General features: G+C 44.1%; 60 protein-coding genes and 1 riboswitch. Of the genes, 15 read left to right on the top strand and 45 right to left on the bottom strand.

Annotated features, from left to right (window positions below; all coding sequences use genetic code 11):
- Positions 1-87: 87 nt before the first annotated feature.
- From ABU165_RS17180 to ABU165_RS17170, 3 genes are all read right to left on the bottom strand, one after another.
- Complete coding sequence (locus tag ABU165_RS17180) at positions 88-1,086, bottom strand: DUF3231 family protein (RefSeq protein WP_129612669.1); 999 nt, start codon at positions 1,084-1,086, stop codon at positions 88-90.
- 101 nt (positions 1,087-1,187) lie between these two features.
- Entirely contained in the window at positions 1,188-2,978 is a 1,791-nt protein-coding gene (pepF, locus tag ABU165_RS17175) for an oligoendopeptidase F (RefSeq protein ID WP_318060311.1), read from the bottom strand.
- Between the two features lie 58 nt (positions 2,979-3,036).
- Complete coding sequence (locus ABU165_RS17170; RefSeq protein ID WP_009793387.1) at positions 3,037-3,225, bottom strand: hypothetical protein; 189 nt, start codon at positions 3,223-3,225, stop codon at positions 3,037-3,039.
- Between the two features lie 155 nt (positions 3,226-3,380).
- Between ABU165_RS17170 and ABU165_RS17165 the strand changes: the two genes are divergently transcribed.
- On the top strand, positions 3,381-3,842 hold the full coding sequence (locus tag ABU165_RS17165) for a BsuPI-related putative proteinase inhibitor (protein WP_353762679.1): 462 nt from the start codon (positions 3,381-3,383) through the stop codon (positions 3,840-3,842).
- Between the two features lie 38 nt (positions 3,843-3,880).
- Here the strand turns inward: ABU165_RS17165 and ABU165_RS17160 are convergent, their stop codons facing one another.
- From ABU165_RS17160 to ltaS, 3 genes are all read right to left on the bottom strand, one after another.
- Positions 3,881-4,294: a hypothetical protein gene (locus tag ABU165_RS17160; protein ID WP_262382956.1), complete on the bottom strand. Its 414-nt coding sequence runs from the start codon at positions 4,292-4,294 to the stop codon at positions 3,881-3,883.
- Positions 4,295-4,346: 52 nt separating this feature from the next.
- Positions 4,347-4,682, bottom strand: coding sequence for a hypothetical protein (locus ABU165_RS17155; protein WP_148949333.1), 336 nt, complete (start codon positions 4,680-4,682; stop codon positions 4,347-4,349).
- A gap of 350 nt (positions 4,683-5,032) precedes the next feature.
- Positions 5,033-7,039, bottom strand: coding sequence for a lipoteichoic acid synthase (ltaS, locus tag ABU165_RS17150; protein ID WP_248137678.1), 2,007 nt, complete (start codon positions 7,037-7,039; stop codon positions 5,033-5,035).
- Positions 7,040-7,510: 471 nt separating this feature from the next.
- Between ltaS and ABU165_RS17145 the strand changes: the two genes are divergently transcribed.
- The gene (locus ABU165_RS17145; protein ID WP_318060312.1) at positions 7,511-8,107 is read left to right on the top strand and encodes a protein kinase; all 597 of its coding nucleotides are present in this window, start codon (positions 7,511-7,513) and stop codon (positions 8,105-8,107) included.
- Between the two features lie 31 nt (positions 8,108-8,138).
- On the opposite strand, the gene ABU165_RS17140 is transcribed toward ABU165_RS17145, so the two are convergent.
- The 10 genes from ABU165_RS17140 to ABU165_RS17095 form a co-directional block, all read right to left on the bottom strand.
- Positions 8,139-9,656 (bottom strand): CPBP family intramembrane glutamic endopeptidase, encoded by a 1,518-nt coding sequence (locus tag ABU165_RS17140; protein ID WP_318060313.1) that lies wholly within the window; start codon positions 9,654-9,656, stop codon positions 8,139-8,141.
- A 16-nt stretch (positions 9,657-9,672) separates the two neighbouring features.
- Positions 9,673-10,101: a hypothetical protein gene (locus ABU165_RS17135; protein WP_009793375.1), complete on the bottom strand. Its 429-nt coding sequence runs from the start codon at positions 10,099-10,101 to the stop codon at positions 9,673-9,675.
- Entirely contained in the window at positions 10,098-10,301 is a 204-nt protein-coding gene (locus ABU165_RS17130; protein WP_009793374.1) for a helix-turn-helix transcriptional regulator, read from the bottom strand. Before ABU165_RS17130 ends, ABU165_RS17135 begins: the two co-directional genes overlap by 4 nt.
- 517 nt (positions 10,302-10,818) lie before the next feature.
- Positions 10,819-12,030, bottom strand: coding sequence for a TolB-like translocation protein (locus ABU165_RS17125; protein ID WP_148949330.1), 1,212 nt, complete (start codon positions 12,028-12,030; stop codon positions 10,819-10,821).
- A 54-nt stretch (positions 12,031-12,084) separates the two neighbouring features.
- Entirely contained in the window at positions 12,085-12,531 is a 447-nt protein-coding gene (locus tag ABU165_RS17120; RefSeq protein ID WP_148949329.1) for an SRPBCC family protein, read from the bottom strand.
- A gap of 19 nt (positions 12,532-12,550) precedes the next feature.
- A complete protein-coding gene (locus ABU165_RS17115) occupies positions 12,551-12,841 on the bottom strand; it encodes a hypothetical protein (protein WP_009793371.1) in 291 nt (96 codons plus the stop codon).
- A gap of 254 nt (positions 12,842-13,095) precedes the next feature.
- Complete coding sequence (locus ABU165_RS17110) at positions 13,096-13,578, bottom strand: tetratricopeptide repeat protein (protein ID WP_009793369.1); 483 nt, start codon at positions 13,576-13,578, stop codon at positions 13,096-13,098.
- A gap of 4 nt (positions 13,579-13,582) precedes the next feature.
- Positions 13,583-13,852 (bottom strand): DUF5316 domain-containing protein, encoded by a 270-nt coding sequence (locus ABU165_RS17105; RefSeq protein WP_148949328.1) that lies wholly within the window; start codon positions 13,850-13,852, stop codon positions 13,583-13,585.
- Between the two features lie 139 nt (positions 13,853-13,991).
- The gene (locus tag ABU165_RS17100; RefSeq protein WP_022543974.1) at positions 13,992-15,170 is read right to left on the bottom strand and encodes a GTP-binding protein; all 1,179 of its coding nucleotides are present in this window, start codon (positions 15,168-15,170) and stop codon (positions 13,992-13,994) included.
- A 43-nt stretch (positions 15,171-15,213) separates the two neighbouring features.
- Positions 15,214-16,383, bottom strand: coding sequence for an FAD/NAD(P)-binding protein (locus tag ABU165_RS17095; protein WP_318060314.1), 1,170 nt, complete (start codon positions 16,381-16,383; stop codon positions 15,214-15,216).
- A gap of 519 nt (positions 16,384-16,902) precedes the next feature.
- Here ABU165_RS17095 and ABU165_RS17090 point away from each other — a divergent pair.
- Positions 16,903-17,898 carry a permease gene (locus ABU165_RS17090; protein WP_318060315.1) on the top strand — a complete coding sequence of 332 codons (996 nt, stop codon included), beginning with the start codon at positions 16,903-16,905 and terminating at the stop codon, positions 17,896-17,898.
- A gap of 14 nt (positions 17,899-17,912) precedes the next feature.
- The gene (locus tag ABU165_RS17085) at positions 17,913-18,908 is read left to right on the top strand and encodes a TIGR03943 family putative permease subunit (RefSeq protein ID WP_148949324.1); all 996 of its coding nucleotides are present in this window, start codon (positions 17,913-17,915) and stop codon (positions 18,906-18,908) included.
- A gap of 26 nt (positions 18,909-18,934) precedes the next feature.
- On the opposite strand, the gene ABU165_RS17080 is transcribed toward ABU165_RS17085, so the two are convergent.
- Both ABU165_RS17080 and ABU165_RS17075 read right to left on the bottom strand, forming a co-directional pair.
- Positions 18,935-19,456, bottom strand: a complete 522-nt coding sequence (locus tag ABU165_RS17080) for a DinB family protein (RefSeq protein WP_009793363.1) — start codon at positions 19,454-19,456, stop codon at positions 18,935-18,937.
- Between the two features lie 153 nt (positions 19,457-19,609).
- Positions 19,610-20,188: an O-methyltransferase gene (locus ABU165_RS17075; protein ID WP_253617156.1), complete on the bottom strand. Its 579-nt coding sequence runs from the start codon at positions 20,186-20,188 to the stop codon at positions 19,610-19,612.
- 139 nt (positions 20,189-20,327) lie between these two features.
- Between ABU165_RS17075 and ABU165_RS17070 the strand changes: the two genes are divergently transcribed.
- Positions 20,328-20,501: a DUF4083 domain-containing protein gene (locus ABU165_RS17070; RefSeq protein ID WP_156917013.1), complete on the top strand. Its 174-nt coding sequence runs from the start codon at positions 20,328-20,330 to the stop codon at positions 20,499-20,501.
- Positions 20,502-20,537: 36 nt separating this feature from the next.
- On the opposite strand, the gene ABU165_RS17065 is transcribed toward ABU165_RS17070, so the two are convergent.
- On the bottom strand, positions 20,538-21,107 hold the full coding sequence (locus tag ABU165_RS17065) for a DUF6434 domain-containing protein (protein ID WP_318060316.1): 570 nt from the start codon (positions 21,105-21,107) through the stop codon (positions 20,538-20,540).
- Positions 21,108-21,258: 151 nt separating this feature from the next.
- Between ABU165_RS17065 and ABU165_RS17060 the strand changes: the two genes are divergently transcribed.
- Positions 21,259-21,762, top strand: a complete 504-nt coding sequence (locus tag ABU165_RS17060) for a DUF2243 domain-containing protein (protein ID WP_009793358.1) — start codon at positions 21,259-21,261, stop codon at positions 21,760-21,762.
- Entirely contained in the window at positions 21,749-22,549 is an 801-nt protein-coding gene (locus tag ABU165_RS17055) for a cytochrome c oxidase assembly protein (protein WP_035402279.1), read from the top strand. The genes ABU165_RS17060 and ABU165_RS17055 overlap by 14 nt, the downstream gene beginning before the upstream one ends.
- A 57-nt stretch (positions 22,550-22,606) precedes the next feature.
- Here ABU165_RS17055 and ABU165_RS17050 read toward each other — a convergent pair whose 3' ends face one another.
- The 4 genes from ABU165_RS17050 to ABU165_RS17035 form a co-directional block, all read right to left on the bottom strand.
- Complete coding sequence (locus tag ABU165_RS17050) at positions 22,607-23,455, bottom strand: STAS domain-containing protein (RefSeq protein ID WP_224950600.1); 849 nt, start codon at positions 23,453-23,455, stop codon at positions 22,607-22,609.
- Positions 23,456-23,687: 232 nt separating this feature from the next.
- The gene (locus ABU165_RS17045; RefSeq protein WP_009793355.1) at positions 23,688-24,521 is read right to left on the bottom strand and encodes an STAS domain-containing protein; all 834 of its coding nucleotides are present in this window, start codon (positions 24,519-24,521) and stop codon (positions 23,688-23,690) included.
- A 104-nt stretch (positions 24,522-24,625) separates the two neighbouring features.
- Complete coding sequence (locus ABU165_RS17040; protein WP_318060317.1) at positions 24,626-25,537, bottom strand: aminoglycoside phosphotransferase family protein; 912 nt, start codon at positions 25,535-25,537, stop codon at positions 24,626-24,628.
- Positions 25,537-26,433, bottom strand: a complete 897-nt coding sequence (locus ABU165_RS17035) for an alpha/beta fold hydrolase (protein ID WP_129612652.1) — start codon at positions 26,431-26,433, stop codon at positions 25,537-25,539. The genes ABU165_RS17040 and ABU165_RS17035 overlap by 1 nt, the downstream gene beginning before the upstream one ends.
- A 361-nt stretch (positions 26,434-26,794) precedes the next feature.
- Here ABU165_RS17035 and ABU165_RS17030 point away from each other — a divergent pair, with 361 nt between their 5' ends.
- The 3 genes from ABU165_RS17030 (at position 26,795) to ABU165_RS17020 (ending at position 30,063) form a co-directional block, all read left to right on the top strand.
- Positions 26,795-28,045, top strand: coding sequence for an MFS transporter (locus ABU165_RS17030; protein WP_318060318.1), 1,251 nt, complete (start codon positions 26,795-26,797; stop codon positions 28,043-28,045).
- Positions 28,046-28,183: 138 nt separating this feature from the next.
- Complete coding sequence (locus ABU165_RS17025) at positions 28,184-28,696, top strand: DUF3231 family protein (protein ID WP_094767687.1); 513 nt, start codon at positions 28,184-28,186, stop codon at positions 28,694-28,696.
- A gap of 617 nt (positions 28,697-29,313) precedes the next feature.
- Positions 29,314-30,063 carry a class I SAM-dependent methyltransferase gene (locus ABU165_RS17020; protein WP_318060319.1) on the top strand — a complete coding sequence of 250 codons (750 nt, stop codon included), beginning with the start codon at positions 29,314-29,316 and terminating at the stop codon, positions 30,061-30,063.
- Between the two features lie 417 nt (positions 30,064-30,480).
- On the opposite strand, the gene ABU165_RS17015 is transcribed toward ABU165_RS17020, so the two are convergent.
- Positions 30,481-30,924 (bottom strand): CBS domain-containing protein, encoded by a 444-nt coding sequence (locus ABU165_RS17015; RefSeq protein ID WP_009793348.1) that lies wholly within the window; start codon positions 30,922-30,924, stop codon positions 30,481-30,483.
- Positions 30,925-31,179: 255 nt separating this feature from the next.
- A riboswitch (cyclic di-AMP (ydaO/yuaA leader) is annotated at positions 31,180-31,318 on the bottom strand.
- Between the two features lie 358 nt (positions 31,319-31,676).
- Between ABU165_RS17015 and ABU165_RS17010 the strand changes: the two genes are divergently transcribed.
- A complete protein-coding gene (locus ABU165_RS17010) occupies positions 31,677-31,862 on the top strand; it encodes a hypothetical protein (RefSeq protein ID WP_035402415.1) in 186 nt (61 codons plus the stop codon).
- A gap of 165 nt (positions 31,863-32,027) precedes the next feature.
- Here the strand turns inward: ABU165_RS17010 and ABU165_RS17005 are convergent, their stop codons facing one another.
- Positions 32,028-32,804, bottom strand: coding sequence for a LysM peptidoglycan-binding domain-containing protein (locus ABU165_RS17005; RefSeq protein WP_129612650.1), 777 nt, complete (start codon positions 32,802-32,804; stop codon positions 32,028-32,030).
- A gap of 400 nt (positions 32,805-33,204) precedes the next feature.
- On the opposite strand from ABU165_RS17005, the gene ABU165_RS17000 reads away from it, so the two are divergent.
- Positions 33,205-33,396 (top strand): hypothetical protein, encoded by a 192-nt coding sequence (locus ABU165_RS17000; RefSeq protein ID WP_022543984.1) that lies wholly within the window; start codon positions 33,205-33,207, stop codon positions 33,394-33,396.
- Positions 33,397-33,429: 33 nt separating this feature from the next.
- Here ABU165_RS17000 and ABU165_RS16995 read toward each other — a convergent pair whose 3' ends face one another.
- Positions 33,430-33,906: a hypothetical protein gene (locus tag ABU165_RS16995; protein WP_094767690.1), complete on the bottom strand. Its 477-nt coding sequence runs from the start codon at positions 33,904-33,906 to the stop codon at positions 33,430-33,432.
- Positions 33,907-33,931: 25 nt separating this feature from the next.
- Entirely contained in the window at positions 33,932-34,393 is a 462-nt protein-coding gene (locus ABU165_RS16990) for a hypothetical protein (protein ID WP_094767691.1), read from the bottom strand.
- 325 nt (positions 34,394-34,718) lie between these two features.
- Between ABU165_RS16990 and spoIIP the strand changes: the two genes are divergently transcribed.
- Positions 34,719-35,852: a stage II sporulation protein P gene (spoIIP, locus tag ABU165_RS16985; protein ID WP_050767291.1), complete on the top strand. Its 1,134-nt coding sequence runs from the start codon at positions 34,719-34,721 to the stop codon at positions 35,850-35,852.
- A gap of 49 nt (positions 35,853-35,901) precedes the next feature.
- Here spoIIP and ABU165_RS16980 read toward each other — a convergent pair whose 3' ends face one another.
- The 5 genes from ABU165_RS16980 to ABU165_RS16960 all read right to left on the bottom strand — a co-directional run bounded on the left by ABU165_RS16980 (position 35,902) and on the right by ABU165_RS16960 (position 41,308).
- Positions 35,902-36,762 carry a DMT family transporter gene (locus tag ABU165_RS16980; protein ID WP_009793339.1) on the bottom strand — a complete coding sequence of 287 codons (861 nt, stop codon included), beginning with the start codon at positions 36,760-36,762 and terminating at the stop codon, positions 35,902-35,904.
- Between the two features lie 132 nt (positions 36,763-36,894).
- Positions 36,895-38,775, bottom strand: coding sequence for an FtsX-like permease family protein (locus tag ABU165_RS16975; protein ID WP_094767692.1), 1,881 nt, complete (start codon positions 38,773-38,775; stop codon positions 36,895-36,897).
- On the bottom strand, positions 38,750-39,514 hold the full coding sequence (locus ABU165_RS16970; protein WP_035402406.1) for an ABC transporter ATP-binding protein: 765 nt from the start codon (positions 39,512-39,514) through the stop codon (positions 38,750-38,752). Before ABU165_RS16970 ends, ABU165_RS16975 begins: the two co-directional genes overlap by 26 nt.
- A gap of 60 nt (positions 39,515-39,574) precedes the next feature.
- Positions 39,575-40,603 (bottom strand): sensor histidine kinase, encoded by a 1,029-nt coding sequence (locus ABU165_RS16965; RefSeq protein WP_094767693.1) that lies wholly within the window; start codon positions 40,601-40,603, stop codon positions 39,575-39,577.
- Between the two features lie 6 nt (positions 40,604-40,609).
- Positions 40,610-41,308, bottom strand: coding sequence for a response regulator transcription factor (locus ABU165_RS16960; RefSeq protein WP_009793335.1), 699 nt, complete (start codon positions 41,306-41,308; stop codon positions 40,610-40,612).
- Between the two features lie 220 nt (positions 41,309-41,528).
- Between ABU165_RS16960 and ABU165_RS16955 the strand changes: the two genes are divergently transcribed.
- A complete protein-coding gene (locus ABU165_RS16955) occupies positions 41,529-42,056 on the top strand; it encodes a small multi-drug export protein (protein WP_022543988.1) in 528 nt (175 codons plus the stop codon).
- Here the strand turns inward: ABU165_RS16955 and ABU165_RS16950 are convergent.
- The 3 genes from ABU165_RS16950 to msrA all read right to left on the bottom strand — a co-directional run bounded on the left by ABU165_RS16950 (position 41,998) and on the right by msrA (position 44,469).
- Positions 41,998-43,131 (bottom strand): DUF1835 domain-containing protein, encoded by a 1,134-nt coding sequence (locus ABU165_RS16950; RefSeq protein ID WP_318060321.1) that lies wholly within the window; start codon positions 43,129-43,131, stop codon positions 41,998-42,000. The two genes, ABU165_RS16955 and ABU165_RS16950, sit on opposite strands and share 59 nt — an antisense overlap.
- Positions 43,132-43,674, bottom strand: coding sequence for a GNAT family N-acetyltransferase (locus ABU165_RS16945; protein WP_094767695.1), 543 nt, complete (start codon positions 43,672-43,674; stop codon positions 43,132-43,134).
- Positions 43,675-43,938: 264 nt separating this feature from the next.
- The gene (gene msrA / locus ABU165_RS16940) at positions 43,939-44,469 is read right to left on the bottom strand and encodes a peptide-methionine (S)-S-oxide reductase MsrA (RefSeq protein WP_094767696.1); all 531 of its coding nucleotides are present in this window, start codon (positions 44,467-44,469) and stop codon (positions 43,939-43,941) included.
- A 199-nt stretch (positions 44,470-44,668) separates the two neighbouring features.
- Between msrA and ABU165_RS16935 the strand changes: the two genes are divergently transcribed.
- Positions 44,669-44,905 carry a hypothetical protein gene (locus tag ABU165_RS16935; protein WP_022543989.1) on the top strand — a complete coding sequence of 79 codons (237 nt, stop codon included), beginning with the start codon at positions 44,669-44,671 and terminating at the stop codon, positions 44,903-44,905.
- Between the two features lie 47 nt (positions 44,906-44,952).
- Here ABU165_RS16935 and ABU165_RS16930 read toward each other — a convergent pair whose 3' ends face one another.
- From ABU165_RS16930 to ABU165_RS16885, 10 genes are all read right to left on the bottom strand, one after another.
- The gene (locus tag ABU165_RS16930; protein WP_224950624.1) at positions 44,953-46,245 is read right to left on the bottom strand and encodes a histidine--tRNA ligase; all 1,293 of its coding nucleotides are present in this window, start codon (positions 46,243-46,245) and stop codon (positions 44,953-44,955) included.
- A 255-nt stretch (positions 46,246-46,500) separates the two neighbouring features.
- Positions 46,501-47,349 (bottom strand): halocarboxylic acid dehydrogenase DehI family protein, encoded by an 849-nt coding sequence (locus tag ABU165_RS16925; protein WP_224950626.1) that lies wholly within the window; start codon positions 47,347-47,349, stop codon positions 46,501-46,503.
- A 167-nt stretch (positions 47,350-47,516) separates the two neighbouring features.
- Positions 47,517-48,455, bottom strand: a complete 939-nt coding sequence (locus ABU165_RS16920) for a catalase family peroxidase (protein WP_094767700.1) — start codon at positions 48,453-48,455, stop codon at positions 47,517-47,519.
- A gap of 79 nt (positions 48,456-48,534) precedes the next feature.
- The gene (locus tag ABU165_RS16915; protein WP_318060322.1) at positions 48,535-49,269 is read right to left on the bottom strand and encodes a hypothetical protein; all 735 of its coding nucleotides are present in this window, start codon (positions 49,267-49,269) and stop codon (positions 48,535-48,537) included.
- 352 nt (positions 49,270-49,621) lie between these two features.
- Positions 49,622-50,473, bottom strand: a complete 852-nt coding sequence (locus ABU165_RS16910; RefSeq protein WP_318060323.1) for an AraC family transcriptional regulator — start codon at positions 50,471-50,473, stop codon at positions 49,622-49,624.
- Positions 50,474-50,633: 160 nt separating this feature from the next.
- Positions 50,634-51,746, bottom strand: a complete 1,113-nt coding sequence (locus tag ABU165_RS16905) for an ABC transporter substrate-binding protein (protein WP_318060324.1) — start codon at positions 51,744-51,746, stop codon at positions 50,634-50,636.
- Positions 51,747-52,226, bottom strand: a complete 480-nt coding sequence (locus ABU165_RS16900; protein ID WP_318060325.1) for an ABC transporter substrate-binding protein — start codon at positions 52,224-52,226, stop codon at positions 51,747-51,749. It lies immediately after the preceding gene.
- A gap of 124 nt (positions 52,227-52,350) precedes the next feature.
- On the bottom strand, positions 52,351-52,866 hold the full coding sequence (locus ABU165_RS16895) for an RNA polymerase sigma factor (RefSeq protein WP_094767702.1): 516 nt from the start codon (positions 52,864-52,866) through the stop codon (positions 52,351-52,353).
- An 11-nt stretch (positions 52,867-52,877) separates the two neighbouring features.
- Positions 52,878-55,088, bottom strand: coding sequence for a sensor histidine kinase (locus ABU165_RS16890; protein WP_483299088.1), 2,211 nt, complete (start codon positions 55,086-55,088; stop codon positions 52,878-52,880).
- Positions 55,089-55,092: 4 nt separating this feature from the next.
- Positions 55,093-55,785 (bottom strand): response regulator transcription factor, encoded by a 693-nt coding sequence (locus ABU165_RS16885; RefSeq protein WP_148949303.1) that lies wholly within the window; start codon positions 55,783-55,785, stop codon positions 55,093-55,095.
- Positions 55,786-56,255: the final 470 nt, after the last annotated feature.

Below are 56,255 nucleotides of genomic sequence, written 5' to 3'. Positions count from 1 at the left end.
CGCTCCCTTCTCCTTATTAATTCAGCATAACAGCAGAAATAACCTTTCTAAAAAAAAATAGAGCCGCAAAATGCAGCTCATTAAGATTTATTTTACTAGTTCATTCCGGTCTGCTGCATGAGGAGGCCTTTCCAGCCATCCATGCTTGATAAGAATCTGCAGACCATCCTCGGCATACAGGCCCACTTCAGCCAGCAGACGGCTGTAATCACCGGCAATATCTCTCCTTGGACTGGCCGAAAGCGCTGTACCGTAATTTCCTATCCCTGAAGCAGACATTAAATTCACCTGGAACATCATCAGTTTGTCAGAAAAAGGTGCTGCTTGGCTTTCAGAAATCTCGGCATCCCAAGTGACAGGGGCAGGCAGATCTTCCTCCTGCAGGAAGCGGCTAAATATCCTGGAATGTTTTGTAGCAATCTCCTTACCGCGCATCATATAATCTTTGACATCTTCTTTTTTGGCTGTTTGGGCAAACCCCAAAACGACTGCACAGCCAAAATAGTTAGTCTGGATATTCGCAAACAGATGGCTTATCTCTGCAGCTGTCAGTGGCCTCTGCCTGCCGAACCAGCCGGCCAGAAAATGCTGATCCTCCACCATAACTGCCTCTGTAAGAGGAGGAATATAAGGCGACCTCACTTCAAGCCCTTTCGAGAGCAGTAACTTTTTGGTCTCATTCATCAATTCCATTGTGGACGATATGCAGGACATAAAATGCTCACGGATATCATTACGATAGGTATGCGGCAGGATTCCTCCATAAATCACTAAAGCTCCTTTTGCCATTTGTTCGGTATAGAAAAGGAAAAATTCATCTGAAAACAGCCTTGGTGCATTCGGATGAACATCCTCAGCGGTAAAGCCAATTGGAACCGCGTGCCCTTCTTCCCTGAAAATATCGGAAGTCACTTTCATATGCTGTTCAGACAAATCCAGTGCATGAGCTAAAACTGCCTTTATTTCACTATCCTCCACACAAGCAAGATAATATTTATAAACACATGTGAACATACTGTCAGCTATATAATTTGCCCATAATCCTCCAGTTTCTGATGCAGTCAAGCGAATGCGATGATTTTCCAAAAAAATACCCCCACTATCTTAATGGAGCTATTTTCCCCAAAATCTTCAGTTGATATGAATGCTTATTTTCAGAAAGGCTGATAGAGCATTCTGGCTCACACCTATAGCGTCTTCTCCAATTCCTCCACAAGCTCGCCAAACTTCTTCATAGAATTTTCAATAGGCTCTGGTGAAGTCAGATCTACTCCCGTCTTCTTTAGCAGTTCAAGCGGGTAATCGCTGCTTCCGCTCTTCAGGAACTCGATATAAGACTCAAGCGTCTGTTTGTCGCCTTCAAGTATTTTAGTGGCAAGATGGATGGCTGAAGCAAATCCGGTGGCATATTTGTACACATAAAACGGGCGGTAAAAATGCGGGATCCTGGACCAGCCGTATTTCACCTCTTCATCAAAGACAAGCTCCTCTCCATTATACTCACGGAAGAGGTCCTCATAGATTCCGTTGAAAACCTCTACATTGAGCGGTTTTCCCTGCTCTACATATTCATGGGTGATCTTTTCAAACTCTGCGAACATGACTTGTGTAAAGAAGGTTCCCTTGAACTTATCGATAAAGTGGTTGAGTAAATGCTTGCGCACATTCTCGTCCTTCTCATTATCTAGCAGGTAGTTGATCAAGAGCACTTCATTGACCGTTGAAGCCACTTCAGCAACGAAAATGCTGTAGCGCGCTGAGATCTGCGGCTGATGCTGGCTGCTCAGCTTGCTGTGCACCCCATGCCCGCACTCATGCGCCAGTGTGAATAAGCTGTTCAAATCATCCTGGTGGTTCAGGAGGATATAAGGATGAACACCATAGACACCCATATTATAAGCGCCTGATCTTTTCCCCGGTGTTTCGCGGACATCGAGATAGCGCGCATCTTTAAAGTCCTTCAATGTCTGGACATAATCCTCGCCAAGCGGTGCCAAAGCCTTCAGCATAATTTCATAAGCCTCTTCATAAGGAATTTCCTGTTTCACCCCGCTTACAAGAGGGACACTCAAGTCATACTGATGCAGCTCATCAAGCTTGAGCTTTTCTTTTCTCAGCCTGTTGTATTCATGCATGGGTGCGATATTTTCCTTTGCCGATTGAATCAGGTTTTCATAAACCTCTTTCGGGACATTATCCCCGAAAAGCCCTTTTTCCAAAGCAGAAGGATAACGGCGAAGCTTGGATGTCGCCACATTATTCTTGATCGCAGCAGACAAGGTGGATGCAATTGTATTTTTCAGTTCGACATAAGGCTTGTAATAAGCTTTATAAGCTTCCTTCCGCTTTTCGCGGTCTTCATCTTCAATCAGCTTGCTGTACATGCCCCGCGTAAGCCGGACCTTCCCGCCATCATCTTTTGTTACCATCCCGAACTTGATATCGGCATTATTGATCATGCCATACGTATTGCTTGGAGATGAAAGCGCCTCGCCAAGCTGTGAAAGAATTTCTTCCTGCTCTTTGGTCAGGACATGTGTTTTATACCTAAAAGATTCAAGCAGATCTTCCTCGAAGTATTTCAGTCCGTCTTCAGCTGCGATATATCCTTTAAGCGTCCCTTCATCAAGTCCAAGGAGATATGGCATGAAAAATGAAGTGGCCGATCCGACTTTTACCCCAAGCTGTTTGACGCGGTCCTGCAGGGCCTGTGCAGCTGTATCCCTCGTATCCTGATCCACTTTAAACATACTGTAAGCATATACATGAGTAAATGTGTACGACAGCTCTTCACTTAGCTTTAAATATTGGTAAAGGTCTTGTGCATCATGAATATTGCCGTCATACTCTTTAAGCTTTTCAGCCATTTTCCCGACTTTATCGAAATCCTGCTCCCACAGCTTTTCATCACTATAGATATCCTCAAGATTCCACGTTTCTTCAACAGGCACATCCTGCCTGGAAGTGTATGCTGTCATATCCGTCACTCCTTTTGAAAAATAATTCTATTTATTATGTACGGAAAACCCGCTGAGGCTATTCCCCTTCAGAAATAAGTATTTTGTAGCCTGCAAGCTGGGGACCTTCTTCATAGCTTTCCCTGCTGATGATATAAAACCCTGATTCTTCAGGATCGGCAATCACCAGTTCATCCGGACTTTTATCCACCTGGGCAGCGTCCAGGCTGAAATATTTTTCCCCTAATAGGGCATGATCGAAATTCATAAAAAAACCTCCTTTTGAAAAAGATATCAGAACATTAAAGAAATACCAAAGCTTATGCTTTATTTTACCCTTATTGCCTGTAACTTTCTTTATCCTGTTTACGCCAGTATATATATAGGGAAAAGGAATCCTGGCAGCAAAGAAAGGTGATCATGATGTATAAATGGATCCTGGTGCTGACACTTGTTTTAGCAGGGTGCGGCACGAGCGCAGAAAATAATGAACCGGGTAAAGAAACAGAAAATAACACAAATGGAGGAGGGAGCGGCATTATTGCAGGCAGTGTAGAACCTGAACTTCACAAACAAAGCTCATTGAATTATATGTACACCATTAAAAACCAGACAGAAAAGGAAGTTGAAATGAAATTCCCCACTTCCCAGCGTTTCGACTATTCCGTAAAAGATAAAGACGGAACCGAAGTATTCCTGTTCTCAAGTGCGGCATTTTTCCTCCAGGCTGAGGGAAAAGAAATATTGAAGCCTGCTGAAGAGCTGAATTATGATATCAACCTCAGCCAGCTGAAGCTTGCCCCGGGAACGTACACGCTTGAAGCCTGGATGACACAGCAGGACGGGGAAGACTATAAAGTCACCGAGGAAATTACTGTTCAATAGACAATGTCCCCTGCATTTGCATCCTTGCAGGGGTGTTTTTATATCATTCTTATCACAGGCTCATGAAAGGAAAACACGTGAACGTGGTGCTCAAAACATGCAAAAGAATAATGCGTCAGCTCTTTTCCTTCTGATTCCTGATAAGCATATTCCTTTTTTACGAAATCCTGCAGCTTTGACTTCATATAGACCCTGAACACTTCTCCCTCAAAAACTTCTTCATTATCCCAAACCGTATAATCATCATGAACGACAGAATAAGTAACATAATTCTTAAACTCAATCTCTGCCCTTAAGGCTTTGCTGTCAGGATGCGGAAAGATCATCAGGTCTGTGGCATCTTTGCTTATAAGGACCGTAATGCGCAGCATCGCTCCTTCCATTCTCGGCTCGGAAATTTCATGAAATGAAATCGTGATATCCTTCATCTCCATTAAGTCTTTATATCGCATATATTCTCCTTTCCGAACCAGGATTTTACATACTATATAGTAAATATAAAAATTAATAATAATACCAGTAATAGATAGCCGCGCCTGCCGCCGCCATCCCTAGAAGCATGAAACTCCGCTTCCTGCTTTTTTTCCAAATATATAGGCTGGCGTTAACCATTCCGGCGAGAACTAAACAGAAAGACAAATTCCTCAAACCTTCATCAAAAAACAAGAAATTCACAAAGTTCAGAAGCAAGCCTGCAGACATCAGGCCTGCTCCTCCGCCAAGCGCATCTCTCCAGAATTCCCCTTTATCCTCATCAGGGCTCTTGCGGTATTCCTTTCTTACCGCAGCAAAGATCCAAAGAAAAAAAAGAACGACCATCACGAGCTTTATGTAGAACAATCAGCGCCCTCCTACTTAGCAGTATCTGCCAATTACTAAAAAGTTCTTGAATCCTGCATTCAATGGAATCAGCCATATAAAAAGACTAAGTATGGCAGTAAGTATAAGCAGCAGCTTAATCCCTTTTTCGGCAGCCAGCTGAATCATGTATATTGAATGAAAAAGAGTCCGCTGCTGACTAGCAGGAAAACCATCATTGGTCCTACAATGAAAAATAATGAATTCAAACCGTTCACTTCCAATTGGGGTCCATATCCTCTATACGGTCAATCCTGGGAAAAGTTCCCTAAATTCTGCATGCTATGGACTAAAAAGAAAAAGGCTGCCCTTTTATAGGACAGCCTTTACTGCTACTCAGCTTTGCTTGAATTTTCCTCTTCTATTTGATCTTCTGTTATTTGTTCTTTATCAGCTTCTTCAGCATCAGCATTTTGATTCTCTGCAGATTCATTCAGCTTGTACTGATATTTCGAGCGGTCCACCGGTTCAAAGCCTTCCGGTGTATAAAATCGGAGCAGGTCACCGTTAACAACTTTATCTGACAGTTTAAGCTTCTGCTCTACATTCAGCTTATATTTTTCCGCTTCTTCAAGCCTGTTTTCATCCAGCAGTTCACCTGTCTTGGAATCGTAGAACTTACCGCCTGTCGAAGTAATCTCAGGGCTTGCAAAATCTCCATTACGGAAAGGAACGATTTCATCATGCTCCTCTGACAGAAGGTCTGTTCCAAACTGAATATTGTCTTTGTTCTCTATTCCAAGCAAGTGGAGTACGGTCGGCAGCAGGTCGATCTGGCCGCCATATTCATGATTGACTCCGCCTTCCATGCCAGGCACACGGATGAACAGAGGCACCCTTTGCAATCCTTGGCTGACAAAGTCATCGACTTCATGTCCAAGCACCTCTTCCATTGCCTTATTATGGTTTTCGGAAATCCCATAATGGTCTCCGTACATAATAATAATGGAATTATCGTATAGGCCTGCTTCCTTCAGATCCTCGAAAAACTGCTCCAGCGCCTCATCTGCGTATCGGGCAGTCTGGAAGTAATTGTCGACTGATTTATCCCCCGTTGTATGAGGGGCAATCGTAGCTTCAGCCTGATCCATCTTATAAGGATAATGATGAGTTACTGTAATGAACTTTGTATAGAAAGGCTGCTTCAATGATTGTAAATGGTCCATGGACTGCTCAAAGAACGGTTTATCCATCAGGCCGTATTCTGCCTGAGGGGCAGTCATATCATAATAGCTTGAATCAAAGAATTGATCGAAGCCAAAGGATTTGTATATTTCATCCCTGTTCCAGAAGCTTCCGGAGTTACCGTGGAAAACAGCGGATGTATAGCCATTCTGGCCCAGGATGGCAGGTGCAGCCTGATACGTGTTCGTACCCTTTGTTGTAAAAGCGGAGCCCTGAGGCAGTCCGTAAAGGGAATTTTCAAGCATGAATTCCGCATCAGCCGTCTTCCCTTGAGCTGTCTGATGGTAAAAATTATCGAAGTACATCGTATTCTGATCACTTGTGAGTGAATTCAGGAATGGCGTTACTTCTTCGCCATGCAGCTTATAATCAATCAGGAAATTCTGGATAGACTCAAGGTGAAGGTAAATGACATTCATTCCTTCACCGGCCCCGAAATATTTTTCATTGGGTTTGGCATGATTTGATTTTGTGAAGTTGATGACTTCTGTCACATCATTGCTGTCCGCAAAGGCCCTCTGTGCAGTTGATTTGGTACTTTGAACAGCATCATAGATTGTATAATTGTACATTCCAAGATATTTGACAATATAGTTGCGGTCAAATCCGCGCGTCAGCAGCTGAGGGCGATCTGACTCAGCCAGTCCAAGATTGAAGCTGGAAATAGCCAATGACAGGAACATTAATGCCGCTGCTTTCCTGCGCGGCACAGCAGCCATATCCATTTTCACAAAACGGCTTGCCAGCAATACAGCCAGGAGCAGCAGATCAGCAAAATATAGGATATCATGCGGCTTTAACAGGGATGTCACACTTCCGCTCACATCGCCGAAGTTTTGCGTCTGAGTCAATGTCGGCAGTGTCAGGAAGTCATTGAAAAACCTGTAAAACAGAACATTTGCATACAAGAGGAAAGACATGAGCAAGTCTATTCCAATCAAAGCAAAGTATTTCTTCCGCCCTTTAAAGAAAAAGGCAATTCCGAGGAACAGCATTGCTGATCCAAGCGGATTCAGCACAAGCAGGAACTGCTGCAGGACACTGTCAATTCCAAGGCTGAACTCATGGGCCTGCACTGTGTATGTCTTAATCCACAGCATCAGGACGGCCAATGCATAAAAGCCTGCAAATTTAGTTAGTATATTCGCATTCATATAGTTTGTTTTCTTCAAGTATAAAACCCTCTTTCTATTGCAAAATCGAAATCTTGCACAGGGGAAGCCATTTCCCGTTTCACATCTTTGGCCCTTACATTGCAAATGAAGCACAACATAATGTGTAAGTGTATCATGTTTCTGTGCAAAAATGAACTGGAAACCGATTCAAACCAGCTTGTTCACAAAAAGCTCACATATATTATACGTATAAACAGCCCAAAAAGTTTCAGCGTGCTATGGACAGAAAATATCACAGACTCAAATATATATACCCAGGATTAGAAAGATATTCCTGGTTTTTTTGATTAAAAAGAAATAGTCTGCTAAAATTTAGGAGAAAAATTTGTTATCCATTATATGGTATTAGCGTTGCCAGGGCGTAACGCGGAAATTATGCATTTTCTCCTGGCTGCGACAAATCTTGTTTTCCTTTGTCGAGATCAGGAGGTCACAAATGGAGGTAACTTTATGACTGGGCATATAGGGGAACTTTGGCAGAAATATTGCATAGAGGAAAATTTTATCGGAATCGGATCTACAAGAAAGGTTTACAGGCATAAGAACTATGCCATCAAAGTGCATCTTCATCCAATAGGATACAAGCAATCTTTAATGGAGAATGAAATTTTTCAATTTATGAAAACACAAGGATTGGCCAGCCTGTTTGCTGAAACCTTTTATGCTGATCCTTCTGTTGCCGTGCAAAAATACTATGAGCCTGTACCGTTAATCAATCTTCAATCTTTTGAGATTGATAGAGATAGAAACAAGGCATACATTCAAGCCGGCTATGAAAAAGCTTTGCGGATTCTTGATGCTGAATTCGACTCTTTTGATCTTAAAGACAGCAGCAATTATGGTTTTAATGAAGAGAAGCAGCTCGTTTTCATTGATTACGGCATGACAAGGACGCTGTATGAAGAGGAGTGGGTCCCTTTGGCCGAATGCGGTGTCCTGCCGCAAATATATTTTGAACGGTGCATCTCATGCGGGATAGAAAAAGAGCTCCGCATGTACGGAGAAGATGATGAAGACAAAAGGTGCCTGCAATGCGGCAAAGAATGAAGCAATGAGGCACCAGAGAGCTATTAACCTCTCAAATAAATTGCGGGGCAACGACATGTATGACGATATCAGCAAAGATATGGGCGATCATTGCATATTCCAGCCCCGCATACACGAATATCGCTCCGAACACGATACCTCCTATTCCATTTATAAGGAGCATTCCAAGAACAAGACCAAGAGTCATGTCGAAAGCCGAAGCTGCAACACCATAATGCAGCGCGCCAAATAAGAGAGCTGCGCTAAAGATGCTGATCCAGATGGCAGTTTTCCCAGGCTTCTTTTTCTTGATCTTCACTGTTAACCAGAGAAGCAGAGTGATAAAGAACAATCGGAACATGGTTTCTTCTGTAGTACCCGCTCCGAAAGAGCCTAAAAGACCCAGTTTCCAATCAGGTTCGTTTATGCTGGTATTATCAATACCGAGCGGCTTCGATATAAAGTAGCTTGTGATACAAATCACAATCCCTGTCAGGATTCCATAAAAGACAGCCTTTCCTGCATCTTTTCCATGCTTCCCCCAATCTCCTGTACGCATAATAAAAGATTCCAGTATGGGAATTTTAACAGCTGCCGTTCTCGCCATCAGCAGAGCGAGCAGGATTAGAATGCCAGCTTCGATTAGGGTCTGACCTGCAAAAATCAGCGTAAACACTCCTTCGGACACACCCAGTTCCTTATGGAAACCTTCCCTGGCCATCGCATAAGGAGCTAATGCCAGTGCCCCTGCCAGGTTGATCGCGAGTAGCAGGAAATACACCCTCCAATTAACAAGCGGCTCTTTTATTGTTTGGACCTGGATTTCTTCTTCCTCATCTGAACACTCAGCCATTCTCAGCTTCAGCAGTTCAGCAAGTTCGTCTGATTGCTCGATATATATGAAGGCTTTCTTTACTTCTTTTTTTAATCCAAAATAACCTCTAGCGGTAACAGGCTGCTTAAAGATTATTTCATATCTAAGCTCATCCCCCATTCCAAATATCCTGGTCAGCACTCTCGGGAAAGCGGTCGCATGAAAGACACCCTTTTCGTAAATGATTCCCCCGCTTTTGTTGTATTGAAGGGATGCTTTCTGTATGCTGTCAATCTCGCTGATATGGAAGGACAATTCCCTCCTCGCCCCGATTTTCATATCAACCCTGTTATTGCTGACGGTGATAGGTGTATTGCGGAGCCAGTTATAATCGCCGATCATATAAATGATGCTGTAAATATGGACCGCTGAAATAGTGTAAGCAAGGGCGGGCTCCTCATTTCTCAGATAGATATGAAAAACAATCATCTCAAGAATCTGTTCATGTAAGAGAGCGAGGAATAGCCAAAAATAATTGGAGCCTTTCAATAATGGAAAAACAGCTGTCTGATTTGCAGGCCTCGTCTTCCCCCATTGGAAAATGCTGTAATACAGAATCTTCCCTTCTTTTAACACCATCGCTCCAAATGGGTTATGATCGATCCTTCCCTGTTTATATTTGATAAAAACAAATATCAGAAAAGCCTCGAGCAATACAGCCAGTATGGAAAGTGAAATCAGCATCTGTTTATCCATTTTAGCTCCCCCTTTATCAGTGTCTTCTCAGCTCCAGCCAAAAAATCACGTATTGCACAATGCCCATCCCGGCAAGAAGCATGACCGGGAAGTAAGGAATATGATTCAAGAAAGCTGTCAGTGCAATGGCAACTGGGATGAATGAGGCAAAAAAGATATACACCTTCCTGGTCGCCTTATAGGTGATCCACTGCTGACCTTCGTCCTCTTCCCTCAACTCCATCGGGATGATCTGCGGTTTCACCTTGCTGCCAGGGTTCAGCTTATTGTAAACAGGTATGGAAGCAACAAGGATGAGTATTGGAATGCCGAGGTACAGCGGATCAATATTCATCCATCCAGGAACACTTTCAGTATAATAATTGCCGATCATTATGATCCCAAGGCCCAGGATCAGCAGGCAATTAAAGAGTGGAGATTGAAAAATAGCTTTTAGCATGGTCATTCTTCCCCTTCTAAATGGAATATCTGTTCGACCGGGACTCCAAATACAGAAGATATCTTTAAGGCGAGTGTGATGGACGGGGCATAATCGCCCTTTTCAATCAGCCCGATCGTCTGCCGAGAAACACCGATCTTATCTGCAAGATCCTGCTGTGTGTAACGGAATCTCGCCCTCATTTCCCGAACGGAATTTTTTAACATGGTAATTTTCCCCTCCCTATGTCACCTTAAGAGTAAAGGATTATAGTCAAAATGTAAACGATAGTTGTCATTTATCCATAATTTTGTAACAATTAGAATAATAAATTTTGGTTTTTTGGAAGGAAAAAGATAGGGAGAATAGCAATAACAAGCGAGTACCTAGAAGGTTATTGGGGGGGCTTTCGTAAACAAGTGGCGATCTCAGCCTGGGCGAGATCGCTGCTTTCATTACAAATCATGTGTTGATTAGCCTCTATTCGATGCATGAGGGACTTCTTTTTTTCAACTCATGCACTGATTAACCTCTATTCGATGCATGTGGGGCTTCTTTTTTTCCAACTCATGCATTGATTAGCCTCTATTCGATGCATGAGGGACTTCTTTTTTCTCACCTCATGTACTGTTTAGCCTCTATTCATACATATCATCGCTTCTTCTCAACTCTAGCTTAGTTTACACTCATTCGTTATCTGAAAAAACATATCAAATAAGCCCATCCTCAGCGAATGGGCTTTCTCTACTTGCTGTTGTAAAAAACCGGTGCACCGTCCACTCTTTCAAGCCATACCTTTGCCTTGCCGGCTGCTCCCTCTTTGATCCAGATTTCTCCCTGCAGTCTCCCGCTTTCTTTTCGCATCCATGCAATATACTTTCCTGTAACTTGAGGCTTGATATCCATGCTGCCTGGTTTTGGGAAAGTGATTTGCTTTTGGATGCCTGATTTAATATTGATGTTGTATAGCTTTGAATACATCTCTGGGACCGGCCCTTCCTTCCAGTCTTTATTTTCCTTTGCCCGGGCCGTGATCACCTCGTCTGCTGTCAGCCAAGCGAGGTCAATATCTACATAGCCTTCTGGGGTATAATCCTTTTGGCCTGCTGAAATTGGAATATCTGCTACCGACGTCCTTTTATCCTGGACTAGAAATCTGCCTTCACCTGAAATATACGCAATTTTATTTTCTGCCGGGGACCATTTAAACCAGTCCGGCTGGTTCAGCATCTTGCCGATAGTCTGGAAACGGGTTCCTCCTGCCGACAATACTATGAGTGTGTTGCTGTCTGCAGACCATGATGCGGTCGGGACTCCCAGAAAGCTTATCCACTTATCGTCTGTGCTCCACTTAAAATGATTTGCATCAATCGCGAACAATTTGTCAGGGTCCGTTTTAATCGTATAAAACGGCTTGATTTTTTCAGCGTTCAGTGCGGCATCCTTCTTTATTTTGAACAGCCTTACCGGCCCCCATCCTGTGGGCAGCAGTTCCGCTTGTGACGAGGCAATGAATCCCTTGCCGTCCGGCGTCCATGTAAAATCACTTACGCCCAAAGAGACATTTTCAAAGCCTTTTGGTATTCCGTTTTTTGTTTTTGTGATATTAAGGACTCCCCTGGAAGTGTAAGCAATCGTATTGGCATCCGGAGACCATTCGAAGTGATAGGTCTCGATAGTTTTATAGGGCTGATAGCTGCGTTTCTTCTGTAAATCATATATATATAGGTAACGCTGTTCACCCTCTTCAGACAGATAAGCAATGAACCTTCCATCATAAGACCATTTCGGATCTGATGCCTGTCCCCCTTCAGTCAAACGGGTTTCTTTTTTTCCCTCAGCAAGCCACAAATTACCGTCCCGTATAAAAACTGCCTTTAAATTTCCTTCAGCCTGACTGGTAAGGGGCATGCTTGCAAAAATAATCACTATGCATAAAAAAATCCTTAATCTCATGGAAAATCCCTCCTGCCATTAGGGTGTCCCGATTAAGGATGAGCATTCTAATATTCAGCCTAAATCCTGCTTGCAGACCTGGCCATGCTCTGCATAAAACTTAAGGAGGACCAGTGCCTCTCCCCAGCCGGCTGCACATTTAACGCAGGCATCCAAGTCTTTTCTGGAGGAGGAATACCCTGTCTCCCGAACACTGACAAGCGTACCTTTATCAGCAGGCTCCAGTGTAAACGCCACCGTCGTCGTACTTTCACCTGGAGTCCATTGAAAAGTGAATCGCCTGCCCTGCTCTGCATGAAGGATCTTCCCTCCATCCTCAAGCACAAGTTTTTCCGGACCATAACTGTTCCATTTCAGGCGGATATCACCTGTGCCATCAGATTTCAAATTCAGGACCGTTCCATCGGTAAACCAGCTGTTCCAGCCTTCCCCAGTGGTTAAAATCTGAAATATATCTTCTCTGTCTTTCCTGATCAAAATTCTATGTTCGATCACTGGCATCTACTATTCCCCCAATTTATCAAGGCATAGAGCTTGTTATCAGCTCTATGACAAATGCTAGTACGGCCAGCAGCATGGTCATGATCGTACTGCTGAATAAAATGTTTTTACTTATCCTTATATATTTCTCAGGCTCCCTGAGCTGGTGGTAAATGAGGGAAACCAGAAGGCCAAGCATAATGGCTGCACCCCACAGAACCAATCCAGGTACAGTCGTCAGCTGTTCCCAATCTGCCATCCATAAAAATAGTATATACAGCTGTGATCCCAGGATAAATAAACCTGCGATCGCTCCTAGTTTTCTTCTCATAATAAAACCTTTCCTCTCAATTCTGACTGCTCACGCTGCGCTGAAAAGGGATATGGCACAAGACTTTCCCTATGCTTGAGGTCCCCTTCGCTTCTTTTTTGAAGATGATCTTATGTATTCCTTGTGCTGTTTCAGACAGCTCGATTACAGACACTTCTACTGCTTTTTCATTGCCTTCTTACTTTTATAATAGATTTGACGAAAAAAAGAACAGTAAGTTTCACATTAAAGAAAAAAGGACCTGTTAAAGGCCCTTATTTCCAGACTGTATCCAACTTATCTGCATAAAATAATATTGCCTTTCTATACTGGTGAATGCCTTCGTCTGAAGATGTTTCCGCCAGGCTTTCCAGCAGAAGGCCCATTGCTTCTCCATGGCTTCCTAAATTGTACAAAACCATAGAATAAAAAACGCTCATTGCACGGTTATCAGGGAATCTTTCCATCCCCTTCTCAAGCGTATATCTTGCCTTCTGATATTCTCCTAATGTACGGTAAGTGCTCCCCAATCCGAGCAGTGCCCCCTCCAGCTCTTTATCTGGAAGTCCAAGGCTGATGGCTCTTTCATAATAGGGAGCTGCATCCGCTTCTTCCCCCAGCAAATCAAAGCTCCAGGCAGTTTGATAGCTGATCAGCGCATCGCTGGGATTTCTGTCAGCAAGCTTCTTGAGGATAAGATTTGACTTCTTGAGCTCTCCCGATCCCCTAAGGTTAATTGCAAATTCAAGTTCTTCCATAGATTTATCCTCCGCCTGAAACAAGATAATATACCAATACTGCTATCATATTCGGGAGGCCGAACAGCAGGACACAGCCCCCTATTTTTTGCCGCTTCTTTCTATCATTCTTGCTTTCTGTGTGAAAATTAGCCCTGTTCTGCCCGCATATTAAAATTGAAATTAATGATACAGTCCCGCTAAGCATCACTAAAAGATTCCAGTCATCCGCCGCAAAAGAACCAGCCGCCGCAAGACCCGCCAGTACTATCCCTGTTAATAATGCTTTTCTCATTAAGACATCCCCTTTTCTTCATTATATTTATGAAGAGAAAGAGCCGTTAATCTTGTATTCTTCTTTTTTAAATGAACTTTATCCTTCCTCTTAAAAAAAAAAAAAACGCCGCAACATTTTAATGCGGCATCTTACGATTTTAGAAAGCAGGCAAAGGGTCCTCAAAAGTCTTCCAGTCTGCCTCAGCTTCCTCTTCACTAATCAGGCAAACATCAAGCGAATCCTCAATGGCCCGGCGGTCCATTTTTATGCCGATCATGACCAGCTCTGTCTGCCGGTCCCCTGTTATTTCATCCCAGCTTTGCTTAAGCTCGGGATCTTCTGACAGTATCTGTTCCCGTTCGGCCTCGGGACGCGATGCAATCCATGCACCAGCCCCTTGCAGGATAAGCGACGGTCCAGCCTGAGAAAGAAGACCGGCAGTATCTTCCCTGCCTGCAACCCAAATGAAGCCTTTTGACCTGACAACCTCGACAGGCCATTGTTCAAGCCATTGCATAAACCGGTCAGGATGGAATGGCTTTCTTCTTCTATACACGAAAGAAGAAATTCCGTATTCCTCGGTTTCCGGTATATGCTCTTGATTAAGCTCCTTAATCCATCCTGCATTTTGTCCAGCTTGTTCCAAGTCAAAAAGTTTTGTATTCAGCACGCGTTCCAGGGGCACTGCCCCCTGTATTGTTTCGATGATATCTGCTCCCGGGTTGAGCTTGCGGAGGACGGCTGTAAGCTTTTCGGCAGCTTTCCTGTCTGTTAAATCGATTTTGTTCAGCAATATCACATTGGCAAATTCAATCTGATCGATCAGCAGGTCCACCACTTCGCGCTCATCTGAATCCCCTGCCGCCTCCTGCCTGTCCAGAAGGCTTTCTCCTGACGTAAAGTCCTGCCAAAAACGGTATGCATCCACAACTGTCACCATGGTATCCAGCCTGCAAATGGAGGACAGATTAATTCCTAAGTCTTCGTCTGCATATGAAAAGGTCTGAGCAACAGGAACCGGTTCGCTGATCCCTGTTGATTCAATCACGATATAATCAATATCGCCTTTGGCCGCAAGCTTTTCAACCTCTATCATCAAATCCTCGCGCAGCGTGCAGCAGATGCAGCCGTTCTGCATTTCAACCAGCTTTTCATCTGTCCTTGAGAAGCCGCCCTGCTTCACCATTGCAGCATCAATATTCACCTCGCTCATATCATTGACAATCACAGCCACCTTCAGGCCCTCACGATTTGCCAGAATGTAATTGAGCAAAGTTGTTTTTCCTGAGCCAAGATAGCCGCTCAAAACAGTAACAGGTATTTTCTTTATAGTCATAAAAACCTCTCCCTTAAACGTATTCATTACGATTTAAACATGATCATAAGCTGCTTGTAATTCTTTCTGCTGCCTGGCGTGCCCCCGAGATATTTCGGGCAATCGGCCCTATCTCCAGCTCTGCCAGTGCTCCTGTAACATAAAGTCCGTGAGACCATTGGAGTGAATGGCCAACAATCGGATAACCGCATTTTGCACAAGGCAGGCTATGCGTTTCAATAAAAGGGGCAAGCCATTCTCTTCCCGGGAGGCCGGGCTGAAAGCCTGTAGCCAAAACAACAGTCCCAGTCTGATGGATGAGCTCCCCTTCTTCATTGAACATAGAAATGCCCTCTCCGCTCCATTCAGCCCGCTCAACATGGCCATCAATAAGGTGAAGCTTTTCCTCTTTAGCCAAATGCTTGATTTTTGACAGAAGATCAAATGGAAGGGATCCCTTATTCCTTGCTTTTATAATCTGCCGGCGTTTTTCCTTCCAGGATTCCAGCTTGCGGAAGCCATATTGGTTTTTGGGACCGAGCCACCCTGGATCACTGTCAAAATCATGCACCCGGAAAGGATGACGCTTAAGCAATGCTGCCTGGCCGGGATGTTGTGTGCTTAAGCTTATGGCCAAATGAGCCCCAGTTATCCCTCCGCCAAGGATCGTAAAAGGACCTTTTAGCTGCTTTAAATCTGGAATGCCTTTTTCAAATATATGATGAATGGAAGGGCATCCTTCTTCTTTCATCTTAATGGCCCATTCAGGAAAGAAAGGCTGTTCTCCAATCCCGATTGCAATGGCTAGATTTTTTGAATCTAAAGTACGGCCATCCTGAAGGGCAACATGCCAGCCGCCCTCCCGCTCCAAAGCTTCGCTCACCCTGCCATGCACCCATGAATCTTTTAATTTTGTTTCCTGGATAACATGCTGGCAATGCTCATTGAATAATCTTAATGAAGGTCTCTTATACCTGCCATAGAATGCTTTCGTTTGTTCGGTATCACCGGCAAATTTCTGCAGGCTGAAAGGCCCGTCATCGATATGATGCACAGAAGGCGATCTCAAATAAGGCATCGAAATGGCAGCTGTGCAGTGGTTCCAATTAAATAGCGGCTCATGATGCGGATCAATAATTGACAGCCCTTCTAATGATACTTTTTTCTTTCTCAGCAAGATAGCAGCCAGCGTAACACCCTGAATTCCCCCGCCGACAATGACCCATTCTTTCATCTTTTGAATCCTCCTTGAAAAAAGCGCTTGGCTGATGTGATCTATGTAAGGTTCTGCCTCAGCTTTTTGTGTTTATTAGCAACTTTTTTCTTTTATTAGCAACTTTTCCAGTTTACTAGCAACTTTTTTCTTTTATTAGCAACTATTTAGTTTTATTAGCAACTTTTCAGTTTTATTAGCAACTTCAGTGCCAACTATTCTAAAATAAAACGTAATAGTTACGATTTATTAATTAAACCACAACTTCTAAACCTATGCAATCCCCACTTCTGATAAGATTCCCCAACATTCTATTTGCCTGCATCTGTTCTGGTTCTATTCACTAATCAGGATCTTCCTAGAACGATTTGCGCACCTCTTCTCCTGAATAAACAGGTATTCCAGCCTCCTTAACTGCTATAAATTGGGCAGGTATATTCCCATGGACAAACACATATAGTTAGCTTAGAATGTAAAGCGTAATAATTACGTTTACTTCAAATTCCGATACCCGCGGGTGCTGTTATTTAGGAGGCTTATATGGATCGAATAATGAAAAGCAATATGGGCGATCTGACAGGTATGATTATCGCTGTTGCAGCAGGCCTGTTTATCTTTTTGATTGTCAGTTTTCAAGAAGCAGTGGAGCTTCCCTCATCATTGCTCAATTTGAATACGATTTTTATCAGTATTTTGATAGAGGCGCTTCCATTTGTATTGATCGGTGTTCTTATAGCCGGGTTTATACAGATTTTTGTAACTGAGGACCATATTAAAAAATGGATACCTAAGAACAAATATATGGCGATATTGATGAGCTGTACGGCGGGAGCCCTTTTTCCAGCATGCGAATGCGGTATTGTTCCGATTATTCGAAGACTTGTAGGCAAAGGGGTGCCGATTTATGCGGGAATTGGCTTTATGCTTACTGGACCGCTTATTAACCCGATCGTTATTGCTTCTACATATATGGCATTTGGCAATGATGCGAAGATGGCCGGTCTTAGAATGGGGCTGGGTTTTGTCATTGCACTGGCATCCGCATTTGCTGTCAGCCTTTTCTTCAAAGGCAATCAATTTAAAAAAGGCCTTCATACAGAGTCCGCGCAATCAATGAGCAAAGCTCCCTTCACGGACAGGCTTTGGTCGATGCTGACACATTCTATTGATGAGTTTTTTGATATGGCAAAATATTTAATCCTGGGGGCTTTCCTGGCTTCATTCGTACAGGTATACTTGCCTGCAAGGACACTGCTCGAGGCAGGGAGCGGCCCTGTCACATCCCTGCTGGTGATGATGGGCCTTGCTTATATTCTATCATTATGCTCTGAGGCCGATGCATTCATCGGGGCGTCATTCGGCAGCATCTTCCCTCCTGCCTCTGTTTTGGGCTTCCTGATTTTCGGTCCTATGATTGATTTGAAAAATACTCTGATGATGCTCAGCGTCTTCCGCAAAAGATTCGTCTTATCCGTCCTGCTGATTGTCGCGGCAGCCGTCTTTGCAACTTTGCTCATTGTACAGGGATTATGGTAAAGGAGGGAGAATAAATGGTCATACACTATCAGCAGGGCTTGAGGGCATTGATACTGCTTATCTTTTCTGCATTGATTTTCAAGCTGCATTATACAGGAGAGATCAGCAAATATATCAATCCCAAATATGAGAGCCTCAGCCAAATTGCATCTGTTATTTTTCTGGTCCTGTTTTTTATTCAAATCACACGTATATGGGGACAAAAGGAAAAAAAGCATCATCATCATCATCATCATGGTGAAATGGGATGCTGCCATCATGATGATGGAGGCCATGACTGCGGGCACCATCATGATCATGGCACCTCCCCTTTTACAGCAAGAAAGCTGCTATCCTATACGATCATCATCTTCCCCTTGATCACGGGCTTCCTCCTCCCGCCCAAGGTGCTGGACGCATCAATTGCGGATAAAAAAGGGGGAATGGCCATTTTATCGCATGGAAAGCAGAAGGCTGACCAGAGTAAAGCGGCAACAGAGGAGAATCAGACTGACCAGAATGAAGCAGCAAAGGACCAGCTAGAGGTTAAACAGGGTGACACTATAGACGAAAATGAACCTGATCCAAATCTGGAAGATCAGCCTGTTATGACAAATGACGAATACACCGCATACAAAAAAAGACTGGCAAAAAGCAATAGCATTCTTTTGAACGACGATGTATATGCCGCCTATTATGAGAGCATGCATGAAGATCTGGACAGCTATCTGGGGAAGGAAATAGAGCTGATGGGATTTGTCTATAAGGAAGAAGGCTTTAACGAGGACCAGCTTGTCATCTCCCGTTTCCTTGTTTCCCATTGCGTGGCAGATGCAAGCATCGTCGGCTTTTTATCACAATTTCAAGAAGCTTCAGGGCTGGAAGCTGACAGCTGGGTGAAAGCAAAAGGAATAATTGAGATGGCTGAATATAATGGTACAATGCTGCCGCTCCTTAAAGTGACAGAATGGGAATTGATCAGTGAGCCTGATCAGCCATATATTTATCCGATAACAATCAAGGTTATATAAGAGGGCGGACTATGATCCGCCCTTTTTCATGCCTGCCCGTCCGCAAGCCTTTTTATAAGCTTAATCTGACCTCTATGGCTGACTTCATCCTCGATGACGTGAAACCACATCCAATAGTGATTATATGCCAGCCCATTTTCCCAGTGATGATCCTTAAGGAGCCAGGCTTCATCTGCGTCCTTCAGTTTTTCCAATGTGTTTCTCCGGACTTCATCAAGTTCAGCCAAGTAAAATGCCAGATCATTGCCTCTATACTTTTCTCTGGCCTGGTTTCCCAGTTCCAATGCGGTTTCCCATTTTCCTCTTTCATCCTCATTTAAGTCCCTTTGCTCAAATGTTATGATGGTGTGGACAAATTCGATCGCAGCCATGTGCATCAGCAGGGCACCGATTGAATTAGAGGCCTCTTCGATCAAAAAATCGAGCCGGAATTGATCCAGGCCCTGGATTTCACTAAGTGTTACAGACCTGGAATGTTCAAGCATACTCACCACATCAGCAACTCTGCTGCGGTATCCTGCAGCAGGCTTTATCCGGTAATCAATCAATAGAACTCCCCCTTAAACATCGACTATTATCATCCTATCAGTCAAGCAGAAAATGATAGACTGACTATTGGAGAATTTACAAGGTATACTTAAATGGACCATATGATCCACTAGTACTGCACGGCATATTAAAAACGGATTCCTCGAGTGAATCTATCCTTTTTTAACCGCAATGATTGCTGCGCATTTGGATGTGAGTAAAATTTCCGCTGAAGCCATTAAAGCATGATGAAACCCGAATTCCCGCACTGTATCAGGCTTTCCCTTCCATTCCTCAGGAAAATGCTCTTCAGGCGTGAAATCATCCATAAACAGCACCCCATTTTGATCCAGCATTTTTATCAGATCTTCACCTTCTTTTTGTTTGGCTGAAGCAGCATCAGCAAAAATTAATTTGAATGGCCCGTGCACCGCTGCCTCCTTCCAGTCGCCATGAAGAAAAATTGCCTGTTTATGATGAATGCCGCCTCTGACTTTTTCTATCCTCTCAAATGAATTGTCTATTGATACCAATTCAGCTTCAGGTGACAATCCCGAAAGAATCCAGGCGCTTCCAACACCAAGCCCTGTTCCGATTTCCAGAATTCTTCCTTGGCCTGCCTGAGCAGCCATAACAGACAGTAGCCTCCCAGCTTCATCTTTGCATGATTGTTCAAAGCCTTCATTGAACGCTGCCTCTTTTCTTTGCCGTACTATGTCCGGAATACCACGATCTGTATATTCGTTTATCATGAAGTAATCCCCTTTTACAATTGTCATTACCTTACCAATCAAATTTTTAGTGCTGCCCTAAATCTTTCGTTTGTAAATTATATCCCATCAATAAACAGGATAAATGCTATACTGGAAAAAAAGAAAGGTTGTGGAAAGAATGTTTAACGGTGGAGATCTTATATTCCAGATTCTTATGTTAGCCGTAATGGCTGGAATGGTTTTTGCTGTCTATTTCCTGGTCCGCTGGATGGTTATAGGAAAACCCGAATCCAAAATGGAGCAGAAACTGGACAGAATCATCGAGCTGCTTGAGGAGGACAAAAAAAGCTAGCCTCCCCTGCCGGCCGGCCCGGAAATATGGAGGAATCTATTTCGGGGACTTATATTCATTGCTTCCTGGCCTGCTTTTAATTAGCATCCACGCTGCAATAGCCTCAGCTCTGCTTTTCCCCTGGTTTTTTTGGTCTGCATAATAATCACGGATAAACCGGTTGTATTCGAACTGCCGGCCAATCTCACTCTTATACGAAGGATCCTTTTTCCGGCTTTCTTCCTCGTGCCACGCTGATACAGCATCATTATAGGTCTTTCCGGGATTATGCTTAAAATAATCTTGTATGTAAGTAGAAAAGTGAAAATGTGAACCTATGACACTCTTGAAAAAAGCACGGACTTCCTGTGAGCAAGTATGATTTTCAGAAATGACAGTATCAAGGCTTAATGGGGCTTTGGCTGCACGTCGCTTTGGCCTTCTTTTTATTATTGGACCTTTCTTCTCCCCTGTAGTCAGATATATCCCAATCCTTTCCGACAGCTCCGCCTTTCCGCCTGACGTACTCATCCCTTCTTTCCTGCAGAAAGCCTGAAGCTCTGTTTTCAGCCAATAATATTCACTGAATTCTTTATAGCTTATTTTACTGGTAAGTTCCGGCCTCATTTAACCCTCCACTATTTTTATTTACATTACCATTATAGAACAAACGTTCCTTTGAAACAAGGTTTAAGGAAAATAATTCCACTGCTTAAATATGCGTTATTATGGGTAGATTGGTGAGAAAAGGACTTTTTAAAGGATAGGAGGCTGGCTGATGGCAAGAATGGACAAAACCCTTTCCCAGATCCAGGCCAAGTTTGCCGGCAGGAATCTGGGTTCTGGTGCTTTGTTTGGCGTTGGTCTGGCAGCTTTTTTGGATGAAGCTGTTTTTCACCAGCTTTTACACTGGCACCATTTTTATGACCTTTCCACCACAGCCGCAGGACTGGTTTCTGACGGATTTTTTCATGCTTTCAGCTGGTTTGCTACGGTAGCAGCTTTATTTATGCTTGCAGACCTTCGCCGGCGGGCAGCCTGGTGGCGGAAGAGATGGATGAGCGGCGTCATGCTGGGTTCAGGCGGCTTTAATTTTTATGACGGGACTATCCAGCATAAGTTAATGAGAATTCATCAAATTCGCTATGAGGTTGAAATATTGCCTTATGATCTGGTTTGGAATGCTATTGCGCTCTTTTTCATTCTTTTGGGAACCACGCTTTTCCTGAAGACGAACAAACAGCTGCGAAGGGCAGGTGCTGCACCAGATGCACGGCAATAGCCATCAGCACCACGAAGCAGTGGGTAGTACTGGGTTAAACGCTTCCCAAGGTGCCCTTATTGTGTTTTTTGTTTGCCTGCTTCTCATGTACCTTGCAGTCCAATTTTTCGGGAAACGTGATTGGCCTTTATACAGGACAGCTCTCTGGGCTGCCGGAATCCTTTGCTGTATAGCGGCGGCAGGTCCAATAGCTTCCTGGTCCCACAATCATTTTCCGATGCATATGATGGGCCACCTGCTCCTCGGGATGCTCGGCCCCCTGCTGATGGTCCTTTCCGCACCTGTCACATTATTTTTGAGAATGCTGCCTGCCCGATATGCGAGAAAGGGGGCCAGATTGCTAAAATCGCGCTTATTTAGGTTCGTTTCCCATCCGGCAATTGCGGCAATCTTAAATATTGGAGGGCTTTGGCTTTTATATACAACCGATTTGTTTACAAGGATGCATGAACAGCCTCTGCTTTACCTGCTGGTGCATTTGCATGTTTTTCTGGCAGGATATCTGTTTACGGCTTCGTTTATCTCAATTGAGCCTTCTCTGCATAGAAAGAGCTTTATGCTGAGGGCAGCCATCCTGATTACAGCCCTGGCCGGCCATGGCATATTATCAAAATATCTATACGCCCATCCCCCGGCAGGTGTATCAATTGATCAGGCTCAGAGCGGCGCAGTCCTCATGTATTATGGCGGCGATTTGATAGACCTGTTCATCATTATTTTTTTCTGCCTTGAATGGTATAAAGCGAGGCGCCCGAGGGAAGCCGGAATTGGCACCGCACCATCTTAGCATCGAGGCGCCGCAGAAAGAAAAGAGCACTGCCAGCTGGGCAGTGCTCTTCTCTTTCTATAGAACGTTTTGTTTATTCAGACGCGTCAGCGCCTTTTTCAGGCTGCCAAGGAAGACAAGCCCGTCCACCTCAAGTCCCAGATTAACCATAGTCTGTGCTATTTCAGGACGGATGCCGGTAAAGATCACCTTGATGCCAAGAAGCTTGAGTGCATCAGTTACTTTAAAGAGCTCATTGGCCACCATTGTGTCCACGATCATCACACCTGATATATCAAGAATCAAGTGTGAAATACCCAAATCTCTAGACTTTTCAAGTGTTTCTTCCATCAAAAGCTGTGCCCTGTCAGTATCAATATCACCAATCAGCGGGAGGATGGCCACAGAGTCTGTGATCGGGACAACCGGTACAGAAAGCTCGAGGAAAGCCTTTTTAGAATTATTCAATGTTTCTGAATATGATTTAACATACGCAAGGCTGAAGGCATGTACCGCTTTATCCAGCAATGGATCAATTGTTTCAATTATTTCAAAAACAGTGTCTGCTGCCAGTGCATTTTTAAGTACTTCTGTTTTGATTACTTTCCATATGTATTTCCTGTATAAAGCCGTATCCATGAGCGCCTCATCCAATGACACTCCTTGAACACACAGATTCTTTCCTGTTTCGGCTCCCCAGTTTTCAAAAACTCCTGAAACTTCTTCCCCTTCGGAAGTTTTGATAAGGCTATCTCCAAACATACTGATAAAATCAGCTCTTAAATTCAAAATCACTGTTTCATATTTGCTGAGTTCTTCTCTTTCTGTAGCTGTCAGATCAGCGAATCGCTCTGTTTGGACCTGTTTGGCAATCTGCATTTTTTCCTGGTTAATTCTTTCCCCTATGTGTGCAAGTTCTCTTGTCATAAGCTCCCCCAACATGAATATACAAAAAATCTTTTTTTAGTTTATTTTATATTATTATAATGCTACCATTTCAAATTTCCTAGCTTTTCGATAACTAATTATGCTTTTTTCCAATATACCTTTAACCGTTTTTTTGGATGATTAAACACTTTTTGAAAAATATATATGCTGCCGGATACCTGTGAAAATACAGAAAAGGAAGCTGCAGAATGACAGCTTCCAGAGGGTGGATTTATTTAAGTGAATTGATGGCTCTCTCCAGGGTGGAAGTAACACTGATCCTGTCGAATGAGATTCCCAGCTGCACTGCCGTCTGGGCAATTTCTGGCCGGATGCCAGATAAAGTGCTCTTCACGCCAATCAGTGTAAGCGTCTCTATCAGCTGAAAAATCTGATGGGCAACCATAGTATCAATCATGACCACCCCTGACAGGTCGATGAACAGATGGTTAACCTTTTTCTCATTGCATTCGAGCAGCGTGTGCTCAAGGATGAACTTGGCTCTTGCCGTATCGATATCGCCTACAAGCGGCAGCAATGCTGCATTATTATTAAGCGAAATGACCGGCGAGCTGAGTTCATTGATCATTTCCTGGCTGGCCTTGAGTCTGGCCTCAGAAAATTTATGGTTTTCCTGTGTGAACCAGGTCATCACCTTGCTGAACGCCTTGATGATCAATCTGTTCCAGGTGTTGATCTGCTCCTGAGTATACTTGCCTTCATTTTCTCCGGTAAATTTTCCAACCAAATCAAGATACTGTTCCTGGGTGTTAAAGAACTCTCTTAAAATAAAGTGGACTGGAGTGCTCAAGTGCTCTTCATCCTGGGCTATAGAAAGAATCCACTGCTCAAATTCATGGAAAAACTGATCTTCATCCATGATAAAAATTTTGCAAAAATGCTCGTGGAAATCATGATTTTGCTGCTTGATTGTACGAATAACATTTGGATTGGTCGAGCTGTATACTCCTTTTGGATCACTTTTGTCCAAAGAAGCATACCAGTCTTCTGTTAGCTGCCATGTTTTATCTACTAAGTATTCATGTAAATCTTCATTTCTATGCATAGCTTCCCCTGAGACCTCTCTATTTAAGATATTTTTCCTTTACTATTGTAGCATTTCTGCTTACAAGGGTCATCTTTTAAACTGCATTGGAAAGTTAATTCCTTTCAGGCATTCCTGCTTTTGTTGAGCATCTCTTTAAATGCCCAAATACTGTTAAAAAAAGAAGGTTCGCAGCGGCCATTTTCTTTCCAGCTCCATGAAGCCGAGAGGATCGAATGGGCATATCCCCAGCTGATCAGCTTATCCCTTTCCAGGCCGGCTTTCTCAGCGAATAGGTTAATCCTTTTTGAGATGATAGATTCAGCATTTGTTTCAGGCAGCCGGTTGAGAAGGTACTGTGTAACATCGTATTCCTTTTCTCCGATCAGCCCTTTTGGATCGATGATGATCCAGCCATTTTTCCCGCCATCCAGGATATTATAGTGATGCAAATCTCCATGAAGAAGGAAATTGTCTGCTGTATTCCTTATGTTCTCAGCAAATATGCTGTTTGCTTCATTCAGCATTGAAGCTGTTATTGGTCCCAGCCCTTCCGGATTTTCACGGAGAATCCGCTGAAGACTTTGATGCCGCTCCTCCATCCCAGGCAAATCAGACGAATCCTGTGCAGGAACCCAAAGGTTCTTCATCAGATTTGCGGCAATCCCAGCGGCTTCTTCGTCGTCTACAACTCCAGCGAGAGTTGAACCTGGGGACACCTTTTCAAGGAGGAGAATGCCTTTTTCCACGTCAGCTTCAAATATTTTCACGACGCCCGGCCCTTTAAGCTGCTCCAGGGCATATGCCTCTCCTTTTGATTCCCCGCTGGGTACGGAGAGTTTCAGAACTGCCTCTGTTCCATTTGCCATGATAACGGGCGCCGCAAAATTATAGGAAAGCTTATAATACTCCCCTATTTTAAGCTTCCACCGCCGCTCGCATTCTTCTATTAAATCATCAAAGTTAGAAAGCCATTGTATGCCTTTCTCTTTATGTACATTTATAATGGTTCTTTTAAACGCTTCTGGCAAGTCCATTAAGAAGATAGCCTCCCTGATTTGAAGCTTTTATAAAAAGATTTGACGGCGTCTGCAGCCTGGAAGGGAAACTGCAGCCAAACATACGCATGCAGTGAGTCGGGGATATAGGTAATGTAATGTTCCCGGATAAGGGAAGAAAAATGCTGGATGCTTTTTTCCGCCAGTCTGTTTTCAGACTCCTCCTGGCTAGGCAGCAAAAGAACAGGACAGCTGATTTTACAGTAATAGTCTTCCAGCCTGATATCCCAGCATGACGAAATAAAGCCGGCTAGGACATTCTTTGTAAAGCGATTCGCGAAGTATCCGTTTACTTTTTGTTCCATCGTGCTTCTTATAAATGTTTCTGTATGTCTGTTCCAGATTTTAGCTTCCTTGAATTCTCCTTTCATTGACGAAAGATACTCTTCAGCTGACGAGTAAACAAGCTCTTTTTCATTATAAATGCTTGCCAGGAGCTCTGTTCTTTCTATCTCTGCTTCTTCTTTTGTTCCTTCCAGCAAGCTGTATTCACCCCAGCGATCATATAAACCGCCTTCACAAACAAGCGACTGGACCATTTCGGGATGGGAGGCTGCGATGCTGAGCCCCACTTCTGCCCCCATGGAGCTTCCAATGATATGGCAGCATTCAATGCCTAATTCATTTAAAAGCAGGATGATATCATCAGCCATTTCTTCAATATGGTAGCCGCTTTCAGGTTTTTCCGATTTACCATGTCCCCTCATATCCGGTGCAATCACACTATAGTCTGCAGAAAAATGCGGTAATATTCCATGCCATGCCTGCCATGTTCCTCCGCTGAAATGCAGGCACAGAATGACTGGTTTTTCAGAAAGACTATGAGCCACATTCAAACTTATACCATTTGGCAATTGAACTCTTCCTTCCTTCATGACAGTCCCCTTTCCCGTTCTATTCTCGAATTAGGGTAAATCCCCATTCAACCTTAATGATTATTTTAAACTTTCTGTAATCAATTTCAAATCAATAACCTCTGCTGAATATGTCGATTTATTATTCAATCCCTCCTCTTGCCTTCCCCTCTAGATTCCGGTAATATATGTATATTAATTTACCGGAAGGGTGACAAAGGGCGATGAACAACTAATTCTTTTTGGAAAATGTTCGTAATTCATTTATACGATTCTTTTCTGGATAGGATTGGTGCATCCCTTTGTTACAGTAAGCAGAATCCCTCTGCTCTGCTTTACACCCAAGGAGCCTCCTGACCAGAAAAAGCCAGGAGGTTTTTTTATGACAGAAAATATGCTTGCAGAAAAAGCAGGCTTCGGAGCGCTGTTTCAAAATCGCGTTATCAGAACCATCCTGCTGTCCGTCTTTTTCCTGCAAATCGGGAGCTGGGTCCGTAATTACTCAATCCTTCTTTATGTAATTGAAAAAACAAATGAAAACCCGGTAGCCGTGTCTCTTATATCAGTCGCCGAATTTGCGCCGATCTTCCTGTTTTCTTTTATCGGAGGAACATTTGCAGACAGGTGGAGGCCGAAAAGGACTATGGTATGGTGCGATTTATTAAGTGCTTTGTCCATATTTGCGGTGCTGCTGACCTTGCTCTTCGGAAGCTGGAAAGTGATCTTCTTTGCGACGCTTGTTTCTTCGATCTTATCCCAATTTTCCCAGCCTGCCGGCATGAAGCTTTTCAAGCTGCATGTACCGGCAGAATTGGTTCAGATGGGAATGTCTATTTACCAGACTGTATTTGCGCTTTTCATGATTCTTGGACCGATTATCGGAACCTTTGTCTATCAGCGTTTCGGAATCATGACAGCCATTGCTGTTATGGGTATAGCTTTTATCCTCTCTGCCCTCATTCTGCTTATGCTGCCAGCTGACAGGGAATTGGATGAAACATCTGAAAGAAAATCACTGTTCCAGGAAATGAAGGATGGCTTCCGCTATGTCTGGAGCAGCAAGCCGCTTACCCTGCTCGGAGGCTGCTTTGCGGCTGCCGGCCTTGCTATCGGCCTTACCCAGCCGCTGGGCGTCTTTCTCATAACTGACAGGCTTGGCCTGCCAAAAGAGGAGCTGCAATGGCTGATGACTGCATTTGGAGCCGGCATGATACTTGGCGGAGGCATTACTATAGCTCTTTCCAAGAAGGCTCAGCCCCAGCTGCTTCTTGCGCTTGGAATGGCAGCCAGTGCACTCGGCTTTATAGGAATGGGGCTGTCCACCGCTTTCTGGCTCACACTTGCTGCACAATTTTTCTCCGGACTGTTTATGCCGTGCATCCATATCGGCATTAATACGATGATTCTTCAAAATACAGAAGAAAACTTTATCGGCAGGGTCAATGGCATCCTGAATCCCCTCTTTATGGGAGCAACCGTCATTACCATGTCGATGTCCGGCTGGCTGCTCAGCAAGCTTTCCATCGTACTGATTTATGAAGCTTCAGCTGTGCTTTTGGCGGTTGGAATTCTTATCCTCCTGCCAATCATGGGCAGAAGCTCCGTTAAATCCGGGGTGAGCGAAAAGATTTAATATCAGCTTGAGGCGATTTAGCCTCAAGTTTTTTTCTTTTTAAAAAGATGAAATGAATTCCAGGCAGATTGGCAATACTACCCTTGTGCTTAACAGAAAGGCGGCACTCTGATGAGAGATAACTTAAGGAGGTTTATGATGGGAATTTTAAGCGGCAACCCGAAGGAAGAACCGCTGCATTATGGCGAAGTATTTAGTATCTGGTCCTCCCAGCTTGCAGGAAATGCAATGATTGCAGGTTATCAGACCATGATGAACCATGCAGGTGACGATGATCTTAAGAAGCTGTTGACTGAAGCGATTGAACTCGGCAAAGAAAATCGCAGGCAGGTAGAGGAATTGCTGAAAGAAAATGGAGTAGGCCTGCCGCCGGCACTGCCTGAACGGCCGGATGCCTGCCTGGATGACATCCCGGTTGGCGCAAGGGTTTCCGATATGGAGATAGCGGGAACACTTTCTGCTGATATTGCAGCAGGTCTTGTTGCCTGCAGCCAGGTTATAGGTATGTCAATCCGTGAAGATGTAGCTATGATGTTTGGACAGTTCCACATACAAAAAGCCCAGCTTGGCGCCAAGGTTTTGCGCCTGAATAAAGAAAAGGGCTGGCTGATCCCTCCTCCCCTGCATCTGTCTAAAGGGAAGGACTGCTAACTGCTAATCCAGTTCAGCTGTCCAGATTATGAGCTTTACTTTACTAATAAAATCAGTCTTGAGCCGTATAAAAATACAGCCGGGGCTGATTTTTGATTTCTGCAGAATTTCTTACACTAATAATAGAAAATGAGTGATAAGGAAAACTCTGATATGGCCGATAGTTAAAATACGCTTGTTTGCTCTGAATTGTATTTCCAGGGGTTATACTTGATCGCGCTCTGGCTGCTGTTTTAATCATTGTTTCTGATATGGAAATATTGTTTTTAGAGCTTCTTTAATAAACATCTGTTTTAGCATGATCAGCTGAGTGTCATTCAGGCGTTTCTTCCTTATTGCCGCCTTCACAAAAGCGAATACTTCCTTTTCTCCTGACTAGTCAGTCCGGCTGGCAGTCTTCTTGACATGGCATCATCCCAGGTTGCTTTCCTGGTTACATCTGCTGCTTTCCATTACTCGCCATCTCTATGACACTGCTGAAAATCTTGCTTAAACAAAGCGAATAGACTAATTTTCCCTAAGATTTAAAGGAGAATATTGGAAGTGCACCGAATATTGATAGAGGTTCCTCAGGTCAGCATGAGAGCCATTTTATAATTGGATAAAGGATGATACTTATGAAAACAGAAATTCTAGAGAAAAACAAAGAAAGCTGGAACCTTTCAGCAGAGCGCTTTTTTGGCCGAAATCCGCTCCCTGAGTATGGTCCCCTGGCCCCTGTAGAAGATGAACTGAACCTGCTTGGCGACCCTGCCGGGAAAAAGGTGCTGGATATCGGCTGCGGCAGCGGGCATTCTCTTCTCTATATGGACAGGCGGGGTGCGGCCGAGCTTTGGGGCATTGATTTGTTGCCGAAGCAGATCCATACGGCACAGCAGGTGCTCGGCGGTGCTGCAGCGCCAGTAAGACTTTTTGAATCCCCTATGGAGAATGATCCGGGGCTCCCTAATCAATATTTTGATATTGTCTATTCCATCTATGCTCTCGGCTGGACAACGAGCCTCGAGGAAACGCTGGGTAATATCCACAGGTATTTAAAGCCTGGCGGCACTTTCATTTTCAGCTGGGAACATCCCTTTTTCAGCAGAATCAGGAGCAAAGATTCCTCCATTATTATCGATAAGCCTTATCACGAAGAAGGCATTTATAACCATGAGGGGTGGAATACGCCTGCTTTTATGCAGCAGTATAAGGTAAGCACCTATATCAATGCGCTGGTCAGCCAAGGTTTTAAAATCGAGAGAGTGATAGAAGAAGCATGTCTATCAGAGGAAGACAGGAAAAGGCACAGCAACCGCTGGTATTCCTATGAAAAAGCCCAATATCTTCCGACAACTATCATTATTAAGAGCACAAAAGCTATTTAAAGGATAAGAGCCGGGTACGCCCATGAATCTTACTGCTTCATATGCAGCATCTTCACCGCTGCTTTGTATAGTCTTTTGTAACTATATGGGATTAAGAATATTAATGCGGAAACCGGCATGAATTATGGCAGATATGGAAAGATTATTGCCTAAACAGGCCCGATTATAGGCATATCAGGCATGATTGTGAAGGTATCCGGAATGATCGTCCTTAATTTTGATGTAATCTCTTTAAAAGTCGGGCGAAGCAGCTTCTAGATGTAATGCTCACCCTTCATTTTAAAGTCTTCCCCCTAAAATTGATGCCATTTTCCAACGGAACAATGCAATCCCTGTATCAATCCTCCCCTAACCCCTGCTGCGCCAAAAAGTCCATACAAAATTGTATGGACTTTTTTTCTAAATAAAAGCGGCTGCTTATGTTGTCTTGCTCTGCTCCCCGGGAACAGACAAGTCCCTTTCTTTGAAGCTGCCTGCCAGATAATCGATAATTTCCCTTCTTCGGATCAATCCTATGAATACGCCGCTGTCGTCCGTAACAGGGACAAAATTCTGATTTAGTGATGAATTAATGATTTCTTCCATCTCACTGCTAACTAGCACTGGCTCATATGATCTATGAAGCGGCACATCCTTCAGCATCACTCCCTGGATCTCATTAAAGTCGACCCTGCCCATGCTTTTGAGCTTCCATAACAAGTCTCCTTCTGACAAGGAACCTACATACTTTCCTTCTTTATTTAATATCGGAAAGGTTGTATAACGGTGATACTCCATTTTTTCCATGGCTTGCCTCATTGTCCAATGGTCGTAGACAAAAACCAGTTCATTTTTAGGCAATAAAAAAAACGCGATATTCATTACAGCTGATTCTCCTTCTTCTTATCAGTGAACACCTGCAGCATTCAATCCGGCTTAATGGTTCCCTTGGGATTATTGGGCACAAACTGTCCCTTGGCAATGAAAATGCCTAAACAGCCACATTCCCTTTCTTCCCTGAAAACAGCCGCTCTAAAACGTACGCAGATAATATACAGCACAAAAAGACCTATCCTGGCTCCAGGCAGCTTCTGCAAATTTGGATGCAAGGGTGCTGCTCATTAGGCGGTCTAAAATGACCTCACTCGCTTTAGCCGACGAAGTTAGCTGACGGGCAGGATGGCGAAAGATCATTCTCATCCCTCCTGCTTCCTGCAGGATTAGCCCCAAAAATTGGTTCCTCCGCTCTCAATATGAGATTAAGCCGATTCATTTTTCAGGTGTTGAAATAATTTTACTTCCAACTTTCCGTATAAGCAAATTTCTGCATATCCCTTTTTTTATCTGACTTTCAGCATTCTGCAAAAAAATGAGTGAATCCTCTATTCTACAAAGACATCAACATGTTTTCAACCCGTTTATTTCTTTTTTTATTTCTTTTTTATTTTCCGTTGACAGCCATTAAGTTCGTGAGTAAGATAAGGCAGAACAGGATTTATTATTGGAAATCATGACTTAAAAATCCGGTTTCTCCTCCTCTGTTTTTGTATAAAACAAGAGGATCTGAGAATAGGAGAAACCATGATGGAATGCATGCATTATACCTTTTAAACACCACAGCAACGGGAGGATTTATGGGAAACACTTGCCGATATGTCATTAATGCAGTTGGAAAAGGCGGAGAAACCTACTATACGCAATGCAAAGATAAAAAAGAAATGGAAGAATGGATTTCTGAGCATCAGGACCGGATAGTGATGGAGGAAATCAAGGTGAAGGACAAAAATAAGCATCCGCTGCTGAAGCTGTTTTCAAAATAAAGCATAACACCCTATAGACTTGTACTGATAGAGAGCTTGCTGAAGCTCTCTATTTTCTACCTAGCCATTCTACTTTCATTTAAGCAAACATTGCCGAAGAAGTCTGGAAATAATCATGGGGAATGGCAAGGGAGGGGACCGCTGGATCCCCTCCCTTTTTCATTTTCAGTTTGCTTTCACGCTTCCGAGAATCGAGATCATTGTCCCGTAAACCTCTTCTGATTCCTCCTGGTTCACATAATGAATGGTGAATCGAAGCAGCTTCCCGTCTACATTTTTGACAATGATGTTTGCCTGGTCAGTTTTGTTATGTGCGTGCAGCACCATCATACTGTCTCTATAAAATGGAAGCTGTACTGGTTTCATTTCTTCAGGCTTGCCAATCGTCCTAAGATATTCCAGAGAATTTTTCTTTACTTCATCCATTGCTGATTTTCCGTCAAGAACTTCCACCCTGGCAAAATACCGGCTATTCTTCCCATATTCCAAAAGGAAGCGGCGCGGCTCTTCTGCATGAAATGTGTAACCTTTCTTGGGGGAAACGGACAATTTCACCTTTTCAGCATCATATGAAGCAATACTGCCTTTATTGACTGACAGATTCTGCCCTATTAGGATCAGGTCGCTCCTCAGTCCGTTTATTTTCTTGAGTTCAGCGACACTGAGACCGTATTTTTGTCCGAGTCTCCAGAGTGTGTCTCCTTTCTTCACTGTAATCTTTCCGGGAACCTCCAATCTGCTGCCTGCATAGATCAAATCGCCCTTTAATTTATTGAGATGCTTCAGCTGTCCGACTGTACTGCCATATTGCCTGGCAATGCTATAGAGAGTGTCCCCTTTTTTGATCGTATAAAACTCTTCAGCAGATGCAGTGCCCTGGCTGAATGTCAGAATGCCAAGGATGACAAGCGCTGAAGCAGCCAGTTTTTTTACTTTTTTCATTTTAGAATCCCCCTTCTGTCAATCTTGTTGTATTTTGCCTTCACAACAGATTAGACGGGGAGAACAAAGAACCGTTTCAGGGGGACAAGCCCATTTTGGTTAAAGCATGATATCTTTTTATACGGCTTATATTTTAAGTACGGAATGTATTTTCCAATATTGACGCAGGTTATTATCAAACCGCAGAACTTATATCGACTATTCCAGTTCCCTGGTTTCTTTTCAGAAGGATGGCAAATATTTCATTTAGGACTGAGTTCTTTTTCAATAAGATGTTTTTTTGCAGAAGAAAGATTAGAGAGTAATTGCCGGGGTAAAAGTATCTTAGCTTCTCATTTATTAAGTGCTTTTCGCCAGACTTCCTTTGTATAAAGGAGGATTGGCGGGAGGTGATTAATTTTTGAGAAAGGCGTACAGCATAAAAGATCTGATAGCTTATCTGGATATGAAAGATTATCCGCTGTCTGAGGAGGCCATTCTGGATCTCATACAAAAACGGAAACTCCCCCATCAAAGACCTTTTGGCAGCATGATCGTTTTTGATCTGGATCATATAGACTGGTGGGTAGACCATCAGCGCAGCAATGGTTAGCTGTCAGCAGGCCCCGCTCTCTAAGAGCGGGGCTCAGTTCTGTTCACTGGGATCGGAACTTCGCAGCTTTTCATAGAGCACTTGGAAGCCATATAAAAGGACTGCTCTGAACTGCTGAAGCAGGATGAATTGCTGCTTAGTCATTTTTTTGAGAGAAGCAATTCCTGCCCACTCCAAAAACCGGACGCCTGGGAATGCATATAAAATATGAAGGACAAAATTGACGATCATATATAAACCAAACTTCCCGTACATATACTTCAATACCAGAAAGGACAAAACGAAATAAGGTCCGATAACAAATGGTACATCTCCTCTTATCTTAGGATGGATACTGGATTGGAAAACCCACCACTTGCGTTTTGCTGCAGGTATATTCATGATCGCTGCAATGGTACATATGAATATAGATGCCGGAAGAAATCTTTTAAAAGACCTCTTTCCTATCAGGGGAATACTAGCCCAGGAAAGAAGCATCATCACAGCCAAAAGCAGTCTTTGCCGTTTCATATAAGCACCTCTTTTATGGAACAAACTATTTTGCGCCTTCCAGTTTACGTACCCATTTATAATACTGAATCAATAAAAAGAACAAAATTGGATCAGCAATGGCAGCATGCCACAGCTTCCACCACCCGTAGTGAAAATATCCCCACGGCTCAGGTAGCAAAGTGCAATATTCGTAAAGAAGAATGGCTATCACCCAGAAAACTACATAAAATATCCTTGTCAGTCTATCAGAGCTAAAAGGATAGCGGCTGAGAAAGAGGACATTCACCGGGGGAAGCAGCAGTGTGTGTGCCAGCAGTCCGCCAATATCAGGATCCAGGCTGAAATACCAGTATCCATGGAGCTTAAATTCTATGATAACGTCAAAGGTTTGCTGAAATGCAATCGTAAATGCCCATATATGCAGCTTCTGATTGCCAGTCAGGGTTTTGCCGAACTTTACAGCTGCGATATTAAAAATGATAATTGAAATGGTTAGTCCTGCCATATCTTTTCCCTACTTTTCAATCAGCAGGATTCTGCTTTTTTTTATTATGGCATTGTTAAACTTTGTTGTTGATTTTGGGCTCATTTCAGCTGTACTGAAATGCGTGTAAAACAGACTTTCACACGAATGAGCCCAAAATCAACTAGGTACACTAACATAGCCTTTATTATAAAATCTCCTCATTGGCGGCAGGTTATTCATGTGATGTTCAGATAGAGCCTTTCACATTCTGCAGGCTCTTTCCCCGTAAAACTTTACAAATCATTGTCCCCTCATATCGCATACTCTCGTAAAAATGAGCATATGGTGAATTGAGGTGAATTTCATGATAAAAGTTGTAACAGTAAACGTTAAACATTACAAAGATCTCATCTACCTACTAATCGCGGCCGCCGTTTTCCTCTTTTCTATCATTATCTACACTCAATTCAGCTCAAAGTCACTGGAGCGCGTCATGAGAAATATTGAAATCAATGAACTGCTGACTTATTTTATCAGCTCGGCCAATCATTCCTTCGCTCCTGACAGCGATCCTTTCACATTTGAAAATGTGACAGATGCCTTATTTTCCCTTGCCACTAATGTAAAGCCTACGGATGCCCGTACCTTTCTCGGGACAGAGCTTCCCGGCCTTGTTTATTTTGATACAGAAATAGTGGTTGCAGGGGAAGGAACAGATCTTTCCACCCTTCCATTTGAATCAGCACCTCCAGCAGAAGTACTCATGAATGAGCGTGAAGTTGCAGAAGAAAAGCTGCAGCAGCCTGTGGCGGACAAGCCGGCACAACCGGCCAAAAAGCCTGAAAAAACAGATGTGCTGATTTATCATTCACATAATATGGAGGCCTTCCTTCCGCTGCTGAAAAATACAAAAGACGCCAATAAAGCCGTAACTTCAGATGAACGGGCCAATGTGGTCGGACTGGGCAGCAAACTTTCAGATGCACTCCTGCAAAAAGGGATCGGAGCATCCCAGGATAAGACCAATATTAATAAAGAATTGCTTAAGAGAGAGTGGACCTACTCTTCTTCCTATAAAGTATCCAATGAAGTTGTCCACGCTTCTGCAGAAGCAAATCCAAATTTGAAATATTTCATAGACATCCACCGCGATTCTGCCCGGAAGGATAAAACGACTGCGACGATCAACGGCAAAACCTATGCACGTCTGTATTTCATCGTCGGCAAGGAAAATAAAAATTACCAGGCCAATCTGGAATATACAAAAAAACTGAATGCGAAGGTTGAAGAAAAATACCCGGGCCTCAGCCGTGGAGTATTCTTAAAGACAAAGCTTGAAGGAAACGGGGTATATAACCAGGATATATCCAACAGAGCCATTCTGGTAGAGCTTGGCGGGGTCGATAATAATCTGGAGGAACTCCACAGAACAGTTGATGCTTTATCTGAAGCTTTTGCAGATATCTATTGGGACGAGAACGGCGGCAGCAAGGAGTAATCCGCCGCGAACAGAGAAAAGCCGCACTTCTGAGGTGCGGCTCTCTTTGTTAGGTACTGCTCTTTTTGAAAGTCCAGTTGACAAGAAAAATCCCGAGAAAAATAAGTGCTCCTCCGGCATAGACATACCAATGGACAGCTTCCCCCAGCAGAAGCCATCCGGACAGCACGCCAAAGAATGGGGCAAGGAAAAGGAAGGCACTCGTTTTCCCCGGATCTCCTTTGCTTAATAAATAAAACCAGACAGCGAATTGGACAATAGATGCCATCAAAGCGAGCCATACAACAATGAAGATTGAAAGCGGAGTGATGTGCAGCTCAATCTTTTCCATGGTCAAGCTCATAAGCAGCAGGACGATTCCTCCGAAAAGAAGCTGATAAGCTGTCAAAACCCAGGTATTGAATTGCCCTCCCCACCTTTTAATAAGCAAGGTCGCGATTGCCCATGAAAAAGCTGCCCCAAGACCGAGCAGGGTGCCTGATTCCAGCCGAAATTGAAAGCCAAGTGTCAGGATCACACCCAGAAATCCAGCAATGACGCCTATCCATTGAATCTTTGTATATTTTAGGCCGAAAATGATCGTGCCCAGAACAACAACAATCAGCGGATTACTGAACGTAAGTATGGATGATTCCCCGGCAGTGATGGTCCTTAAGCTGAGAAAAATACACCCCATCACCCCTGCTGTCTGAAACAGGCCGATCGAGAACACCTTCAGCCAGTCTGGCAATGCACTTGGCCGCGGCTTCCGCTGTACAATGACTGCCATCAGCACCCCGGCAATGGTAAAACGAAGCCCTGTCAGCATAAGGGGGGAAATATAATCAAGTCCGATTTTACCTATAGCAAAGGACGATCCCATAAGAGAGGTTGTCAAAAGTACCAGCAGCATATAAGTGAGGCGGTTCATATCAGCATCCCCCTGTTAGTATTAACTCTATGTACACTTATCTATTTTACAGGCAGACAGGCAGACAGCGTCAACAAATCCGTTTGCCGCCGCGTAAAATAAGCAGGACCCTGATTTCTGGTCCTGCTGCATTTAGCGGAGTGCCTTCTTGATATTTTTCAAGTATGCCGAACGGATGAATACATAATAAACCAGCTGAATCAGTAAAAAGCTTCCCAGCACAAGGGCTGACTCCTTGAAGAGCGAGGTGCCGAACATATTCTGCATGCTGGTAAGAGCTACAGCACCGTGGACAGCTGCAACGCCTGACGGTACAAAAAACAGGAGCCCGATCTGCACTGAAACCACTTTTGACAGTTCATCATCCGTTAGTCCGATCTTTGCAATGCGGGAAAATTTCTTTTTATCCTCATCAAGATCGCTAAAGAGCCTGAAGTAAAGAAAGCTCCCGGCGGCAACAAAAAACACTGCTCCGATAAATAGGCCGACAAATAGGATGGCCCCATACCCTTGAACAATCTTATCCATTTCATGAGCTAGCGGAAAAAAGCTGTATTCTTTTCCAAGTCTGCTGATCGGAAGCTCTTTCGCCAGTTCTTCCCCGATATCTGATGTGCTTTTCCAATCTTCTGCATCAAAAATATAAAAATGCTGTGTTTTGGCAGAACTTCGCAGCGCGGCAAACTTATTGTCTGATACAACATAAAAGCTTTCATAGGAAGGGAACGCAAATGATTGTGTATTTCCAGCTATGGAAATGGGCTCCCCGCTTTCTTTGAGGGTCAGATTTGTTTGTTTTTCTTTTTCAGCAGGTGTTTTCATAGGTATTATTTTGATTGCTTTGTCTCCTTTAGGATCTACTGCTTTCCCGCCTGCCGCTCTTGCTATCGGGTTATATTCAGAACTTTTCACAAACATCGCCTGACTGTCGCCGACAGTCTGGTAAAGCCCTTTTGCTCTAAGTTCGCGATAGGAGATCCCCTCTTCATTAAGCCTAGTCCGGATGAGCTCAACCTGGGATGCTTCCCTCTCGTTTCCTGCATAGCTGCTGTAGTCAAAAGCAAACGGATTCTCCTCCTGGACTGCCTTGGTCATAACTGTCCTGAAGCCGATCAGTGCGCCAATGGCTGAAAATGCCACAGTAGATACAATCGAAACAATGAAGAAGGTACGGGCGTTATCCTTCATCCTGTAAGCTAAATCAGAGAAAAGAAGCAGATTCGTCTTTTTGAACAGGATTGATGGATTCTTTTTTAAGCGGCCGATGATATACACGCTGAGCTGTGTAAAGAGAAAATAAGTCCCGATGATGACAACAGTGCTGACCGGCACCAATGCCACGCTTACATAAACCCCCTTCACCCTGAGCGCAGTAATATACCCTGCGGCAAGAAGCAAGGCAGATAGCAGGGCAAGCAGGCTGGAAGCGCGCGGTTCAGGCTTTGGAGCAGCGCTTCTTTTAATAAAAGCTGTCAGCTGATTCCCCCTGAACATGGAAACTGTGAAAAATGAAATAACTGCGAACAGCAGGACAAAAGCACCCGCTGTAAGGCCCAGCGCTTCAACAGGCATATAAAAAGGCAGGGACTTTTTTAAACCGAGTACATTTTCAGCTGCGAGCAGGATTGCCTTGGCAAGCACCATGCCAGTTCCGATTCCTGTCAGAATTGAAACCAGTCCGATCATCATGTTTTCCATGAAGATCATCTTTCTGAGCTGCATACCTGTCATTCCATGCATAACCAGCAATCCGAGCTCCTTTTTTCTCGATTTCAGGAATGCACTCATGCTGAAAAGGACAAAAAAGAAGGAAAACACATATATAACTGCTTCGGCAAAGTGCAACCCAGTTGAAACATGCCCGCCGATTCCTTCTGTTTTAAGGCCCGGATGGAAGGCAAAAACCGCATAGACGAAAAATACCATGACCGAAAAAGCGCTGCTCAGCAGATAAGCCGCATACAGCCGTTTATTGCGGTGCACATTCTTAAACGCGAATTGACGAAAGGTCATGTGCATTCCCTCCCAGTATTGAAAGCATATCAATGATTTTCTGGAAAAAGGCCTGGCGGCTGTCTCCCTGGCGGATTTCATTATAGAGCCTGCCATCCTTGATAAAGATAACCCGGTCACAATAACTGGCAGCCAGGGCATCATGGGTGACAAGCAGCATGGTGGTACCGTCATTCCTGTTTATGTCTGACATAGTTTCCATCACATCGCGTGAAGCCTTTGAATCCAGATTCCCTGTCGGTTCGTCTGCCAGCAGGAGCTTCGGGGTATGAATGATGGCCCTTGCAATCGCCGCTCTTTGTGCCTGTCCGCCCGAAATTTCATAGGTCCTTTTATTCATGATCGGCCGGATGCCAAGCTTGTCTGCGACCTTTTCTGCTTTCTCTTCCATTTCCCTGACGCGTACCCCTTCCAATGTAAGAGGAAGCATCATATTTTCTTTCACAGTCAGCGTCTCAAGCAGATTAAAATCCTGAAAAACAAAACCAAGCTCTCTCCGGCGGAATTTCGCAAGATCCCTTTTCTTCAGCTTGTTCGGATCTTTTCCTTCTATCAGGATTTCGCCTGATGTTGGAGAATCAATCGTGGATATCATATTCAGCAGTGTAGTCTTTCCGCTGCCTGAAGGGCCCATGATCCCTGCGAACTCCCCTTTGCTGATTTCCAGGCTGAGTTCTGACAGTGCCCGGTAAGAAACCTTTCCTGTATATACTTTACTTAGCCGATTTATCTGAAGCATCTTCATTTAATTTCTCCTCTCTTTCTTCTGATGCTTTAATAGTAAAGGAGAGAGATTGCTTCAGCTATCGAAGTTCCTTTCACGAGGCTTACAATCTTGTAAGATGCTGTTCGGCTCATTGAACAGGAAGCGAACAGCAGTCCCCTTTCCTTCCTCGGACTCCAGCTCCAGCTGAAATTGAAGCTTCATGCTGATTTCTGAAACCAGATACAGTCCCATTCCTGTAGACTCCGGGAAACGGCGCCCGTTTTCGCCGGTAAAGAAAGGCTGGAAGACACGCTCGATATCACTGGCCGGTATTCCATGCCCGCGGTCCTTCACTTCAAGGATGACAGTTTCTCCTTCCTGCCAGAAGGAGATGGTCACCTGTTGATTTGTACCTTTTGAATATTTGATGCTGTTTATCAGAATCTGGGAGACTGCGAACTCGAGCCATTTCTTGTCAGAATGGACAATAAGATCAGCTCCAGCTGCAATTTCAGGATAAACTTCATTCCGGATGAACAAGCGCTTGTTCTCCTGCACCAGTTTCACAGCCAGCTCCCTTAGCCTGACAGGCTCTGCATGGAAATCATGCTCAAAAGATTTAAGCCTTGCATTGTACAGTACTGTTTCCAGACCTTTTTGAATTCTGTCCGTCTCTTCCCTGATGTTTTCACGGCTTACTTCGTCCTCATCCTGCAGCAGCAGTTCTATGACAGATAGAGGGGTCTTCATTTGATGCACCCACTGATTCATAAAGATAAGATGTTCGTTTTTATCTCTTTCCCATTGCGCCAGCTTGTTCTCATAAAGCTGGTATTGATTCAGCAAAAGCTGATCAAGTGCTTCTGCCATCGGATAGAAGCCTGTCGCAGAAATCGATTCATCGAGAGCCGCAAACGGATTAGTGAGCCGTGCATAATATCCCTTCATTCCTGCATAACGGAAAACCAGATAACCGCCGAGCAGGCAAAGCCCCAAAAAAACAGTATATAAGCTTACCTTTATGTCCCGGAATCCTGCCATACGATAGATAATAAGCACAGAAAAGAGCATGACAATATGGAGAAAGATGACCCCTGAATGATCCTTAAAAAAGAGCTTCAACACCAATCAGCTCCTTTTCCAGGTATTTTGAAGCAGATAGCCTGCTCCCCTGACGGTCTCAACCGCTCCGGTTATAGATATTTCCCTGAGCTTTTTTCTTACTCTGTTCATATTGACATTCAATGTGTTTTCATCCACATAAGCCTGATCATCCCACAGCTTTTCGAGCAGCGCTTCCCTGCTGGCAAAGCGGGGATATCTTTTCATCAGAATTTCCAGGACCGCACACTCATTCTTTGTGACCGAAGCCTGCTTTTCCTCAAAAACAAGCAGGAGTCTTTCAGGATAAAGGATAAGTCCCTCAGCTTCAATCTGCCGTTCCTTCACATTCAATGCATATTCCCCATATGCCCTCCTAAGATGGCTCTTGATTTTAGCCAGGACGACCTCATAATGAAATGGCTTGGTTATGTAATCATCGCCTCCATGCTCTAATGCCATAATCTGGTCCATCTCACCCGCACGGGCTGAAATGAATATGATCGGGCAGGTGGTCAACTGCCTGAGCTGGCGTGTCCAGTAAAAACCGTCATAGCTCGGCAGATTGATATCCATCAGGACCATCGCAGGCTGCTCTCTTTCAAAGCATTTAACTACCTCATCGAATTCCGTGCATACCGCAGCTTCATAGCCATACTTCATGAGATGCGACTTCAGCAGATCTGCTATTTTCACATCATCTTCCACAAGCAATATTTTGTGCATATCCTCTCTCCTGTTTACAATAAGTTTGATTTAATTTTAACAGCATGATGTTTTCTTCTGAATATAGCCGCAGACACACTTTCAGCCCTCATTTTATATGCTGGAAGAAGATATATCTGCGTTTTAAATAAACATTAAACCCGATCCTACCCAATATTAAACTGGCGCTCTTATAATAGTAATAAATAGTTTGAGCAATATTGAAGAAAGGAGAAGAATGATGATTGAATGGGCTCAATCTGCCAGTGCTTTCTGGCAGTATGTCGTTATTTTTATTTTCTCAGCTGCACCCTGGATGGACATTTCCATTGTGGTTCCGCTTGGAGTACTTTGGGGGCTGTCACCCTTTTGGACAGGAGTCCTGGCATTTGCCGGAAATCTTCTGCTGCTCATTTTGCTTGCCATCTTTTTTGAGCAATTTTTTCAGTGGAGGAATAGAAGGCGGGAGAAAAAAGGCGCAGCCGGCCCCACAAAAAGAGATAAACGTTCACAGCAGCTTTGGGAAAAATACGGTATCCCGGGCCTCGCCCTTCTCGCACCGCTATTGGTGGGGACTGATATTGCTGCCGTAGCCGCTTTTTCCCTCGGGGCTTCCCGTTCCCGGGTTCTTGCCTGGATGACCGTCAGCCTTGCCATGTGGACAATCGTGTTTGCGGCTGCTTCCGCCTATGGGGTCAGTTTGCTGGATTTCACCCAGGAAGCGCTGTTGGTTTCTCCTCCCGCAGTTTTACCCGGTAATGCCTCATAGATTTCGGGACTCCTCTTAATTCAAGGATGCCATGGTATATCAGCTCTCTAAGGCGGTACTCCAGGTAAAATAAATCTGTGTCCGGCAAGTCTTTATCTGTAATGGCTCCAATTAGGTGTCCAGCTCTGACAAAGCCATCTTCACTATCAGCTTCCATTTCTTTTATTGTTTCGATGATTCTATGGTCAAAATGGTCCTCTCGAACGGAGACAATGCTTCCGTTCTCCCAAATGCGCAAAACAGATTGAGTGCGGGCGAGTTTTTCCCACTCACTCAGCAGCTTCATTCGCTCTTTCTCGCTCAGGGGGGAGTTCTCTTTGCCCCTCTTAAAAATAAGCGACAGATTGTCGGGCTCCATTTGGCTTGTATAACGGGCAGGCCCATTATTCTTCAAGCCCATCTCTGTAAATTGGCCAGTGGAATTAATGACGATTATGTCATTTTTCTTGCCTTTTAGCAGATTCATTAAATAGCGGAGATTTGTCTGCTCATCCGCATTTTCGCCTGCCCATAGGTAGATGGGCACTTCTTCAGGAATATCAGCTATTTGCAAAAGCATATTGTCATTTTTCTGGTCCAGTTCAAAGTCTTCTATTTGGTAGTTGATATGGTCGAACATCCAGTCAGCACGATGTTTTTTCCCCTCTTCAGTATCCAGTTTCCATAGAGGCCCAATGCCAAGATATTCTATCTGGCTGATTACTTCCTCCCGCTGAGGCAGCATAACCCTTATGCTGCCGGCAGCGGATTCTGATGGTGCAATATGGACAGCGGTATATGATGGGCTTCTCCTGGTTCCCGTTTCTTTTTTATGCTTCTGAATCGCCCTGTTAATTATTTTGATCATTTTATAGTGATTTTCAAGACTCATGAAATAACCGCGGCCTTCCAGAGGCTGATGGTTTTCATGATAGAAATCAGAGAAATCCTCCCCTGGTGCCATCTCATAAGTCTGCTTCTCCAGTTCACGGAAACTATTGGAATCCAGAAATTCTGTCCTATTTATTTTGTAGACAAAAACAACATTCGGCTCAGCATAGAAATAAACAAAAGGAAATCGGATTCTTGTAGACATTCAGTCACTCTCCATTCCTGCAGCAGTATGGTGAAGATGCCATTCTTCCCCAAGAATCGCATAATAATATTCATCCCGCCATCCTTCTCCATGCGGAATGCACTTTTTGAAAAACCCTTCTCTCCTCATCCCGATTCTTTCCATTACTTTATAGGATGCAATATTTTCCGGCTGGCAGGTAGCAATGATTCTGTGGAGATTCTTTTGTTCGAACCCGTGCTTCAAAACAGCAGATGCTGCTTCAGATGCTAATCCCCTGTTCTGGAAATGTGGGTTCATTACCCAGCCGATTTCATAGGTATGTGTTCCAAAATAGGGATGAAAAACGATATGGCCGGCGAGCTGACTGTTTTCTTTAACAATGATTGGGTAGTTTCTGGCTTCAATCATATTTTCCTTTACAAACTTCATGGCAGCTTCTTGATTGAAAACACCTTCCGGCATATACTCCATGACTTGTGCATCAGAGGTATAAGTATAAAATTCCCGCCAGTCCTCCTCTTGAAAATCCCTGATGATCAGCCGTTCTGTTTCTATATACATTGATTATGCTCCTTTGTATTCAGATCAACTGACAATATTCGGCATTTTATAGAGGAATTCCTGCTGAGCTAATTTGTTTTCTTTATTTGAAGATGCAAACTGTTTTTCAGTGAAAGGACTTTAATATCAGACTAGAGATGCAGCTTACCCTTTGAGTTATGGCAGCAATATTTCCCGCGCTTCGGTATGTTCTCCATCCTCTCAGAAGATAGTGTCATAAATAAAAAAAGCCCCGCATGCAAGATTGCGGGGCCTTACTGAGCTTTACTTTTCCCAATGTTCTTTAATGAACTTATCACGCCCTGATTTTTCTCTGTCTTCCTTGTAATGGGCGGAATTTTTCTTATAATAGTCCTGATGATAATCTTCAGCCGGGTAAAAGGTTTCAGCAGGCAGCACCTTTGTGACAATCGGCTTGCTGAACTTTCCACTTTCCGCAAGCTTATTGCGGGCGGCGATTGCTTTGTCCCTCTGAGTTTCATTATGATAGAAAACAGCAGTCCGATACTGGTCCCCGCGGTCATGGAACTGGCCGCCTTCATCGGTAGGATCTATTTGCTGCCAGAACAGCTCAAGCAGGTTTTCATATGGAAACACCTCAGGATCAAATTCGATCTGGACGACCTCATAATGGCCGCTGTCCCCTTTTTTCACATCTTCATATGTGGGATTAGCAGCATGCCCGCCGGTATAGCCGGAAATGATGCTATGTATTCCGTCAAATTGATCGAAAGGCTTGACCATGCACCAGAAGCAGCCTCCAGCAAAAGTTGCCAATTCTTTTCTCTCTGTCATTCACAAATCACCTTTTCTATTAAATATGAGAAGCTTTTCTACCAGTTTACCACCTCCACTGGCTTTTGGATATTCTCATGTTCAGTATAAGAAATTTTCACTGGGCAAATGTCCATTTTCAAAATTCCCCGCCATAATTGCGGGCAACTGCCCTCCTTCTGCATAGCATACAGAGAAAAAGAGACTGGAGGCTATGCAAATGAATCCTTATATGGCAATTCCTGAATATGCATATCAGCAGCATGATGAAAGGTTCCTTCCCCTTCTGGCAGTTGGTGCAGCTACAGGCGGGTTCGGTTTTGGCCGCCCTGGATGGGGCTATGGCGGGTATGGCTTTGGCTACGGCCGTCCCGGATGGGGCTATGGCAGGCCAGGCTGGGGATATGGACGTCCTGGATGGGGCTATGGTTTCGGACGCCCCGGCTTTTGGTATTAATTAAAATAGGAGAAGCATGCAAAGCAGATGTTTGCATGCTTCTTTTTTCAGACATACTTCTTAAAATCATATTTCTCGAATGCTTCTTCCCCTGTTTCCATATCCTTTACTTTATACTGGTTATTAGAGACTTCTTCTTCTCCCAGCAGAATTACTTTCCTGATGTTTTCCTTGTTAGCCCTTTCAAGAGCCTTGCTTATTTTGCGGCTGCCCAGCTCCAACTCTACTCTCCACCCTTTTTCGCGCAGATACTGTGCAAGAGCAAGGGATTCTTTTGGCGTATTGATTGGAATGAGAAAATAATCTGCCGTACTTTCCCGTTCAGTCCTGGAAAGGCTTTGGCTGACTGCGGTAAAAATGGCATCCAACCCAAAAGAGATTCCAACAGTCGCAACTTTTTTTCCGCTCCCTATGAAGCCCCCGATTGCGTTATCATATCTGCCGCCGCTCCCTATGCTTGAGGCAAGCGATCTGTCCGTGAGGAATATTTCATAGATCGTGCCTGTGTATATGTCCAGGCCTCTTGCTAAAAAAGGATTAAAAACCGCTTTCCGGCTGCAATTCAAATAGGTTAGATAACCTTCCAGCTCCTTCAATTCCTGCAATCCTTCTTTTAAGTGGACGTTTTTATCCTCCATTTCCTCATAGTAGGCAAGTTTTCCAATGCCCTTGTCAGAAATAAAGCCCGCAATTCTTTGAATCGCTTCGTACCCGATTCCCTTTGCTGCCAGTTCTTCAGAAACCTTCTGCCAGCCTGCTTTTTCCAGCTTATCGAGCACAAGGATTGCCTCATTGCGCTTCTCTTCCAGCACCCCGAATTCCTGCAGCATGCCGGAGAGCAGCTTGCGGTTATTATATTGAATTGTAATATCGAGGCCAATCCTCTGAAAGGCATCCAGTGCCATTACCATCAGCTCGGCTTCAGCAAGCTGGGAATCTGCCCCTGCTATATCAACATCACACTGTGTGAACTCGCGGAGACGCCCTGTCTTTATCGGGCCATCTCGGAAAACTCTGCCGATTTCATACCGCTTGAAAGGAAGCCGTATTCCAGGATTCATGGCAGCTGCTTTTGCAAATGGGATAGTCAAATCATACCTTAAAGCCAAATCTCTGCCGCCGCGGTCAGACAGCGTATACATCTCCTCAAGAATCTCTGCTCCTCCGCCATACTTAGAAGCGAGAAGTTCAGTATAGTTCAGAATCGGGGTTTCCAGCGGTTTGCATCCGTATTGAATGAATACATCCTCCAGTTCTCTTTGAATCCTCCGTCTTACAATCTCTTCTTCAGGCAAATAATCTTTAGTGCCTTTTACATTTTGATAATCCATCTTTTTCATCAGCGATTCCTCCAAATTAATTTTTAGAGATCATCCTCATCCTTTTAGAAATACAAAAAAACCGCACTCTTTTAAGTGGACACTTAAAATAATGCGGTTCATGATTAATAGCCTTCCTATTTGCGATTTTTTAAAAATCGATAGCAAGGCTAGTTTTTATGATGATGGTTTTGTGAAAATGGACAACAGCTTCTATCCGGCTGCATAAGGATCACCTCTAATTTCCATATAATGTAGCATAGAGGAATAAAAATATCAACCGGATTTTAATGGCGGATATAAAAAACGGCGGATGCACTCACCTTCTATGATAAGATCTGCAAGAAAATCAGAAAAAAGGGCAATCACTGCCATTATGCCGGCAGCATCCTTATGTGAGTACATGCCCGCCAGATCTTCAGGCGTGATAATAACAGGATAAGGAAAGTTTGTATGGACGAGCTGCCTGGCATGCTCCTTAATGCTCCTGGACCTCAGTGAAAACTCATCAGAAGATACATACTCTTTCATCCCAGACCAGACCGGCTGCAGAAATTCAGGATATAAAGCAAGTGCGCGGTAATCACTTGCAATATCATAGCTGTGCTTCACAGTCATAATATCCCAGAGTAACTCCTTTTGCCTGCTGTCAGCTTCCGGAAAATCGATCAGCCGGATGGATGGCAGTCCCGGTAAAATTCCCGGCTCTATCAATCCACCTGACAAGGCCACGCCCTTTATCGGCCTGTACCCCAAACTTTCCTGCCAGGCCAATGCAATCAAAAGAAGCTTGGGATTAACATAGTTGAAAGTAAATACTATTTTTTCAACTTTTTTCAGACGCTCCATACCCATAATACTCGCCCAGTCGTACCGTTCAGGCACGAAAGAAAGGGACGGTTCTCTCAAACTTGCTGCAGCCCTTTCTGCACTCATGGTGAGCATGCTGGAACGCACCTGCTGCCACCCTGTATAAAGAAATTTTTCGTATTGTGCCAGCGCCCGGAAGATAAAATTGATAATGGGCACCTTTAAAACTTGCTTTATATCACCATACAGCACCTTAAGTGAAGCTGAAGCGCTTTCCTCAAAAATTTCCGGAATGCCGAATTGTATTTTTTTCAATGTAGCCACCGTTTCCTTTTTCATTAAACATATGCTTAGAGAAACGGAATATGTAAGAACAGAAAACACTTCTTCCCAAGGCTTTAAAAGGGTGTGGATCACAGGATGCTGGCTGAAGAGGTCGGCAGACATAAGCAAAAAATAGAGCTGCCTTTACAGCAGCCCGTTTAAAGCCCTTCCTTCTTCTCGCTTTCACGCCTTTTCCTCGATTCATGGTAGGCTTCATGCCGGAAATGGAGGATAGGATCTTCGCTGCATTCAATGCCTTCAGGTAGAATGGTTGGATCAAAAAACTCTTCATTTGAATCTTCGAGCCTGCGGTTGACCGTCAGCTCCCCAACCGCAATCTTTTGCCTGTCTCCCGGCCATAGCACTGTAGGATCATCTGTCGGGTCATCTTTTTCTCCCAGCTGCACAGATAATGTAAAGCGGACTGGACCTTTTGCCAGCCTCTCATCCAGCTCTGTTTCGAGGTATGTTTCCCCAAGATGGCCGGCTGCTTCTTTTTTTGTATACATGCTGACCCCTTCTTCCGGCTCCCAGATGAATTTAACTGCCTGCCGTCCTCCCTCCCCGGTGGTGAGGTAAAAGGCATGGATAGAATAGTAAGGAGCTGCCGCATAGCTTGCAGGCAGTCTCACCTCCTGGATCAATTCAATGAACGCCTTGCTTTCAGGAAAGTCTTTAGCAATGCCTGCTAATGATTTAAGATCAGGCTTCCCCTTTCGGATAGAGGCGAACAGCTCGATGATTTTGGTGAAGGATTCAGGCGTTTTCGCAAAGAACAGCGGAACTGTCGTGCATACAAGGTTTGTAACGTCTCCGTCAGGCAGCTGGAATTGAACTGCCATTCCTTTAGGAGGAGTCAGGGCATCACTGTGTCCAGGATTTGTTGAGCTGTTGGAAAAACGGACGATAGCCGGCACCTCGCCACCCTGCAGATGAGGGGCAGACGTTAAATAGGCGGCTTTTCCGTTTGGCTTAAAAGTTCCTTTATAGGAGCTTCCCCGTGCATGCGCCCTTTTGCGGCCAGGGAACTTCCCGGCTGCTCCTTCAATACTGTCTATGGCACGTCCGGCAAGATTAGTATTTTCAATGCCATCCATTGGTTGGCCCCCTTTTCTCTTATTGATTACTCTATTCTTCCCCTGACCCGGCTACCAGAAACAAATGGGTGTGTGTTTTTTAAATGACCATAAGGAGTACTGAATAGCCGGCAAGGCCGATGCAAAAGGCCGCAAAGCTGCTTTCCCGCTCTTCGGGAAGCTCTTCCTTCAGCACATTCAGAACAACTCCTCCGGCCAGGAAAGCGACAAGGATTGAAATGATCAGGTCATGGACTTCCATAAAAGCTCCTATCACCCAGCCGAGCATAATTGCTGCAGTCAGGAGCTTGCGGCCGTATTTGTCATAAACTTCCCGGTGATCCCGCCTTAGCCCCCTGTCATTGGTGATGAAGTGAATGCTTAAAGCTATAAAATAAAAAAACATGCCCCATGGGCTTTCAAATTCCTCGCGGATGAGGAGATAGCCGATGATGCTGTTGTAAATAAAAAAAGATCCGATGTGAATCCAGAACACGCCTGCCGAAGTCTGATTTTCCGTCTTGTCTTTCTTCTTCTTTTTAGAAACCTTCACAATCCGTTCAAGGCCATAGAATATCGCCAGCCCGATCATGGCAATCAGATAAATATGATTCTCAATATATTTTCCAGCATCCGTCCCGATCGAATCCTCCAGGCTCTCCTGATAGCCATTCAATTCCGGGAGCAGGTGCAGGAACACATAAGCAACGGCAATGCCGCCGGCTATGGAAAGGATTCTGCTCCTTGGGGTTTCTTCAATAAAATTCATATATTTTGAGGAGAAATGGATGAGCGCAAAACCGATGGCAAAAACCATGCTGAGCCAAAAGATCATAAGATCATTCCTTTTTTAGTTTGGTGTCTGTTTCGGGACGGCAGGTTTGCTTGGATCGGCGCCGCTGCTGAAAATGTGAATTGGTAGAATATTTTTTGAAATGGTAGATTATCTGCTGAAAACGGTAGATTATCCTGCGAAATGATTGTATTATTTGCTGAATTGATTGAATTAACCGCCAAATAAATTAAAAAGCAGCTGCACCTATAAAAAATCCCAATAAGATACTAGATTTATCACAAACCACAAGCTTCCCGAAGCCTAATATTCCATAACCTGACTCCAGACAGTCTAAACACCCTTCTTTACGCAAAAAAGAGCAGCTTTCTGCCGCCCTTTCACTTCAATCTGCTTATTTTACCGGTATCCAGATCTCAGAATAGCAGTCCGGGCTGTAAGGATCATCGTCATTGTAGACTTCCAGCTCTGGTGTCCCAGCATGCTCGTACGGGTTGGAAGGGAACCACTCTGAGAAGATTTGCTTCCAGGTATTCTGCATAGCATCAGGCATCTCACCATGCACCTCGAAAACAGCCCATTTGGAGGCAGGAATGATCAGCTCTTCTAATCCTTCCGGCTTCCCGCCTTTGCACTCTGCCGCAATCCAATAGTCCATCTTCGGCTCTCCGGTCTCACCCCTTTTATCGACACAAATTCCAAGAACATGTTCATTCAGCGTAAAAAGGATTTTATTGATGCCGTCTTCATGCACCTGCTTCCACATTTTTGGAATGCCTTTGAAATTCTCACCTTTTTCCATGGAAAATTCCTTTCTGATCCCTGCCGCTGTAAAGCTTTCTTTTTCAATGATTTTGTACTTCATTGGTTCCGCTCCCTTCAAGGTTACCTGTATGACCAGGCGATTATAGGCGTTCAGCTGTCCAGCCTTTTTCCGCGCATCTGTTGGTGTCAGCCCATGCTGGCGGCGGAAGGCTTTCGCGAAAGCCTCGGGAGTGTCATAGCCATATTTCAGGGCGATATCGATGACCTTTTCATCTGATGTTGTAAGCTCCTGCGCTGCTAGCGTCAGCCTCCTCTTCCGCAGATATTCTCCAATCGACATATCTGTCAGTACCGAAAATGTCCGCTGAAAATGGAAGGAAGAAGCATTTGCCTCCAAGGCAATATCCTCAATTGAAATATCATCCAGAAGGTGTTCCTCCATATAATCGATCGCTTTCTGAAGCCCCTCAGCCCATCCCATATCGCTCACTCCTTGCTTTTATAGTAGCAGTGGAATCTCGCCTGCTCCTGTCAATTCCTGCTCTCTGCTGACAGAGACTATGTTCCATCTTATATAATTCGCGGCCGCCCTTCCAGTACCTTTTTTTCAAAAAAAAGAAACCCTAAGGTTCCAACATAGTCTATCTTCTTGACCAATGTCCTGCATCCACCGATGTTTCTGCCAGTTCAAAGGTTGTTGCATAGGGCTTGAAATCAACATGCTTGTTGACAGCATAAAGTTTATTCGGAACACAAAGAAACAAAAGCAGGGCATGATGATGGACGAAACGGTCAACATCCCTTGAAGCCTCCAGCAACCTGGACCTGTCGGTTTCTGCTGACATTTTAGCATATATCTCCTCAAACTCATTGAGAACAGGTCCGGTACGCAGCGATCCGTCACGGCCGAGTAGCTCCCGGTGAAAATAAGCAGGTGTTCCTTCGTAAAACAGCGCGGACGCTTCACCAATAAAAATGTCCCATGGAGGATTGAACTTCTTTTCTGCAATCAGGCGCCTCCAATATACTTCCTGTTCGGCAGGAAGTATTGAATATTCCACCTGGATGCCCAGACCATTCTGTATTTGTGCTGCCGTGGCCTTCAATAGCTTTTGGTGTTTCTGGAAAGATGCCATACGGAGCACCCGGCCGCTGGGATAGGCACCTTCAGCCAGAAGAGAACGCGCCTGCCCGAGATCAAAAGGGAATGGTTTGAGCTCCGGAGGAAAATCTTGTGCAAAAGAAGGTGTCAAGGCTGGCGGTGCCTCCGCAAACCCGTTATATGCGTTTTCAATCAGCAATTCACGGTCCAAGGCTAGATTAATGGCGAGGCGGAGGGACAGACTGTCAAAATTTACGTTCTTACGATATCTGTTGAAAATCCCTGCGACCGCTTCGTTTCCATTAGAAATGACAAGCCTGGCATACTTGGAAGCCACTGTTCCTTCCGCCTCATCGGGAGAAAGTTCAGTCACAATATCCACCTGACCTTCTGTGTTTTTGCACAGCTCCAGTGCCTGCTCTTTCGTCAGGTCGTTCCGAAAAACGGCTTTATCCAGCTTTGGTCCCCGGCCGCGATTATGATAAGCTTTATTTGCATCCAAGATAACATAGCGGGTCCTTTCCTCCATTACTGTCAGCCAAGCAGCCGCAAAAGGGGCATTCTCAATTAACGCTGGTATATTTTGAATCGAAGAATATCCTTCTGATAAAACAAATGGTCCGGTACCCCACGGGCCGGGTGCATCCAGCACTCACCAGTGTCCTTCTCCGCTGCCAAGCTTAAGGTAGCCAAAGCCGAGAGTATCCCAGAACCTTCTGTTTGCCAGATGGGCTGCACGCAGCTTTGCCGGAGCCAGTCCATCCGGATCGGCAAATTTCAGGAGGACCGTATACTCATCTTTTACTTCCAGTGTGAAAGGAATAAAGTTCAGGAAGGTTCCCGGAGGGTGTGGAGCTTGCCATCTGGACAGCTCGTGTAAGCTCTCCTGTACAGTTATTGCCGATAACTTCTCTCCATTCTGAAACTTCACTCCTTCCTTAATCCTGAGTTCAAGCACATTCTCACTGTGCCAGTGATAATCCGCCAGGTTCGGGACAACCTTCCCTTCCTTGTCAGCCCGGACCGCCTCCTCCATAGTATTGAATAAAATATACAGCCAATTTTGGGGAGAGGAATCTGCCACATAAATCATCCCGGCTGCTTCCTTTTTGCCTGTTTGCAAGCTTTTCATCGTTGCACCTCTTTGCTCCTAAAGTATCATTCTGGGTATAGAATATGCTTTTCTGGCGTATTTGCCCCAATTCCTAATACGCAAAAAAGGAGCCTTTTCGTGGCCCCTTTAGTTCTTATGTCTTCTATATATTCGCCGCTCCCATAAATAAAGGCTTCAATCTTTTCCTCGCCCTGTACAATCTTGTTTTTACTGTACATGGCTTCAGGTTAAGCATCTCTGCAATCTCTTTTTCCTTCAGTCCCTTGCTTGCTTTGAGGTGCAGGATATCTCTGTAGCCATCCCCTAGAGTATTAATCGCCCGATTGATCTGCGCCTCCATCAGCTGGGCCTCTACCATGCTGTCAACCGCTTCGCTATTAACACTCCCCAGAGCTTCGATTGCCTCTAATTCCATAGGCTGGCAGCTTTTCTTCCGTTCCCTGCGTACAAAATCAATTGCTGTTCTGGCTGCAGTAACAGACAGCCACGCTCCCAGCTTCTCCTTGTCTATAATGGTGTGTGCCTTATTAAGTGCCTTAATGAATGTTTCCTGGACAGCATCTTCGGCTAAATAAGAGTCTCTTGTAATAGAATAGCTGATATGGAAGAGCCTTTTTTTATGAGTTTCATATGAATTTGCTATTTCTGCCCCAGTCATTTTTCCACCCCTCACTCCTCCAATGGCAGTATAAGAATCACCTTGAAAAGATCGCCGTCAGTCCCGATTTCAAGCTCTCCTTCATGTAAATCAATGATCGATTTGGCGATGGCCAGCCCCAGGCCTGATCCATCAGTATGGCGTGATTCATCTCCCCGTTTAAATCTTTCGGACAGCTCTTCTGCGTTATCATTAAGCTCATATTTGGAGACATTCTTGAAAGTGATTTCCGCTTTTCGGCCAGTTTCCCGGATAGAGATATACACACGGCTGTTTTCCAGTGAGTACTTCAGGATATTGCCGATCAGATTATCAAAGACCCGCCAGATTTTTTGTCCATCAACCATAGCTGCCAGCGGTTTGTCAGGTTTTGTGACCCGGAAATTCAGGCTTGATCCCTGAATCATCTCATCATATTCTCCTAGGGACTGCTGAAGAAGCTGAACAAGGTCTGCTTTCGTTTTGGCAAGCTCGATATTTCCGCTTGCCATTTTGCTTACTTCAAACAGATCCTCAATCAAAACCTTCAGTCTTTGGGATTTGCGGTCTATGATTTCAAGGTACGCCTTCCTCTCATCCGCCTCGATGCCTTCCTGCTTCAATAGCTCTGTATAAGTGATAATCGACGTCAAAGGAGTCCGGAGATCATGGCTCACATTCGTGATCAGCTCTGTTTTCAGGCGCTCGCTCTTGGCTTCCTGCTTCTGTGAAGTCCGCACCGCTTCCTTCAATAGATTGACATTGGCAGCATGGTCAGCCAGGACAGATCTCCCTGCAACTTCCAGATCCGGACCCAGATTTCCTGAAGACAATTCCTCCGTATATTGGACGATGCGGTTAAAATAGCCGATCTTTCTTACAAGGCTCATGGCAATCCGCGTGCCCAAACCAAAGAGAATGATAAGATACACAATGATAAATATTGGATCTATAAGAATGATGATGGAAAGGGCTCCCATAGCAAACACGAGGATGAACATGATGAGCATTTTGGTGCTTGTGCTCCATTGTAAAAAGGCATCTTCCAAAGCTCTTTTGGATTGTGTATAAGCACTTTTGAGAACACTTCCTCCTTCATGGAGAAGACTCTTTTTCCATTCATTTTGGAATCGGTTTCCGTCCCTCACTACAGCTAAAATATAGAAAAACTGCACCAATGCCAATCCCCACAAGACTGTTCCAGCTATAATAAATGCAATCAGCTCCAGCCTGTCATACGGGACTTCTATCCAGTTTCTGACGCAGTCTATAATGACAGGCATACAAAGTGATGCACCCAGGGCAGAAAGCAGGAAAAAGAGAATTCTGGTATCGATCGGCAGCTTATTATAAAAAGGCACCCATTTTCCCATTTCGGTTTTTAATGCCGCAGATCTGCGCGTGACCATTATCCAGAGAAGGAAAGCAGCCATACCAGCGGCAGCCATAATTCCAAGTACCAATTGATTTAGCTTATAAGCTTGGCTTTCATAATAAAATGAATTTGAAGGCCCTATACTGGAGGCAACAGCAATTTTCCCTTCATAATCGCCAATGGCATTCAGAAGGGGATCAATCATTTCAGTTTCATGGGGCAGAGTATAGAAAAATGAATCTGGCCCCACGTAAAAATTTGTTGCAAACTGCACTTCATCTCCACGGAAATACTCTTCTGCTGTCTCACCGCTTTTTAAATCAACATTTGTAACTACCTTTCCATTCTGGTCATTTTTAAAATAATACAGAAAGTTCTTTTTAACCGTTTGATATTCTTCCCGGTACTGTTCCCTTTGTTTGAAAAGCGCTTCAAGCTTTTCTTCCTTTTCCTTGACCACCTTAGGCCTGACATGGTCATCACTTTGAAAATTCTTTGTAATGTCAGCGATTTTTTCATCTCTTTCCTTGATAAAACCTTCTTCTGCTTCAATATTTCCGGAATCGGCCGCACCCATAATGACAGCTTCGTACTGTGCATTGATATTATCTATCTGTGCCGGCAGGGAACCGTATCTCGTCCGATGTTCCTCAATTTCAGCGTCTGATACCGTTATGGCCTCTTTGGCTTCCGCTAAGTTAAGATCATGCAGCTCAAACATGCTTAAATATCCGGCTGCTTCATTAACTGAATACAGGAAAGAATCTGAATGAAAAAAATCACGATGAGAATAATTACTTGCTAAAAGAAAAGCTGAAAGCACCCCATTGATGAAAATGGTGAACAAAAGTGCCCATACGCCAATCATCAGCCTACCTTTCCATCTTGTATCCAACTCCCCAAACCACCTTTAAATATCTTGGATTTTTTGCATCGATCTCTATCTTTTCACGTATTTTCCTGATATGTACGGCAACCGTATTTTCTGCATTATAGCCCGGTTCCTTCCAGACCAGTTCATAGATTTCCTGGATGGAAAATACCCGGCCGGCATTAAGCATGAGCAGCTCTACTATTTTATATTCTATCGGTGTAAGCTTGACAGGCTCGCCATTAACCTTGACTTCCTTTGTTTCCTTTTCAAGCGTCAGGCCATTCAGATCCACGACTTTTCTGATGCCTTCAAAAGTCCCGAATGACACATATCTTCTCAGCTGTGACTTAACCCTTGCGACCAGTTCCATAGGATTGAAAGGCTTGGTTACATAGTCATCAGCGCCAACCTGCAGCCCCAGGATTTTGTCGGTATCCTCGCTTTTCGCGCTCAGGATGATAATCGGGATATTCTTTTTCTCCCTGATTTTATAAGTTGCTGAAATGCCGTCCAGATTCGGCATCATCACATCCAGGACGATCAGATGGATCTGGTGTTCATTGAGCATCTCGAGCGCTTCAATGCCATCGCCCGCCTTCAGCACCGTAATTCCTTCGTTTTTTAAATAAATTTCAATCGCGTCCCGGATCTCTTTTTCATCATCTACCACAAGTACATTATAATTTTCCATTCCCCTATTCCTACCTTCTTAGCAGCTGCTTATGTATCTATCATAAAGAGCAAATCTTAATATTCCTTTTATAAATATCTTAAGATTTTCTTAATATTGGATGTCGCTTCCACTATTGTATACTAGAAACCTAGCGGTGAAAGCAGCGAATAGAAAAAAGCCGCCGGGAGGCAGCTTAAGTGAAAGATAACGTATATAAGGTGAAAGCAAGTTCCTCCAGTGACTAATTGATCATGATTTCCGTTTATGGTGAAAATGGCCCCCTTTCGCTGGGCTGCTGTATATCTTTGAAATAAAATTTAGGCTGGCCTTTAAAGCAATAAAAAAGCTTCACATGTTTTTGGGAAGTGATTCTGTTCCGACCACTATTTTTCTGTTTACACGAAATAGCGGTTCCAGCTACTCCGGCTAGGACCATTATTTTTCTATTTACATCATATAGCGGTTCCAGCTACTCCGGCTAGGACCAC

Source organism: Cytobacillus sp. T106 (genome assembly GCF_040492155.1).
Lineage (GTDB): Bacteria > Bacillota > Bacilli > Bacillales > Cytobacillaceae > Bacillus_AB > Bacillus_AB infantis.
Note: the sequence above shows the minus strand (reverse complement) of the source record. Positions and strands in the feature narration are given on the sequence as shown.

Bases quoted from the DNA above. Each gene is read 5' to 3' on its own strand.
- pepF (WP_318060311.1), bottom strand. From the start codon at position 2,978: ATGACAGCATACACTTCCAGGCAGGATGTGCCTGTTGAAGAAACGTGG.
- ABU165_RS17170 (WP_009793387.1), bottom strand. From the start codon at position 3,225: ATGAATTTCGATCATGCCCTATTAGGGGAAAAATATTTCAGCCTGGAC.
- ABU165_RS17165 (WP_353762679.1), top strand. From the start codon at position 3,381: ATGTATAAATGGATCCTGGTGCTGACACTTGTTTTAGCAGGGTGCGGC.
- ABU165_RS17160 (WP_262382956.1), bottom strand. From the start codon at position 4,294: ATGCGATATAAAGACTTAATGGAGATGAAGGATATCACGATTTCATTT.
- ltaS (WP_248137678.1), bottom strand. From the start codon at position 7,039: ATGAATGCGAATATACTAACTAAATTTGCAGGCTTTTATGCATTGGCC.
- ABU165_RS17145 (WP_318060312.1), top strand. From the start codon at position 7,511: ATGACTGGGCATATAGGGGAACTTTGGCAGAAATATTGCATAGAGGAA.
- ABU165_RS17140 (WP_318060313.1), bottom strand. From the start codon at position 9,656: ATGGATAAACAGATGCTGATTTCACTTTCCATACTGGCTGTATTGCTC.
- ABU165_RS17135 (WP_009793375.1), bottom strand. From the start codon at position 10,101: ATGACCATGCTAAAAGCTATTTTTCAATCTCCACTCTTTAATTGCCTG.
- ABU165_RS17130 (WP_009793374.1), bottom strand. From the start codon at position 10,301: ATGTTAAAAAATTCCGTTCGGGAAATGAGGGCGAGATTCCGTTACACA.
- ABU165_RS17125 (WP_148949330.1), bottom strand. From the start codon at position 12,030: ATGAGATTAAGGATTTTTTTATGCATAGTGATTATTTTTGCAAGCATG.
- ABU165_RS17120 (WP_148949329.1), bottom strand. From the start codon at position 12,531: ATGCCAGTGATCGAACATAGAATTTTGATCAGGAAAGACAGAGAAGAT.
- ABU165_RS17115 (WP_009793371.1), bottom strand. From the start codon at position 12,841: ATGAGAAGAAAACTAGGAGCGATCGCAGGTTTATTTATCCTGGGATCA.
- ABU165_RS17110 (WP_009793369.1), bottom strand. From the start codon at position 13,578: ATGGAAGAACTTGAATTTGCAATTAACCTTAGGGGATCGGGAGAGCTC.
- ABU165_RS17105 (WP_148949328.1), bottom strand. From the start codon at position 13,852: ATGAGAAAAGCATTATTAACAGGGATAGTACTGGCGGGTCTTGCGGCG.
- ABU165_RS17100 (WP_022543974.1), bottom strand. From the start codon at position 15,170: ATGACTATAAAGAAAATACCTGTTACTGTTTTGAGCGGCTATCTTGGC.
- ABU165_RS17095 (WP_318060314.1), bottom strand. From the start codon at position 16,383: ATGAAAGAATGGGTCATTGTCGGCGGGGGAATTCAGGGTGTTACGCTG.
- ABU165_RS17090 (WP_318060315.1), top strand. From the start codon at position 16,903: ATGGATCGAATAATGAAAAGCAATATGGGCGATCTGACAGGTATGATT.
- ABU165_RS17085 (WP_148949324.1), top strand. From the start codon at position 17,913: ATGGTCATACACTATCAGCAGGGCTTGAGGGCATTGATACTGCTTATC.
- ABU165_RS17075 (WP_253617156.1), bottom strand. From the start codon at position 20,188: ATGATAAACGAATATACAGATCGTGGTATTCCGGACATAGTACGGCAA.
- ABU165_RS17070 (WP_156917013.1), top strand. From the start codon at position 20,328: ATGTTTAACGGTGGAGATCTTATATTCCAGATTCTTATGTTAGCCGTA.
- ABU165_RS17065 (WP_318060316.1), bottom strand. From the start codon at position 21,107: ATGAGGCCGGAACTTACCAGTAAAATAAGCTATAAAGAATTCAGTGAA.
- ABU165_RS17060 (WP_009793358.1), top strand. From the start codon at position 21,259: ATGGCAAGAATGGACAAAACCCTTTCCCAGATCCAGGCCAAGTTTGCC.
- ABU165_RS17055 (WP_035402279.1), top strand. From the start codon at position 21,749: ATGCACGGCAATAGCCATCAGCACCACGAAGCAGTGGGTAGTACTGGG.
- ABU165_RS17050 (WP_224950600.1), bottom strand. From the start codon at position 23,455: ATGACAAGAGAACTTGCACACATAGGGGAAAGAATTAACCAGGAAAAA.
- ABU165_RS17045 (WP_009793355.1), bottom strand. From the start codon at position 24,521: ATGCATAGAAATGAAGATTTACATGAATACTTAGTAGATAAAACATGG.
- ABU165_RS17040 (WP_318060317.1), bottom strand. From the start codon at position 25,537: ATGGACTTGCCAGAAGCGTTTAAAAGAACCATTATAAATGTACATAAA.
- ABU165_RS17035 (WP_129612652.1), bottom strand. From the start codon at position 26,433: ATGAAGGAAGGAAGAGTTCAATTGCCAAATGGTATAAGTTTGAATGTG.
- ABU165_RS17030 (WP_318060318.1), top strand. From the start codon at position 26,795: ATGACAGAAAATATGCTTGCAGAAAAAGCAGGCTTCGGAGCGCTGTTT.
- ABU165_RS17025 (WP_094767687.1), top strand. From the start codon at position 28,184: ATGGGAATTTTAAGCGGCAACCCGAAGGAAGAACCGCTGCATTATGGC.
- ABU165_RS17020 (WP_318060319.1), top strand. From the start codon at position 29,314: ATGAAAACAGAAATTCTAGAGAAAAACAAAGAAAGCTGGAACCTTTCA.
- ABU165_RS17015 (WP_009793348.1), bottom strand. From the start codon at position 30,924: ATGAATATCGCGTTTTTTTTATTGCCTAAAAATGAACTGGTTTTTGTC.
- ABU165_RS17010 (WP_035402415.1), top strand. From the start codon at position 31,677: ATGGGAAACACTTGCCGATATGTCATTAATGCAGTTGGAAAAGGCGGA.
- ABU165_RS17005 (WP_129612650.1), bottom strand. From the start codon at position 32,804: ATGAAAAAAGTAAAAAAACTGGCTGCTTCAGCGCTTGTCATCCTTGGC.
- ABU165_RS16995 (WP_094767690.1), bottom strand. From the start codon at position 33,906: ATGAAACGGCAAAGACTGCTTTTGGCTGTGATGATGCTTCTTTCCTGG.
- ABU165_RS16990 (WP_094767691.1), bottom strand. From the start codon at position 34,393: ATGGCAGGACTAACCATTTCAATTATCATTTTTAATATCGCAGCTGTA.
- spoIIP (WP_050767291.1), top strand. From the start codon at position 34,719: ATGATAAAAGTTGTAACAGTAAACGTTAAACATTACAAAGATCTCATC.
- ABU165_RS16980 (WP_009793339.1), bottom strand. From the start codon at position 36,762: ATGAACCGCCTCACTTATATGCTGCTGGTACTTTTGACAACCTCTCTT.
- ABU165_RS16975 (WP_094767692.1), bottom strand. From the start codon at position 38,775: ATGACCTTTCGTCAATTCGCGTTTAAGAATGTGCACCGCAATAAACGG.
- ABU165_RS16970 (WP_035402406.1), bottom strand. From the start codon at position 39,514: ATGCTTCAGATAAATCGGCTAAGTAAAGTATATACAGGAAAGGTTTCT.
- ABU165_RS16960 (WP_009793335.1), bottom strand. From the start codon at position 41,308: ATGCACAAAATATTGCTTGTGGAAGATGATGTGAAAATAGCAGATCTG.
- ABU165_RS16955 (WP_022543988.1), top strand. From the start codon at position 41,529: ATGATTGAATGGGCTCAATCTGCCAGTGCTTTCTGGCAGTATGTCGTT.
- ABU165_RS16950 (WP_318060321.1), bottom strand. From the start codon at position 43,131: ATGTCTACAAGAATCCGATTTCCTTTTGTTTATTTCTATGCTGAGCCG.
- ABU165_RS16945 (WP_094767695.1), bottom strand. From the start codon at position 43,674: ATGTATATAGAAACAGAACGGCTGATCATCAGGGATTTTCAAGAGGAG.
- msrA (WP_094767696.1), bottom strand. From the start codon at position 44,469: ATGACAGAGAGAAAAGAATTGGCAACTTTTGCTGGAGGCTGCTTCTGG.
- ABU165_RS16935 (WP_022543989.1), top strand. From the start codon at position 44,669: ATGAATCCTTATATGGCAATTCCTGAATATGCATATCAGCAGCATGAT.
- ABU165_RS16930 (WP_224950624.1), bottom strand. From the start codon at position 46,245: ATGAAAAAGATGGATTATCAAAATGTAAAAGGCACTAAAGATTATTTG.
- ABU165_RS16920 (WP_094767700.1), bottom strand. From the start codon at position 48,455: ATGGATGGCATTGAAAATACTAATCTTGCCGGACGTGCCATAGACAGT.
- ABU165_RS16915 (WP_318060322.1), bottom strand. From the start codon at position 49,269: ATGATCTTTTGGCTCAGCATGGTTTTTGCCATCGGTTTTGCGCTCATC.
- ABU165_RS16910 (WP_318060323.1), bottom strand. From the start codon at position 50,473: ATGGGATGGGCTGAGGGGCTTCAGAAAGCGATCGATTATATGGAGGAA.
- ABU165_RS16900 (WP_318060325.1), bottom strand. From the start codon at position 52,226: ATGAAAAGCTTGCAAACAGGCAAAAAGGAAGCAGCCGGGATGATTTAT.
- ABU165_RS16895 (WP_094767702.1), bottom strand. From the start codon at position 52,866: ATGACTGGGGCAGAAATAGCAAATTCATATGAAACTCATAAAAAAAGG.
- ABU165_RS16890 (WP_483299088.1), bottom strand. From the start codon at position 55,088: ATGATTGGCGTATGGGCACTTTTGTTCACCATTTTCATCAATGGGGTG.
- ABU165_RS16885 (WP_148949303.1), bottom strand. From the start codon at position 55,785: ATGGAAAATTATAATGTACTTGTGGTAGATGATGAAAAAGAGATCCGG.